Raw genomic sequence first — 57,671 nt, forward strand, 5'->3', positions numbered from 1 at the left:
AACCTGCCTGCACACGAACACCCGAACAGCAACATCAATCTGACCGGACTTGTAGCCACCACTCAGGTCAAAGTGAGCACCATTCAAAACCAGGGCGCTGCAGCTCCAGTACAAGGCGCCATGCTATGCAGCACCACCGCTGGCGTTGCATCTGCTGCGTCTATTTACCTGCCCGCTGCGACCAGCCTTACCAATCAGGTCAAACTCGGCGGTGTAAAAACCGAGTTCACAACGCCTCCCAGCGTAGCCGTAGGTCCCGCTGTAACGGGCAACCCTGTCAATAGCCCAGAGCCCGTGGTGTTCTATGGTCAGGCGCCAACGCAACCTCCAAGTTTGGACCTCTGCTACATCATCTGTGTAGAGGGCGAATTTCCCATGAAGCCGTCGTGACATTCGACACTGCCGACATTCAATCCGCCAGATTCGACTTCTGATAAACATTTTATAACCATGCCGATTATCGGGCATATAAGGCACAACGATGGACGACGCACTTATCGCTACGATTCTTCCCTGGCCCATGGCCAAGGTCCCAAAAAACTGGGCTTTATGCGATGGAACAGTACTCAGTATTCAGAATAACGCTGCGCTTTATTCCTTGCTCGGCAACCGCTTCGGCGGCGATGGAAAAACCACGTTTGCATTACCTGACCTGCGTAACATGCTGCCACTGGGCGCCGCGCCTGCGACGGTATCGACAGTAAGAGGCAAGCAACCGCAGACGTTTCAATTACAGGCTGCTCTTACAGCGGCAAACATTCCGCCCCACAGCCATCCTGTTACCGCCACAATCACCAGCCAGACAGGCTCAACCACTATTGACGTCGGCACAGCGCCGGCCGGCGGTTCGACCCAGGCAACAGAAGGCGCCAGGCTGAGCGGCACCCCTACCAATCTGAACGCGGCAGCGGTTTATTTACCGCCCACCACGACGCCCGTCAATCCGGTCACCCTTGGCGGTGTGAGCACCACAGTGACTGGAGGCAGCGCGACAATCGGCGCCAGTACCGCCCCTGCAAATACGGTCGTATCGCTAAACGCCTCAGTGACGTCTGCAATTCCGGCCAGCCTTACGCTGAACTACATCATCTGTGTGAACGGCCTCTATCCGCAGCGCAACTGATAACCAGCTTCTGACTGATAATGTGTTGTTCAGACCTGACCGGCACCAGAACAACATTTCCATCGAACAGGACATGCGGATCCCCCTCTGCATGACGAGAGGACACGATGAGCAATAGTTACATTGGAATGATCATGCCCTGGGCCGCCCCCTATGTACCCGAATACTGGGCGCTTTGTGATGGCCGAACGCTGAAAATCAATGACTACCAAGCGTTGTATTCATTGATCGGTACCACTTACGGAGGCGACGGGCAAAGCACCTTTCTCTTGCCCGACCTGCGCAATGTTTTTGCCTTGGGCGCAGCCGCAGTTAATCAGGTCGGCAAAAAAACCAATGGCGCAACGTCTTATACCGGCACCGTGCAGATCGCGGAAAACCAGCTTCCGGCGCATTCACATCCTGCAACGGTATCGCTTAAGCCGACCACCACCATTACCGCAGGCACCGACGCCACTGGCAGCGCACGTATCGCTGTAGATCTGGCCGTACTGAATGCGAGCCCGCTTGCCACGCCCGCAGTCTCCGCTGAAGCAGGCATCTATCTGGCCTCGCCACCCGCCACAGGCCCTACTGTCAATCTCGGCGGAGTGACTTCAGCGGTGACCTTGGCAGCCACTCTGAATGTGCAGAAAAATATCACTAAAAACAGTGCCGTTACGGTACAAGGCACTTACAACTCTACTCCTGCGTTCACCAGTATGAACTTCATCATTTGCCTGCTAGGCATCTACCCCAGCTTCCCTTGATTAGCTGGCTCGCTATCGGCCACCGATAGCGAGCCCCACCCTGCGTCGAGACCCGCGTAATGTCCAATCCGATGCCCTTGCTCGACCTGCGTCTGGCGACTACCACAGACCAGCCATTCCTTGACCAGTTATATCGCAGCACCCGTGAAGATCTGCTTTTACTGGGCGATACCCCTGCCATTGAGGGACTGATCACCTTGCAACAACAGGTGCAGGACAAAGGCTATCGCTCTCAGTTCCCCGACGCTCGCCACTTGCTGCTCTGGCAAAACGGCCAGCCTGTAGCGCGCCTGGTGATTGATGAAACCCTTGATCGTCTGCACATCGTTGACCTGACCGTGCTGGCGACCGAGCGCTCCCAAGGCTACGGTACGATCCTGCTACGCTGGGCACAGGCTCAGGCGAGCGCAGCAGGCATTGCACTGGAACTGAATGTGCGTCGTTTCAATCAAGGAGCGCAACGCCTGTACTTGAAGCTGGGTTTTCAGCGTATTGGCGGTGATGAGGTGTCTGACCATATGCGTTGGCAGGGTTGAGTGGCCATTTCTCGCCCCCCCTATCCCTGCAAATACCTCAAGCTGCCGTTCAGCTTCGAGGTGCAGCGTATCGAGGCAGAACTGCAGGCGCTCAACAACACCCCCTGGATCGCACACTCCAATACCCATTGCTACGAAGGCAACTGGCACTGCTTGCCGCTGCGCTCCGTAAACGGTGCTTGCAACGATATTACAACCGCCGACGATGCCAACTATCAGGACACGCCAGCGCTTGAGCGATGCCCTTACTTGCAGCAGGTGCTCGATACCTTCGAGTGTGAAAAAAGCTCAATACGTCTCATGACTCTGACACCAGGATCAAGCATCAAACCACACAGGGACCGTGGTGGAGCCTTCGAGGACGGAATCGCCCGCCTGCACATTCCGTTGCGGACTCATCCGGACGTTACTTTCGTCGTCGAAGAACAAACGCTGCATATGAGCCTTGGAGACACCTGGTACTTGAACGCCGCCTGCACACATGCGGTTTACAACCGCAGCCCCCAATCACGCACCCACCTGATGCTCGATTGTCGGGTCAACCCGTGGCTTGAGCGACTGTTCACGCGTAGCGGCTTTATCGCACGTCCACGTTCTCCCTATGGCGACCCACTGATCAACGATAACAATGTTCAAGCCATCATCAGACACTTGCGTAGCGGTGGAACACCTGGAGAGCTGATGCTGGCGCAACAATTGGAGACTACTTACCGTGGCCGCGGAACAACACCATGAGCAGCAGATTTTTACGTCGACCCATAACACCTTGATTCGCGCCACAGATATCCTCCCCCTCTCACTAGCCAACTGGCTTCCGGTCCTGGCCACCCAGCAGCCCCCAGGCATATGGTGGCGTAACGTCGAGACACTTGATTTCAAGGCACCTTTCTTCACCCAGACCCTGAACAGACAGCCCGTCGATCAACGCCAGCGCTGCTTCACTGACTTCGCAGCCCTGGATGAACTCCCCGAAGGCATGCCGCTGAGCGCCCTGGTGTTTCACGTTTCACGTTGCGGCTCGACCCTGTTCACCCAGATGCTGGCAACCCTGGCGCATTGCGTGGCATTGTCCGAGCCTCCGGTGATCGACTCGCTGCTCTACCAATACCAGCAGGGCGCACTCAAGCGTACCGACTGCATTCACCTGCTGCGCGGCGTGGCCCGCGCATTGGGCCAGCGACGCACTGCGCAGCAACAGCATTTGGTGATCAAACTCGACTGCTGGCACCTTCAGCATCTGGACATCCTGCGTGAGGCCTTCCCGCAGGTGCCTGCGTTATTTCTTTACCGCCAGCCGTTGCAGGTCATGGCCTCGCATCAACGCCAGCGCGGCCCACAGATGCTGCCCGGCATGCTCGACCCGGCCTGGGTCCAGGCACCGGCCGACCTGCTGGCGGCAAATCTGGACATCTACTGCCTGCATGTATTGAACCGCTTCATGCGGACCGCTCTGGCAGCGGCAGAGCAGGGCCAGCTTGTACCGGTGAATTACGCCAGCCTGCCCGACGCCGTACCCGACCGTCTGTTACCGCTGCTGGGTATCGCACTGGATACCGACCAGCGGGCCAGCATGCTGGAAAGAACCCAGCGGCATGCCAAAGGCAGCGAGCCGTATCGAGGCGATCCGCCCTCTGTCACCTGCTGGGGCGAGGCGCCGGATGCTGATTTACTGCAGCGTGCCCAAGCGCTATACGACGCACTGAACGCCCTAAAAGTGGTGTAGAAGACCAGCAAGCAGCCAGACACTGCCGCCTCCTTATAACCGATTGATCTAAAACTCCCGCTCCTGCTCCGGGTCAGTTTCAGAGTGACCGCCTTCGCGATCACCCTCCCCAACGGAAACCCGGTAAGGACTTATGTGCGGAATTGCAGGCGAACTTCGTTTTAACCATCAACCGGCGGATCTTGCCGCCATTGAACGTATCACCCATCACATGGCACCTCGCGGCCCGGACGCCTGGGGCTTTCATAGCCAGGGGCCGATTGCCCTGGGGCATCGACGGCTGAAGATCATGGACTTGTCGGACGGCTCGGCGCAGCCGATGATCGACAACCATCTGGGCCTGTCGCTGGCCTTCAACGGGGCCATCTATAACTTTCCGGAATTACGCGCCGAGCTTGAAGCGCTCGGTTATGCCTTCCATTCCGGCGGCGACACCGAGGTGCTGCTCAAGGGCTATCACGCCTGGGGCAAGGAACTACTGCCCAAGCTCAACGGCATGTTCGCCTTCGCAATCTGGGAACGTGACGCCAAACGGCTGTTCATTGCCCGCGACCGACTCGGCGTCAAGCCGCTGTACCTGTCGCGTACCGGCGAGCGCCTGCGCTTCGCGTCGAGCCTGCCAGCGTTGCTCAAGGGTGGCGACATCAGCTCGCTGCTCGACCCGGTGGCGGTCAATCACTACCTAAACTTCCACGCGGTGGTGCCGGCACCACGCACACTGTTGGCTGGGGTGGAAAAGCTGCCGCCAGCCAGCTGGATGCTGATCGATGCCGAAGGCAATACCGAGCAGCAAGTCTGGTGGACGCTGCCTTATGGCCCGCATGACGACGAGCGCGATCTGAGCTTTGAAGACTGGCGCGAGCGGGTCCTGGACAGCACCCGTGAAGCGGTGGGCATTCGTCAGCGTGCAGCGGTGGACGTCGGCGTGCTGTTGTCGGGCGGCGTGGACTCCAGCCTGTTGGTTGGCCTGCTACGTGACGTGGGTGTCGAAGACCTGTCGACCTTTTCGATCGGTTTCGAAGATGCCGGTGGCGAGCGCGGTGACGAGTTCCAGTACTCTGACCTGATCGCCAAACACTACGGCACGCGCCATCATCAGTTGCGCATTCAAGAAAGCGAGATTATCGAACAATTGCCAGCGGCCTTCCGGGCCATGAGCGAGCCGATGGTCAGCCATGACTGCATCGCCTTTTATCTGTTGTCCCGCGAAGTCGCCAAACACTGCAAAGTGGTCCAGAGCGGCCAGGGCGCGGATGAGCTGTTTGCCGGTTACCACTGGTATCCGCAGGTCGATGGTGCAGCCGACCCGGTTGCCGCTTACCGCGCAGCATTCGTTGACCGCAGCTATGAAGAGTACGCCGCCACCGTACAGCCGAAGTGGCTGGTCGATCACGACGCTGCGGGTGAGTTCGTGCGTGACCACTTTGCCCGGCCAGGTGCCGAGGCGGCAGTGGATAAAGCGTTGCGGCTCGACAGCACAGTGATGCTGGTCGATGACCCGGTCAAGCGGGTCGACAACATGACCATGGCCTGGGGTCTGGAAGCCCGTACCCCGTTTCTTGACTATCGCCTGGTCGAACTGTCGGCACGAGTACCGGCGCGCTTCAAGCTGCCTGACGGCGGCAAGCATGTCCTCAAGGAAGCGGCCCGCCTGGTGATTCCGGCCGAGGTGATTGACCGCAAGAAGGGTTATTTCCCGGTACCGGGCCTCAAGCACTTGCAGGGTAATACCCTTAACTGGGTGCGCGAGCTGCTGCTCGACCCGAGCCAGGATCGCGGCCTGTTCAACCCGGCAATCATCGACACGTTGCTGACCAACCCCAAGGACCAGCTCACCCCGCTGCGCGGCTCCAAGCTGTGGCAACTGGCAGCCCTGAACCTGTGGCTGAGCGAACAAGGACTCTGATCGATGAAACCCCATGCAACGGCTTACAGCCAGCGACTGTTGCGGCGCCAGTCGCCGTCCTACGAACGCCTGCAGGCGCGCTTGGCCGAAGACGGCGGCCAGCCGGACAGCGAGCCACTGGCCCTGCATTGCGGTTGGGGGCGGCTGCTGATCGGCCACACCTACCCGGAGCCGGCGGCGCTGGCCCAGGAGCTGCTCAACGAAAAATCCGGCGAGCGCGATATCGCGCTGTATGTGGCTGCGCCGCAGCAGGTGCTGGCCCAGGCGCCCCAGCAGTTATTTCTTGATCCGTCCGACACGCTGCGCCTGTGGTTCAGCGACTACCGGCAGGCGCATCGGGTGTTTCGCGGTTTCCGGATTCGTCGGGCCCAGAGCGAGGCCGACTGGCAGGCGATCAACAACCTGTACCTGGCTCGCGGCATGCTGCCGATTGATCCTGAGCTGCTGACCCCACGCCATCAAGGCGGCCCGGTGTACTGGCTGGCCGAAGACGAAGGCAGTAACGCGATCATTGGCAGTGTCATGGGGCTTAATCACCTCAAGGCGTTCAACGACCCGGAAAAGGGCAGCAGCCTGTGGTGCCTGGCGGTGGACCCCAACTGCAGCCGTCCGGGTGTCGGCGAAGTGCTGGTGCGCCACCTGATCGAGCACTTCATGAGCCGCGGCCTGAGCTACCTGGACCTGTCGGTGTTACACGACAACCATCAGGCCAAGGCGTTGTACGCCAAGCTGGGCTTTCGCACCCTGCCGACCTTCGCCATCAAGCGCAAGAACGGTATTAACGAAGCGCTGTTTCTCGGTCCTGGTCCGCAAGCAGAGTTCAACCCCTATGCGCGGATCATCGTCGAGGAAGCGCATCGGCGGGGTATCGATGTGCAAGTCGATGATGCCGATGCCGGGTTGTTCACCCTCAGTTACGGTGGCCGTCGAGTGCGTTGCCGCGAATCGCTCAGCGACCTGACCAGCGCCGTGAGCATGACCTTGTGCCAGGACAAGAGCCTGACCCATCGCGCCTTGAAAGCCGCTGGCTTATGCCTGCCCGCCCAAGTGCGCGCCGGCAGCGCCGACGACAACCTGGCGTTTCTCGAAGAGCATGGCCGGATCGTGGTCAAGCCCCTCGACGGCGAGCAGGGCCAGGGCGTGGCAGTGGACCTGCGCAGCATCGAAGAAGTACAGCAAGCCATCGAGCGGGCCCGGCAGTTCGATACCCGAGTCATTCTGGAAAGCTTCCACGAAGGCCTGGACCTGCGCATTGTGGTGATCGGCTTTGAAGTGGTTGCAGCGGCGATCCGCCGCCCCGCAGAGGTGGTCGGTGACGGCCGCCATACCATCAAGCAGTTGATCGAAGCCCAGAGCCGCCGCCGCGCGGCGGCAACCGGCGGAGAAAGCCGGATCCCCATGGACGAGGAAACCGAACGCACAGTGCGCGATGCCGGTTTCGCTTACGACGATATCCTGCCCATGGACCAGCGCCTGGCCGTGCGCCGCACCGCCAACCTGCACACCGGCGGCTGCCTGGAAGATGTCACAGCGATCCTTGACCCGGTGCTCAGCGACGCCGCCGTGCGTGCGGCACGGGCACTGGACATTCCGGTGGTCGGCCTGGACCTGATGGTGCCTGCCGCCGACCAGCCCGAGTATGTGTTCATCGAGGCCAATGAACGGGTCGGCCTGGCCAATCATGAACCACAACCCACCGCAGAACGCTTTGTCGATCTACTCTTTCCCCATAGCCTTCCAGCTCATAGTTGAAACACAGCTACAAGCATCAGATTACAAGCTGCAAGCCATATCCACTCCGGCTTGCAGCTTGTAGCGTGTAACCAGTAGCTGCTCCAGAGGAGCCCTCCATCATGTCTAATGCAACCATCCCTGATCCGGATCTGAATTACCTGCAGAAAGTCCTGCTGGAAATGCTCGCGATTCCCAGCCCCACCGGCTTTACCGACACCATCGTGCGCTATGTCGCCGAGCGCCTTGAAGAACTGGATATTCCTTTCGAGTTGACCCGGCGTGGCACCATTCGCGCCACCCTCAAGGGCCGCAAGAGCAGCCCGGACCGCGCGGTGTCGGCCCACGTCGACACCATCGGCGCCTGTGTCCGCGAGGTCAAAGACAACGGCCGTTTGAGCCTGGCGCCGGTGGGCTGCTGGTCGAGCCGCTTTGCCGAGGGCAGCCGGGTCAGTGTGTTCACCGACACCGGCGTGATCCGTGGCAGCGTGCTGCCGCTAATGGCCTCCGGGCACGCCTTCAATACCGCCGTGGACCAGATGCCGGTCAGTTGGGACCATATCGAACTGCGCCTGGATGCTTACTGTGCGACCCGCGCCGACTGCGAGTCGCTAGGTGTGGGCATCGGTGACTATGTCGCCTTTGACCCGCTGCCGGAGTTCACTGAAAGCGGCCACATCAGCGCCCGCCACCTGGACGACAAAGCCGGTGTAGCTGCCCTGCTGGCATCGCTCAAGGCGGTGGTCGACAGCGGTCTGGAGCCGGTGATCGACTGTCACCCGCTGTTCACCATCACCGAAGAAACCGGCACCGGTGCGGCCGGCGCACTGCCTTGGGACGTCAGTGAGTTCGTCGGTATCGATATCGCGCCGGTCGCGCCCGGCCAGCACTCCAGCGAACATGCGGTCAGTGTGGCGATGCTCGACTCCGGCGGCCCGTATGACTATCACCTGTCGCGCCACTTGCTACGGCTGGGCGCCGAGCAGGAGCTGCCGGTACGCCGCGACGTGTTCCGCTATTACTTCAGCGATGCCCATTCGGCGATTACCGCCGGCAATGACATCCGCACCGCGCTGATCGCGTTCGGCTGCGATGCCACCCACGGCTACGAGCGCACCCACATCGACAGCCTGGCGGCGCTGAGCAAACTGCTGAGCGCCTACATCCTCAGCCCGCCGGTATTCGACAGTGACGCGCAACCGGCCAAGGCCTCGCTGGAAAGCTTCAGCCACCAGCTGGAGCACGACACCCAGATGGAACCGGAAACCCGCGTGCCGCCGGTCGATAGCCTGATCGGCCAGGGTCGCGAAAGCAGCTGAGCCGGCCTGGCTGCCGCAGGGCATGCATCCTGCCGGGTGCATAACCTGCGGCCCTGCACTATCATCCCCGGCCCTGCCGCGAGAGCCACCCATGCTGATTCCCTTTGAGCAACTCGAACCCGACACCCTGACCCGCCTGATCGAAGACTTCGTGACCCGCGACGGCACCGATAACGGCGACGACACGCCGCTGCAGACCCGGGTATTGCGGGTGCGTCACGCCCTGAGCAAAGGCCAGGCCGTGATTTTCTTCGACATCGAGAGCCAGCAGTGCCAGTTGATGGCTCGCCATGAAGTGCCCAAAGAGTTGTTCGACTGAGCAATCCGGATAATCCCTGAGCCGCTCAGGCTGCCGGCGACTGTTGCTGCGGCTGCTCATCAGGTTCGGACAAGGTCTTGATAATGCGCCGGAACACTTCGGCGCGATGGATCTTGACGTGTTTGGGTGCGTCAAAACCGAAGCGCACCTGATTACCACTGACGCCCAGCACTTGCACGGTGATTTCGTCACCGATGGAAAAGGTTTCGCCTACTTCGCGTGTTAATACCAACATGTTTGTGCACTCTTGCAATCCCGTGAATGGGCAGAGTGCCGCGCGAGGCAGAGTGCTTCAATGTGGCGAAGTAAAATCAGCCATGTCCTGCACACTCGCCGGAATTAGCTGAAGGAAATAACCTACATTGCAGACGCAAAAGTCGTAATTACTGCATCGCTCAGCGTCTACGCCAACGTCGCCACACCAGGCTATAAGCCAGGGCGTTGATAACCAGCACCACGCTGCCAAGCCATAACTGGTGCTGCATCGTCAAACCCGCCGGATAGATCAGCGCGATCAAGTAATGCTCGACGAAACCGCCGTCATAACCCTGCTGGCCGGCCAGGCTGCGCAGGTGGTTTTCCAGTGGCGTGAGCGGGCAGTACAGGTGCAGAAACTCCACCGCCGCCCCCCAGGCCACCGCAGGCAGGTGGAGCACCGCCAGCCAGGGCTTGCGCAGCACCAGCAAACCGCCAAACAGCACAAACACGATGAACAGCAGGTGCACGACCAATACCGCATCGGCCGCCAGACGCATCAACATAACCCCTCCTTTTAATCGGCGGCGAATACGTCACCGGCCGCTGTAAGTTCAATCTTTCACTGCCGCGCACTCGCAGACTTTATACCGCCAGGAAAGTTGCAACTTTCAGACTGGGCTACCCGGTATTTTAACGAAGCTAATTTGTAAAAATATATTCAAAGCGCTTAGAACCTTTATTCAACGCCCAGAGTCGGATTATTCAAGAGGCCACGAGACATGACATCAAGGGTGTCATGAATTCCTCCGGCAATCTTGGCTCCCTTATATTGAAAGAAGGAACTCATCATGGGCATCAGTACAATTCTCATCATCATCCTGATCCTGCTACTGATCGGCGGCCTGCCAGTGTTCCCCCACTCGCGTAGCTGGGGTTACGGACCGTCGGGCGTGGTCGGGACCATTCTGGTCATTCTGCTGGTACTGGTGTTACTGGGCAGGATATGAATGCGCGGCTGGACATCGCGCCGACGGATGTTCAGCCACGCTAAAACCGGCCCCACAAAAAAGCAGCCTGACGGCTGCTTTTTTGTTGTCGCGGTTTAGCTGTCAATCAGTGCGATACCGCACCGCTGGCACCCAGACCGGTTTGCGAACGGACAAACTGTGGCACGAACAGCGCACGCTCATCCTCACCTGCCTTGGACTTGTCGGTGATCGAGAAGAACCAGATGCCCACGAATGCAATGGCAATCGAGAACAGCGCCGGGTACTCGTACGGGAAGATTGCTTTAGGGTTATGCAGAATCTGCACCCAGATGGTCGGGCCGAGAATCATCAGCACCACGGCGCTGATCAAGCCCATCCAGCCGCCAATCATGGCGCCACGGGTGGTCAGGTTCTTCCAGTACATCGAGAGCAGCAGCACCGGGAAGTTGCAGCTTGCAGCGATGGAGAATGCCAGGCCGACCATGAACGCGATGTTCTGGCTCTCGAAGGCAATACCCAGGATGATCGCAACCACAGCCAGCGCGATGGTGGTCATCTTCGACACGCGGATCTCGTCTTTCTCGTTGGCCTTGCCTTTCTTGATCACGCTGGCATACAGGTCATGGGAGACCGCCGACGCGCCTGCCAGGGTCAGACCGGCTACTACAGCCAGAATGGTGGCGAAGGCTACCGCAGAGATAAAGCCCAGGAACAGGCTGCCGCCCACGGCGTTGGACAGATGCACCGCCGCCATGTTGTTACCGCCGATCAACGCGCCAGCCGCGTCCTTGAACATCGGGTTGGTGCTGACCAACAGGATCGCACCAAAACCGATGATGAAGGTCAGGATGTAGAAGTAGCCAATGAAACCGGTGGCATAGAACACCGACTTGCGGGCTTCCTTGGCATCGCTGACGGTGAAGAAGCGCATCAGGATGTGTGGCAGGCCAGCCGTACCGAACATCAGCGCCAGGCCCAGCGAGAACGCCGAGATCGGGTCTTTAACCAGGCCGCCCGGGCTCATGATCGCCTCACCTTTAGGGTGCACGGCAACCGCCTGGGAGAACAGCTGGTTGAAGTCGAAGTTGACGTGTTTCATGACCATCAGCGCCATGAACGAAGCACCGGAGAGCAGCATCACCGCCTTGATGATCTGTACCCAGGTGGTCGCCAGCATGCCGCCGAACAGCACGTACAGGCACATCAGGATACCCACCAGGATCACCGCAACGGTGTAGTCCAGCCCAAACAGCAACTGGATCAGCTTGCCGGCACCGACCATCTGCGCGATCAGGTAGAACGCCACCACCACCAGCGAGCCACACGCCGACAGGGTACGGATTTCCATCTGCTTGAGGCGGTAGGACGCCACGTCGGCAAAGGTGTACTTGCCCAGGTTACGCAGGCGCTCGGCAATCAGGAACAGAATGATCGGCCAGCCCACCAAAAAGCCGATCGAGTAGATCAGGCCATCGTAGCCAGAGGTGTAAACCAGTGCGGAAATACCCAGGAATGACGCCGCCGACATGTAGTCACCGGCAATCGCCAGGCCGTTCTGGAAACCGGTGATCTTGCCGCCGGCGGCGTAGTAGTCCGACGCCGAGTTGTTTTTCTTGGAGGCCCAGTAAGTGATGTACAGGGTGAACACCACGAACGCGACGAACATGACGATCGCCGGGACGTTGAGAGCTTGCTTCTGCACTGCGCCGGTGAGGGCGTCAGCCGCCATCAGTGCGGGTGCGAAAGCGGTCAGCGCAAGTGCCGCAGAGAGACGACGGATCATTGCTGAATCTCCTTGAGTACGGCGTTGTTCAGCTCGTCGAATTCACCGTTGGCACGGCGTACGTAGACGCCGGTCAGGATAAACGCGGTGACGATCAGGCCGACCCCGATCGGCATGCCCCAGGTCACCGTGGACGTTGCGCTCAGCTTGGCGCCCAGAATGTGGGGGCCATAAGCGATCAACAGGATAAAGGCGGCGTAGAGGCTGAGCATGATCGCTGAAAGAATCCAGGCGAAACGCTCCCTCTTGGCCACCAGCTCCTTGAACCTGGGGTTGTCTTGTATCTTTTGGTAGATGCTGTCGTTCATTGTTTTTGTCCTCGCAGCATAGGATGAGATGACACAGCTTCACTTTAGTCAGCTCTTGGAACGACTCCAGACGACCTTAGTATTAGAACGATATTAATTTGTGAGTCTGGAGCCAGGCGAGCTGCACCGGCCGCTGCGAAGCGGCGTCGGCAAATGTCAGGAAAGAGAGATTAGACAGATACCGGTTGCGCTGAGTACCGGCCGTATAAAACGCAAAACCACCCGACGAAGCGCGCCGGGTGGTTTTCGAAAAGGCGGCCCGCAGGCCGCAAAAGGGGAAGTAGTTGTTACTTGCCGGTCCAGGCCGCGACGCGGGCCGGGTTTTTCTCTACCCATTCCTTGGCAGCGACTTCAGGCTTGGCGCCTTCCTGGATGGCCAGCATCACCTGACCGATTTCGTCCTTGGACTCCCACTGGAAGTTTTTCAGGAACGCGACCACGTCCGGGGCTTTCTTTTCCAGGCTCAGGCTGCCGACGCTGTTGACCGTTTCAGCAGCGCCGTAGACGCCTTTAGGGTCTTCCAGGAAGCGCAGTTTCCACTTGGCGAACATCCAGTGCGGCACCCAGCCGGTAACGGCAATGGATTCATTGCGTTTTACCGCACGGGTCAGCTCGGCGATCATCCCGGCACCGGAACTGGCCTGCAGTTTATAGCCGTCCAGAGCGTAGTCCTTGATGGCCTGGTCGGTCTTGAGCATGACCCCGGCACCGGCATCGATACCGGTAATCTTGTTCTTGAAGGAGTCGTCAGTCTTGAGGTCTGCGATGCTCTGGGCTTTCACGTACTCAGGAACAATCAGGCCGATGCGGGCATCCTTGAAGTTCGGACCGTAATCCACCACCTGCCCTTTGTACTTGGCGATGTACTCGCCATGGGTGCCTGGCAACCACGCCGAGAGCATCAGGTCGAGTTTGTCAGTGGCCACCGCCTGCCACATGATCCCGGCCGCGACCGACTGCAGTTTGACGTCATAACCGAGCTTCTGCTTGAGCACCTCGGCGGCCACGAAGGTGGTGGCGACACTGTCAGACCAGCCTTCAACGTAGCCAATACTCACTGTCTTGGTTTCAGCAATGGCCAGCGTGGAGCTGGCGGCCAGTACCAGAGCGGCACCCGCCCCCAGAATTTTGCGCATATTCATCATTACTTCCCCGGTAGAGTCCTTGCACCGACCAGCGTCGGGCATTTTTGACGTTGTTTTTCTCAGGACTGCCCACCACGCCCGAATATGGGGCGATGCGCACCCTCCACGTTTCAATAACTCTTGCCGGCAACGGCGCTCACCGCTGCGGCCCATTGATAATCTGCCCCCCCTGCAAAGCGACATGATCTGCCAGCGACCCCTGGCAAGCGGTAAACGACATCACACCGCCATCAACGACATGCACACCAAAATCACGACACCTCAATTGGTTGGCAACTGAAAACCATCCTTAGTGATGCCCCTGCATGGCAGTAGCCGCGCGATTGGCCACTCACCTGAAAATATCGCCAGCGCACCCATTCAGGGCGTCGGTGGAGGGAACACAATGTGTTACCGATACGGGCTCCATGCTGACCCGCAGCGGGTAACACGGGAACACATCGACCCGATGCCGATGCGCAGACTTTCCTGAAAAATCGCAAGCCATTGATTTATAAGGATATTAAAAAGTTGGCATGGGTAGTGCTTTATCTCCTGCACAACAAGAACAAGAAAAACGGCAGCAACCTAATAAAAACAAGACGTACGGATCTGACATAACAAGAACAACACGGGCAGAGACGAAGCCAACAGATTTTTTTGAAGTAGATTCAGCTCCACCGGGTCTTTTGCAAAAGACCACGCAACCAGGCACAGAACAATAAAACTACCTTGAGGTAGCACAGAACTGGTTGGATCGCACTGCTGTGCAGGCAGTCGATTGAAGCGAGTCAGCGCTCAAAAAAATACGTTTGCTCTTGACCTCCATTGAGGTCGCATGAAATGCAGTGAAGGGTGGCCCAACAAAAACAACAACACACCACCCTACAAAAATAAAAAGAGCACGCGACACGACTCAAAAGGGAGCCCATGGCTCCCTTTGTGCTATCTGGCCTTTCACACCTCCCCAACGCGGCAAAGCCGACCTGCATCGCAATTACTACGCTAAAAAGCGCACATTCCTACATGCCTGACTTGACGAAAGGTGTATCGTTTCACCGCCGTTACATGGGCGTTTCAAAAAACGCAGTCAGTTTTTAGAGATGCCCAGAAAGGATCGCGCGCAGGTACGGCACTTTGGCACTATGTCGACGGTCATAGCCTGCGTACCTTTTCTGTACCTCATTCCCAAGGGATTTAGTCATGCTCCGTCTCCTGCGCTTAGCTGCAGTCCTGGGTGGTCTCTGCCTGAGTGCAGCCGCCCTGGCTAAAAACGTCGACCCGGCCACTTATGGCTATCCGCTGACTAACCCATTCGAAGCGACCATCGCCACCACCCCGCCTGATCTGCGTCCGGATCTGCCGTCCGACGACGACATCGATCAGGACGATTTCTATCTCAACCTGCATCCAGAGCGCGAGTTCACCCTGCCTGACAATTTCTGGGCGGTGAAAAAACTGCGTTATCGTCTGGCCCGCCAGGATCATGCGGCGCCGCTGATTTTTCTGATTGCCGGCACGGGCGCGGCGTATAACAGCACCCTCAACGAATACCTCAAGAAGCTGTATTACGGGGCGGGCTACCACGTTGTGCAATTGTCGTCGCCGACCAGCTACGACTTCATGAGCTCGGCTTCGCGTTATGCAACGCCAGGGCTCTCCAAAGAAGACGCTGAAGACCTGTATCGGGTGATGCAAGGCGTTCGTGCCCAGCACGCTGACTTGCCGATTACCGACTTCTACCTGACCGGTTACAGCCTGGGCGCGCTGAATGCTGCGTTCGTCAGCCACCTGGACGAAACCCGGCGCAGCTTCAACTTCAAGAAGGTGCTGCTGCTCAACCCGCCGGTCAACCTCTACACCTCGGTGAGCAACCTCGACAAGCTGGTGCAGACCCAGGTCAAGGGCATCAACAACACCACCACCTTCTATGAACTGGTGCTGGCCAAGCTGACCCGCTATTTCCAGCAAAAAGGCTACATCGACCTCAACGATGCACTGCTTTATGACTTCCAGATGTCCAAGGAACACTTGAGCAACGAACAGATGGCCATGCTGATCGGCACCTCGTTCCGTTTCTCTTCCGCCGACATCGCCTTTACCTCGGACCTGATCAACCGCCGCGGCCTGATCACCCCGCCGAAGTTCCCGATCAGCGAAGGCACCAGCCTGACCCCGTTCCTCAAGCGCGCCATGCAGTGCGACTTCGACTGCTACATGACCGAGCAGTTGATCCCCATGTGGCGTGCCCGCACCGATGGCGGCAGCTTGCTGCAACTGGTCGACCAGGTCAGCCTCTATTCGCTCAAGGACTACCTGCACAACAACAGCAAGATCGCCGTCATGCACAACGCTGACGACGTGATTCTGGGCCCTGGCGACCTGGGCTTCCTGCGCCAGACTTTCGGCGATCGCCTGACCGTTTATCCTTACGGCGGTCATTGCGGCAACCTCAACTACCGCGTCAACAGCGACGCCATGCTGGAGTTCTTCCGTGGCTAAACGTCATTTACTGCTTGCCGCCCTGCTGGCTGCCGGTATGGCCCAGGCGGCCGACCAGACTGAAATATCCCACGCCACCAAGGACCAGGCCACGGTGGTGCGCAACTACGACGAAGACGGCTTCACCCAGCCGCTCAAGTCGCTGAAGTTCAACCCCGGCCTGGACCAGCGAGAGTTCGAGCGTGCCTCGACCAACGCCCTGGAAGTCTATGACCCGCTGGAGTCGTGGAACCGCCGGGTCTGGCATTTCAACTATCGCTTCGACGAGTGGGTATTCCTGCCGGTGGTCGACGGTTACCGCTACATCACGCCAGGTTTTGTGCGCAGTGGCGTAAGCAACTTCTTCAGCAACCTGGGCGACGTGCCCAACCTGCTCAACAGCATGCTGCAGTTCAAGGGCCAGCGCTCACTGCAAACCACCGGGCGCCTGCTGCTCAACACCACCATCGGTGTGGCCGGCCTGTGGGACCCGGCGACCATGATGGGCCTGCCCAAACAGAGCGAGGACTTCGGTCAGACCCTGGGCTTCTATGGCGTGCCGGCCGGCCCGTACATCGTCCTGCCGCTGTTCGGCCCATCCAACCTGCGTGACACCGGCGGCCTGATCTTCGACGTGGCGGCTGAGTCGCAGATCAACTTCCTCAACGTCGCCCAGGTCAGCAGCGACCACCCGGAAATCGTGATTCTGCGCGGCATCGACAAACGCTACGTAACCAGCTTCCGCTACGGCCAGATGAACTCGCCGTTCGAGTACGAGAAAGTGCGTTATGTGTACAGCGAATCACGCAAGTTGATGATTGCCGAGTAAGGCGCGCAGTAACGACAAAGGCCAATCCGGGTGACCGGGTTGGCCTTTTTACTGCGTCGTTCATCCGTGTCGACTGCCTTCAGGAGTCATTGGCTTTGTGCAACCTCGAAGGGGCAGCACCATGGCGATTAGCGCCTTGCGAACCTGGAAAAAACATCATAAGCCAAAGTATCAATGGCCCAGCCACAGGAACCAGACTGATCAATATCCACCACCCGCTTTTATCCAGGTCATGTAAACGCCGCACAGTCAAAGCAAGATTGGGCAAAACGTTGAGTAGAATGAAAAGTTCTACCACCTGCTCAGGGAGCTGGGTGGCGCTATCAAACACCAGATAAACCAGCCCACCCAAAATCGTCAACAGGAAAACCGAGTAATAAACAAACTCTCTGACACTCGAACGCCCGTCAAAGTCAAAGGCCTTTGTGTAGACCTGAATAACTTCTTTCATCGTGCACCTTTACTATCTGGACAGATTAATCAACTGGAGAGCTGCCAGACTCAGCGGCGCAGTCTGTACAGAAGCTTGCAACTCAACTTTCACGGACAAATACATGACATCCCAAAACGTCATGCCGATCCGTCAAGGCGAGTTACGCACGTTTCCTGACCGCTCTGCACTTTGCTCTCGGCAGCCTTAGACCTGCGTGGGCAAGGCCCATAGCTGTTCACGCCTACCGACCCGGATGACAGACACAGCATCAACAGAAACAAAGGCCCATAAAGCGGAATGAAGGTGACCAAAAACCACAGCCCGTTGAAATCGGCATCGTGAAGTCGCCGATACGTGATGGCCAGACCGGGTACTAAATTGAGGGCGATGAATCCAGCCGTCACTCCCCCCAGTTGAACACTGCCCCTCACGATCCTCGAATCACTCTCAAACATAAAAAGAGCGATCACCCCTGCCGTATAAAAGAGCTGGTAATACAAAAAATTCCGTCGCCGGGTACGTCCTCTGAACTGCAACATATCGCGACAGGCGATGAGCATCATTTTCACGGGTTGAGTTCCCTGCCGGGCCAAATTCTGCCGACGCACTCATCACAAATGAAAGTCAGGCGCCCCCTGACACGCCAGATATTTCAAGCGGGTGGCAATCCGTAATAGTTCTCCCTCGGTTCTCCTTTTTCGAGAAGCATCCATGCACAGAGAACAAGACCTGCGAACGGCAGCAACCAAGCCAGGCTGACCCAGGCACTACAGCCAATGTCATGAATACGACGTGCAAGCAAGGCGGGTAAAGGCGCCAGGATATAGATCATCAGCAACTCGACCTGCCATACCAGGTCAGACCCTGGCGCCAACAATCTGATCTGCAGATACAGGTAGAAAATAACGCTAAACGATATCAAGAAAGAGAAAAGCTCTTTGCGATTCGAACGCCCCTTAAAATCCGGCCGTCTAAAAAAATAAGATACGTGCCCCATTAACATTGCATTGCCCCTAAGCAGTCTTCGACGCAAATTTATCGTCAAGCCCAAGCCACGGATGCAAGACAGTACTTCCTATAACGTAGGAAACGTCTGAGCTGATGCCCGCTGAAAAACGTAGCGTAGAGCTATGCCAGCAGACTCATCAAACATACTGATAATTTATAAAGAAATTTTGAGCCTTTCAATCGATAAATACAATATACAATTTAGCCAAGTTCATTTGCACCACACGGAGCGCCACTCATGACCACATTTCGCAAAGTCCTGTCGATCCACACTGGCCAGCCCGCTTCCGACGGTGCCGGGGTCAAGCTGACTCGCGTGTTTGGCGGCCCTGGGGTGGAGCAGTTCGACCCGTTCCTGATGCTCGACGAGTTCGGCTCCGACCAGCCCGACGACTATATCGCCGGCTTTCCGCCGCACCCGCACCGCGGCTTCGAGACCGTTACCTACATGCTTGAAGGGCGGATGCGCCACGAAGACCACATGGGCAACGTCGGCCTGTTGCAAGGCGGCGGCGTGCAGTGGATGACCGCAGCCCGCGGCATCATCCACAGCGAGATGCCGGAGCAGGAGCAAGGCGTGATGCGCGGCTTTCAGTTGTGGCTGAACCTGCCGGGCAAAAACAAGTTGATGGATGCCAGTTATCAGGACATCCAGCCAGAACATATTCCACGCCTGACCACCGCCAATGGCATTGAGGTGGTGGTAATCGCCGGCCAGTTTGACGACGGTCAGATGCAACAGGCCGGCGCCGTACAGCGCCCGGACACCGAGCCGCAGTATTTCGACCTGCACCTGCCGGCCGGCGCCAGCATCAGCCCCCTGCTGCCAGACGGGCATCGGGTGTTGCTCTATGTGTATGAAGGTGAAATCGAGGTAGGCGGTTGCCCGCAGGCAGTGGCCGCCAGCCGCCTGGTGCGTCTGGGAGAAGACGGCGAACTGCGTATTCAAAGCGCTGCCGGAGCCAGGGTATTGCTGCTTGCCGGTAAGCCTTTGCATGAGCCAATCGTGCAGTACGGGCCGTTCGTGATGAACAGCCGCGAAGAGATCGAACAGGCCCTGCGTGATTTCCGGGATGATCGGCTGACGGCTTGAACAAGACCGGTGAGCAGTGCGCCGTCACGCACAATTTCACTGGAATCGGGCTTTTCAGCAGATGCTGAAATAGCCTGTTCCAGTGAAAATCTCACATGACCCGCTCGAACAGGTTAACCCCCGGTGTCGCCTCACGCGGGCCGATATCACGCCAGCCATTGCGCTGGTAAAAACGCAGCGCCGGAAGGTTGTCCGGGCTCGCCGACAACTGCAGGGTCGTGCACTGCCGCTGGCGAAAGAACGCGATCGCCCGATCATGCAACTGCTGGCCCAGGCCCAGATGACGGTAAGGCTCAGTGAGATAGAACAGATGCACATAGCCCAGCGCCGGCTGCGGCTGGTTCAACTCCAGTTGCCCGACGATCTCGTCGCCCTGCCAGACATGCATCATGCTGCCCGGCAGCGCCTGCGAGCGCTGCGCCAGCCAGTCCAGATAACGCCCCGCCCCCTGCCCGTCTTCGCCATGCAGCGGCAGCGTCGTGCCTAGCGCCAACTGGAACACATCCTCACGAAAGCGCACGCACAGGTCGGCGTGACGGTCGAGGTCGATGGGGTTGAATTGGAGGGGTATGGGAGCATCCATGGCAGTTCCTTGTATTCAACTCCGGGTCAGTTCAGTGTAAGGGCTTGCAGGCGAACAAGCCTGTCATGACGGTACAGGCATTTGAAGAACGCCTGATCTATAAAGTGCCAAACAGTCTGTAGTCCATTTCTGAATTTTTCCGGATCACCGGACACCCTCTATTCACACGCGGGACGTCTGACTACCCTGCCCGACACTCGCTGCAAATTCAGCGAGCCGGGTTTGGCGACCCGGTCTTCAGATGGTGCAACAGCTCCAGACAAGTTGCGGGTATAGTCACGCCCGCAGCCAAGTGTCATGGCGGCTGTGCGTCGGAGACCTTAAGGTCTGCTGGGTTTTGCCTTCTGTCCCGGTTCGCCAGCCCTCGCACAGCTGCCACCATTATCGTCTGGCGACGATTTTGGGCAGTTCCACCACAGTTGGAGATCGCCCATGCACTTACTCAATACCTGTCCACCCTGCCCCGAACACTTCGACGCAGAGCCCTTTTTCCGCCATCACCGCCGTCTGCGCACCATCCGCCATGACAGCCAGGCCTGGTTCTGCCTGGCAGATCTGGCCCGCCTGATGGGCAAGCGGCTCGACGAACGCAATACTCTCAAACTCGACCACGACCAGCGCCGCATGGTCTGGCTCAACTCCCACGGACTTTACGAACGCAGCCTGATGATCAGCGAGTCCGGCGTCTTCGCCCTGTTGATCCACCACTACGTCCCGGAGAACCGCAGCCTGCGTCAGTGGTTGACCCACGAAGTCCTGCCCGAACTGCACCGGCGTGCCGAACGCATGCTTGAAGAACCGAGCATCAATCGCCTGGAATGGCTGGGCCATACTTTGCAGTTGCTGCAATGGCGCAACGATTCATGGGTGCGCTGGCAGGACATGCCGCACTTGCTGGCCGAGGTGCCGAAGCCGATGGGGTTGTGGCAGAGGTTGATGGTGAAGTTTGGTTTCAAAGACGAATCCATGAAGTTCTGAGGGCTTGACCGACCCTGATCCCGGCGTTGTTCTGTAGGCCGATTCTGATTTTCTGGAATCGGCCTGTGTCGGACTGTGTGGCAGGTGTCAGTGAGGTTAAAACGATGACTACTATTTTCCGGCGACCTCCATAACAGCGGGCTTAGCATGGACTCGTTTCAGAAAGACTCATCCTATCTGTCCAACAAATGAAGTCAGGCAGAGCAGCGCGCATGACCATAATCCATTCATCGGACACGAACAAAGACATTACCAAGCTGGCGCGAAAAGTCCCTTCCTTCAGGTGGGGGATGAAAGCGCCACCGCGAAGCGGTCATAGGGGTTAAGATCCATAAAACCGCCCTATCCTATGTTTCATGACTGAAATGAAAGCGACCAAAACCCTCAAGATTCGAGTGCGAGACAAGCACGCAGCGCAGCTGCGTGAAGCGTCTCGCGCTGTGAATTTTGTGTGGAACTACGTAAACGAGTTGAGCAGTCGCTCGATTCGTGAGCGTGGTCGTTTTCTGTCGGCGTTCGACATTCACAAGTACACCAACGGGGCCAGCAAAGACCTGGGACTGCACAGCCAATCCGTGCAGGCTGTTGCCGACGAATATGTCACACGGCGCAAGCAGTTCAAAAAGCGCCAGCTCCGCTGGCGCTGCTCGGGCGGCGCCCGGCGCAGTCTGGGTTGGCTGCCCTTCAAGGTCGGCGCTGCTGTCTGGAAAAACGGCCAGGTCGTCTTCAACAGACAGCCCTTCAAGGTCTGGGACAGCTACGGCCTGGCGGGCTTTAAATTCAGATCCGGTAGCTTCAACGAAGACACCCGTGGACGCTGGTATTTCAACGTCGTGGTCGAGGTCGACCGGCAGTTATCGCCAAGCCAGGACGCAGTGGGTATCGACCTCGGACTGAAAACCACGGCCACCTGCAGCGACGGTCATCGCCTTGAAAGCGGCAGGTTCTACCGGGATCTGGAGAGCGCCCTGGGCACGGCCCAGCGTGCCGGCAAGAAGGCTCGTGTACGGGCGATTCACGCCAAGATTGCGAACCGCCGCAAGGATTGCCTGCATAAGTTCAGCAACGCGCTGGTCGCGCGTTGTGGCGTCATTGTGGTGGGCGATGTGAACTCACTGAAACTCGCGAAAACCAGGATGGCCAAGTCGGTGCTGGACGCCGGCTGGGGCCAATTGAAAACCATGCTGGAATACAAATGCGATCACGCAGGCACGGTTTTCAAGGTTGTCAGCGAGAGAAACACCACCCAAACCTGTTCGAGCTGCAAGCAATTGCCGGACTCGAGGCCCAGAGGTATCGCAGGGCTTGGAATAAGGGAATGGACTTGTTGTGGGTGTGGTGCCACCCACGACCGCGACGTCAACGCCGCAAAGAACATTCTCGCGCTCGGGCATGAGCGTCCAGTTGTGGGAATCCCCGCCCTTTAGGACGGGGAGGATGTCAACGAGTTTCTGAGCATGTTCCTGGAAGATCCAAACCCTGACGTACTCTTCAGAGTTTTTCAGGAAATCGCCAAGGCTCACGAAAAGTCACGGCTTGCGCAGGACTCAAGTATCGGCCGCGCCTGACCGGTCTGCCATGACCCGCCGACCAAGCGGACCATAAGCCATGCTCATCTACAGCCGCGCAGCCGACATCCCAGCCGCCCCATTCGGAAACAACTGGTGAGTCAGTTCACCAATCTTGGCCTCGGCATTGATGAACTTCGAGAAGGCCATGCCGCCACTGCGCGAGTCGTATTCAGCCTGCCCCACTTGTACGCCGTGCTGAAACACGCGGATGTCGGCATAACTCATGTAGATCGTGAAATCCCAACTCCAGCGACCGATATAGGTCGTCGACAGCGGACAAACTGCGGGGTTGCTGTTGGCTGCGAGTTGACGGATCTGGAAACCTTTCTCGCGCAGCAGGCGCTCATAGCTGGCCTGAAAACCTGGGCGCAGGCCTTCTGCCGGAATCATGCAGATCACCGGCTCCATTGCCGCAGACAAGGACACCGGGGTCACGGTCTGCTTGATGCTGCAACCGCTCACCAGCAAAGCTGCAAAAAGGGTCAGGGACAGGGACAAACAGCGCATACGACCTCCATGCCGAAATTGAGGGGCGCGAGGTTAACACGGCAGGCTGACCACTGCCGCACAACGAGCATTTGCTCCACCCGCCCTGGCGCGCATAAGATGCGAACAGTTCCCAAAGAGTACTTGCTCTCATGTCAACCTTGGACGACGCCTACTCACAGCAGGTGCTGGGCTATTACACCGCTCATCACGGCTGGATTCATGCCTGGCTGAACAAGCGCCTGGGCAATGCCAGCGATGCGGCGGACCTGGCCCATGATGTGTTCGTGCGCTTGCTGGCCCGGCCACGGCAGTTCGACAGCGACAGCCATGCACGGGCCTATTTGCACACCATGTCGCGGCATGTATGCGTGGACTTCTGGCGGCGCCGCGAGGTAGAGCATGCATGGTTCGAGGTGCTGGCCAGCAGACCGGAAACCTACGCGCCCTCGGAAGAGCATCGGGCGGTGATTCTCGAAGCGCTGCAACAGGTCCACACCATGCTCGCCAAGCTGCCGCCCCGAGTGGCCGAGGCTTTCTTGCTGGCGCAGCTCGATGGCCTGACCTACCGCAAGATCGCCGAGCAACTGGGCGTCTCGCAACGCACGGTGACCAAATACCTGGCCCAGGCCATGTTCCAATGCCTGTTGCTGGAAGTAGAGCTGGATGAAGCCCTCGTCTGAATCACTGGACCACGCCGTTCTCAAACAGGCTGCGCACTGGTACGCGCGGTTGCAGGCCGAGAACGACCCGCACCTGCACGCTGACTGGCAACGCTGGCATGACCAGCACGACAGTCACCGGCGTGCCTGGCAGTATGTCGAGCGGATCAGTGCGCGCTTCTCGCCCCTGCAAGGCGAGCGCGACACTGCACGGGCCACGTTGGCCGGGGCGCGGCAAGTACGGCAGAGCCGGCGTAATCTGTTGCTGGGCCTGGCGCTGTTCGGCGGTGCAGCGCTGCTGGCGCGGCTCGGCTGGCGACCGCTGGAACAGAACCTGCTGGCCTGGCGTGCCGATCAGCGCACTGCCGTGGGTGAAGTTCGCGCCCTGCGCCTGGATGACGGCACACGCCTGTGGCTCAACAGCGACAGCGCCCTGAACATCGCTTACACCGCCCAACAGCGGGTGTTGCAACTGGTGCGCGGCGAAGTGCTGATCGACACTGCCATGGATCCTCGCCCGTTTTTCGTCGACACTGCCGAAGGCCGCTTGCAGGCACTCGGCACGCGCTTCAGTGTGCAGCAGGAAACCACCGACACCCGGCTGAGTGTGTTCGACGGCGCGGTAGCGATTCGTATGGGCGACAGCGCCAGCATCGCCGCCGTGGTCAACGCCGGCCATGAACGGCGCTTCAATCGCGAACAACTGGGCACCGAACAACCGGTCAACGCCGGCCGGCAAAGCTGGAGCCGTGGCATTCTGCAAGCCGACAACCAGCCGCTGGCCGACGTCATCGCCGAACTGCGGCGCTATCACCACGGGCATATCGGCGTCGCACCAGAAGTCGCCGGGCTCAAGGTAGTGGGCACCTTCCCGCAGGACGACCTGCCGCAGACCCTGAGCATGTTGAGCAGCGCGCTGCCAATCCGCGTGGAGCAAACCTTGCCTTGGTGGATCAGTCTGGAAGCCATACATTGAACGTCATTTGAAAATTATTTTCATTCAGGTGTTCCTCTTTCGGCGGCTCATCCGAATTAGCTGAAAACAACCCACACACCATCAGCTAACAGGACCACCCATGTACCGCTTGCCCGCCGCCTCGTTACGCCCCCTGAGCCTGGCCATCGCCCTGGCTGTGCTCAGCCCGCTCAGCCACGCCGCCGAGCAGTACCGCCTGGAATCCGGGCCGTTGTCGACCCAACTCAACCGCTTCGCTGCCCAGGCCGGAATCTTCCTGGTCAGCGACGGCAGCCTGACCGAAGGCCAACAGAGCCGGGTGCTGGACGGCAGCTACAGCGTGGAACAGGCGCTGGCGATCCTGCTCGAAGGCAGCGGGCTGGAGGCGGTGAAGACCGGGGAGAAGCGTTACGAGGTACGGCCACGGGCAAACAGTACCGGGCTTGAGCTGTCGGCAGTGAGCATTTCAGGCAAGGCACCGGGGTCGATTACCGAGGGGACCGGCTCTTATACGACCGGGTCTACGAGTAGTTCGACGCGCTTGAACCTGACACCGCAGGAAACGCCGCAATCGGTGACGGTGATTACACGGCAGCGGATGGAAGATCAGAAGCTGGATGACTTGGCCGATGCGCTGGATGCCACAACCGGCATTGTGGTCAAACCTCTGGTTTACGGTGGCGATGCCCCCCAAATTCTTTCCAGAGGTTCAAGCATCAACAACTTCCAGATTGATGGTGTGCCCACCTCCTCGGCAATGGGCAACTACCTGCAAGCCACTGCCATGTATGACCGGATTGAAGTGGTGCGGGGTGCCACAGGTATCATGAGTGGTCTGGGCAAACCGTCGGCGACCATTAATATGGTCCGCAAGCGGCCAACCTTCGACCCCCAGGTATCCTTTACCGCCGAAGCCGGCAATTGGGACCGCTATGGCAGTGGCGTTGATGTCTCCGGTCCGATGACAGACAGCGGTAATGTGCGAGGACGCCTGGTTGCCGACTATAAGCATCAGCACGGCTGGACCGACAACTATGAACAAGAAAGGGTCACGCTGTACGGCATCAGCGAAATCGATTTGAGTGATGACACGCTGCTCACGCTCGGCTTTAGCAACATTGCCAAGAAAACCAATTCCCAGGCCGCGTTAATGCCAATGCTCTATAGCGACGGCAGCAAGATCGATTTAAAGCCTTCAGATATAAAAACGCCAGACTGGGCATTTTACGATCACGACCTCACCAGTTTCTTTGCTTCCATAGAGCACACGTTCGGCTCGGGATGGAGTATCAAAAGCGAGCTTTCCCACGCACGGTATGAATACGAAAGCCTCTATGCTACCTCTACGGGGGCTATCAACAAGAGCACGGGAGCCGGTGGACGCCTGCTAAGCCCCTATTGGGTCAATACGACAGAACAGGAAAACCTGGACACTTATCTGACCGGTCCGTTTTCACTGCTCGGACGCGAGCATGAATTCATTGGTGGTGTAACCCTGACAAACATCCACGCCGATGGCAGCAACTACACCATGGTCCCTTCGACCTACCTGATTCCCACTATTTTCACATGGGCCGATGACACACCAAAACCGCACTATAACAAGACAGGGAAAACTGACCGCCACGAGCATCAGTACAATGCCTACATGAGTTCCCGCTTCCACCTCACCGATAGCACAAGCCTACTGGTCGGCGGACGCCTGACAGACTGGAAAAACAACAATGACACCCTGACCCTGTCGACAGGCCGAGTAACCAAGAGCCGCAGCCGGGAAACAGGAATCTTCACCCCCTACCTTGGCCTTGTGCATGCTTTGAATGACACGTGGTCGCTCTATGGCAGCTACACCAAGATCTTCCAGCCTCAGGATTCGCTGGTCAGCCAATATGTAACTTCTCCAGAGCCGGAGGACGGTACCAGCATCGAGGCCGGTATCAAGGCCAGCTTTCAAGATGGCCGGCTCAATTCCAGCCTTTCGCTGTTCCGCACCAATCAGGACAATCTGGCGGTATGGAACAACGCCAGCAACGGCTACGAAATGTACAACAACACGGCAACCGAAGGTGCCGAACTCGAATTCAACGGCGCACTCGCAGAGGGTTGGAACTTCAGTAGCGGCTATGTCTACAGTGTGACCCGCAACGATGAAGACCAGCGGATTATCACCCGTGCACCACGGCACAGTTTCAAGACGTTCACGACTTATCGCCTACCGGGAGACCTGAGCAAGTTTACCGTCGGCGGTGGATTCAACTGGGAAAGCAAGACCGGCGATGACCTGAAGGTCATGCATCAAGGCAGTTATACCTTGGTCAATCTGATGGGCCGTTACGAGATCAACCAGCATCTTTCGGTCTCCGCCAACATCAACAACCTGTTTGACAAGGAGTACATCATCTCGGCCGGTGTGCGCGGCTCGTACGGCATGCCACGCAATTTCATGACCTCGCTGAAATACACCTACTGACTTGCAACACCCGCGCTACCTTTACAGATTTCTCATGCCGTCAGTCGGCATGGGAAACCTGTGACGAAAAAACCGTCAGCCATTCACTCACTCAACCAATGCGGTTTGCGAGGAAAACCGATGTGATAGACCAGCCCTTGCACAGATTCCTGCCGCCCTGCGACATCCACCATCGACAGGGTTTTCTCCAGACCGATAATCCAGCCTCTGGGCGAGTCGCTCAAACAACGATTGAGCAGCTCAATCTGCTGTTCACTGGCCTCGTCGATCTGAGGACCGGATGTTTCTGCCGTACCGATCACTATGCGCTTGACGAAGCGAATCTCTTTCAGGTCTGACATCGGCTATCTCCTTGGCGGGCTGTGCGCTGTGATCACAACGCTGACCACAGCATAAACCCATCATTCATGGTTCCGTTAACAGATGAAAGCGGAGTGCCACATCACACCAATGAGCCAACGGCCTGCTACAACGCCCTGCCCAAAAACCCCGCAGTCCGGCTTTCAGTACACCGCGCCACATCCCGCGGCACACCGCTTACCACCACCTTCCCGCCAGCATCCCCGGCACCGGGGCCGATATCGATCACCCAGTCACTCTGGGCCACCACCCGCATGTCGTGTTCGACCACCACCACGGTGTGCCCGGCATCCACCAGCCGGTTAAGTTGCACCAGCAGGCGGTCGATGTCTTGCGGGTGCAGGCCGTTGGTGGGTTCGTCGAGGACGTAGAGGGTCGCACCGCGGGCGTTGCGTTGCAATTCGGTGGCGAGTTTGATGCGCTGCGCTTCACCGCCGGACAGTTCGGTGGCCGGCTGGCCGAGGCGCAGGTAGCCCAGGCCGATGTCCTTGAGCACTTGCAGCGCGCGGCGTGGTGCGGCCTGTTCGGCAAACACCTCGTAGGCCTGGTCGACGGTCAGTTGCAGCACTTGCGCGATGTTCAGGCCATTCCAGCTGACGGTCAGGGTCTGCGGGTTGTAGCGGGCGCCGTGGCAGGTCGGGCATGGCGCGTAGACGCTGGGCATGAACAGCAGCTCGACACTGACGAAGCCCTCGCCTTCGCACTTTTCGCAGCGGCCCTTGGCGACGTTGAACGAGAACTGCCCGGCATCGAAACCCAGCGCTTTGGCTTGCTCGGTGGCGGCAAACAGTTTGCGGATGTGGTCGAACAGCCCGGTGTAGGTTGCCAGGTTCGAGCGTGGCGTGCGGCCGATGGGTTTCTGGTCAACCTGTACCAGACGCTTGAGGCCGTCGAGCCCGGCGCTGATCCGGCCGCCGGTGGTCTGTTGCGGTTCGTCCTCCAGGCTCTGCTCGGCAGCGTCGGTCGGCGCTTCGCTGTGCCCCAGGTGTGCACCGACCAGCTCCAGCAGCGCCTGGCTGACCAGGCTGGATTTGCCGGAGCCGGAAATACCGGTGACCGAGGTGAAGCAGCCCAGCGGAAAATCAGCGCTCAGGTCGTTGAGATTGTTGCGGGTGACGCCTTCCAGGCGCAGCCAGTCTTTGCCCACGCGCGGCGTGTGCCCAGCCTGGACGGCAGGGCTGAACAGGTAATGCCGGGTGCTGGAGGCCTCGACCTGCGCAAGGCCCGCTGGCGGGCCGCTGTACAGCACCTGGCCGCCCTGTTCGCCGGCGGCCGGGCCGACATCGATCAGCCAGTCGGCACGGCGCATGGTGTCCAGGTCATGCTCGACCACGTACACCGAGTTGCCCGCCGCCTTGAGGCGTTGCAGGGCTTCGAACAGCGCCTCGCTGTCGGCTGGGTGCAGACCGGCTGAGGGCTCGTCGAGCACGTAGATCACCCCGAACAGCTGTGAGTTGAGCTGGGTGGCCAGGCGCAGGCGTTGCAGCTCACCGGACGACAACGTCGGGGTGCTGCGCTCCAGCGCCAGGTAGCCCAGCCCCAGGTCGATCAGGGTGGTGATGCGTTCAAGCAGTTCCACAGCGATGCGCTGCGCGGCCAGGCGTTTTTCCATCGAAGAATCCGGCTCGTCCTGTTCCAGCCAGTCCGGCGCGTCGACCCGCTGCAGCAGCGCGGCCAGTTGTTGTAACGGCAGCTGCGACAGCGCCGCGATATCCAGCCCGGCGAAGGTGACGCTCAGCGCTTGCGGTTTGAGGCGTTTGCCCCCGCAGGACGGGCACGGGCTGGCGCGCATGTATTGCGCCACGCGCTTGCGCATCTGGGCACTCTGCGAATGCATGAAGGTGTGCAACAGATAACGCCGGGCGCCGCTGAAGGTGCCCTGGTAACTGGGTTCGAGCTTGCGCTTGAGGGCCTCACGGGTCTGCGCCGGAGTCAGGCCGGCGTACACCGGCACGGTGGGGGTTTCGTCGGTGAACAGGATCCAGTCGCGCTGCTGCCTGGGCAGGTCACGCCAGGGAACATCGACGTCGTAACCCAGGGTCACCAGAATGTCGCGCAGGTTCTGGCCTTGCCAGGCCAGCGGCCAGGCCGCGACCGCCCGCTCACGAATGGTCAACGACGGATCAGGCACCATCGACTGTTCCGTGACCTCATGCACCCGGCCCAAGCCATGGCACTGCGGGCAGGCGCCTTGCGGGGTGTTGGCCGAAAAATCTTCGGCATACAGCAGCGGCTGGCCGGCCGGGTAACGGCCGGCCCGCGAGTAGAGCATGCGGATCAGGCTCGACAAGGTCGTGACGCTGCCCACCGACGACCGCGCACTGGGGGTGCCACGCTGCTGTTGCAGAGCCACCGCCGGCGGCAGACCGTCGATGGCATCGACGTCCGGGACGCCGACCTGATCGATCAGCCGCCGTGCGTAAGGGGCTACCGACTCGAAGTAACGGCGCTGGGCCTCGGCATACAGGGTCGAGAACGCCAGTGACGACTTGCCCGAGCCGGAAACCCCGGTGAACACCACCAGGGCATCGCGGGGAATGTCGACATCGACGTTCTTGAGGTTGTGCTCGCGGGCACCGCGCACCCGGACGAAGCCTGAAAAAGCGGTCGATGGAGAAGCGGGCATCGGGGGTCCTTACTGCGACGGAATTTAAAAACAGTACTGTTCAGTCAGGCGCCCAAAGGCTGCGTCTGGCATGGCCCCTTCACGAGCAAGCTCGTTCCTACAGTGGCCCCCACAAAAGTTGTGGTGGTTATTCGAACGGTAGTGATTCGAAGGCTGAACGTTACTGTGGACCACTGCACCTTACCAAACGTTTACGGTTATCCACCAACACGCCGCTCAGGCCCTTTTGCTGGGTGTCGAACAGCACCAGCACGCCATCGATGCATTGAGCGATCTGGTTGGCCGGGGCCAGGCTGGCAGAATATTGCTCGCCGGGAATGGTTTTGAGCATGGTGTAGTCGTTGAGCAGCAGCGCATCTTCAGGCTTGGCGAAGTGCAGGTAGCCGTAGTACCCGAGGCAGGCGACGGTGCCGGCGATGCTGGCAACGCCAGTCAGGATGATGGGGATGAGGTTGCGTTCCTGGGTCATGGGTGTGCTCGAAAATGAGGTAACTTCTGTTTACCGGGCAATCACAGACAATTGCTCCGTGCCACCATGACAGTGTTTTGCCTGAACATCCCTGAGCGACATCAATAGCTCACGGCTTTTCAGGTGCGGGCGGATAGTTGGGGATTTCCCCCAGCCGGCGCAGGCCGTTGAAATGCTGGGGGTCGTCGAGGTAGCGCAGCAGCACCTGGCGCCAGGTCGGGTCGGCGAAGGTCTGTACATGGCCGCCGCGGGTCAATTGCAGCACCCGGGGCAAGGGCGCGGCTTTGTAAAGGGCCAGGCCGTTGTCCAGCGGCACGATATCGTCGTCCATGCTGTGGAACAACAGCATCGGCGTGCCCTTGAGCCGGGCGATGCTGTGGATGGCGCTGTCGCCGTCAGGGATGAACCACGACAACGGCCGCTTGAGCGGCCAGGTCAGCCAGGAGGTGCCAAGGGCATGGCGGGCCACTTCACGGTAGCTGGCCGGGACGCCATCGAGAATCAGCGCCTTGAGGCGGCTGCGTTGCTCTGGATGCTGCGCCAGATAATGCACGGCCAGCGCCCCGCCAATGCTTTGGCCCAATACGATACGCGGCTGGCCCTGGGTTTCTGGCGCGTTATCCAGCCAGGCAAAGGCGGCATCGAGATCCTGATAAATGGCCGGCAGGCTCGGCTCGCCTTCAGACAAACCATAGCCGCGATAGTCGAGCATCAGCACCTGATAACCCTGCTCCGGCAGCCACCAGCTGCCACCCAGGTGCCAGGCCAGATTGCCGCCGTTGCCATGCAGGTGCAGCACCGTGCCCTTGACCGGCACACCCGGTTTGGCCGGCAGCCACCAGCCGTGCAGGCGCGTGCCGTCGGCGGTGGTGAGGGTCAGGTCACGGTATTCGAGGCGGGCCTTGTCGGGGCTGAACGGCAGGCCGCGCTCGGGGTAAAACAGCATGCCGCTGCAACCGCCCAGGCACAGCAGCAGGACCACAATGCCGATCGCTTTCAAACTCACCATCCTTTGTCGTACGAGCGGATTCATCCGCGAAGCAGGTCCCGAACCCCTCCAGCTCAGAGGATGTTGGAATAATCTGCTTCGATCCGGTCCAGGCTCAAATGGTTCAGGAAGTTGGAGAAGCACATCCAGGCTGACAGGGCGTTCATGTCACGGAACTGATCAGGCAGGTATTTGGGCGCGACCACCAGGCCTTCATCCACCAGTTGGCGCAAGGTACGCATGTCTTCCAGGGTCGTCTTGCCGCAAAACAGCAAGGGCACCTGTTCGAGCTTGCCTTTGCGTACGGCCAGCTGAATGTAGTTGTAAATCATGATGAAGCCCTTGAGGTAGGACAGATCCTTGGTGAATGGCAGCCCGTTTGGCGTCGAGCCACGGAACACCCGGCTGGCGTTGCCATAGCTGTCGGCTTGGCTAAAGCCCTGTTCACGGTAGAAGTCGTACACCTGCAGGAAGTCCGCGCCCTCCTCGGCCATGTGAATGGCGCGGGTGCGGTTGGTCAGCTTGCGCAAGCGGCTGGGGTAGGAGGCAAAAGCGATCACCTCCATGAGAATCGCCAGGCCCTCCTGGGTCACGGTCGACGAAGGCGGACCTTTGGACAAAAAGGTGCAGATCGGCTGGTTCTGGCCATTGAGGGTGGTGCCGACATGCACCAGCCCCTCGTGGACTTCCAGGGCGCGGACATCGCGCTGGTTGAACATCGCATCGGAACGGATCTTGATGTAGTCGGCGCCGGCGGCGGCGTCGGCCACAATGCCGTCGGACTCGAACACCCGCACGGTCTCTTCACCCTCACCGAACACCCGGTTCAGGCGCTGTTGGAGAATCTCCACGGCGTCCTTGGCGGTCAGGGTCTTGGGTTCGTCCTTGAGGTCGCCGCGCCCGGCAATGTTGTTCAGGTAACCGGAGAGCATCACCCCCAGGTCGGACAGGGTCGGGTCGCCGGCATGAAATGCGTCGGACGCCGCGCCATACAGCTCTTGGGAGATCAGGCCGAAATCCGCCGTACCACGCGCTTCAAGCATACGAATGACCATGCGGTATTCGCGGCACATGCGCCGCATGATCTGCCCCACCGGGTTGAATTGCCCCAACTGGCGGGTGACATCGCGCTCGATGTTCTGGAATTCCTGCTTCAGCGCAGCAGAGTCGAAGCCCAGTGGCCGGCCTTCGTAATAAGCGCGATCGACTGCGGGCAGCTCTTTGCCCTTGGCGGCCAGAAAGCCCTTGCGCACACTGTCGTCCCACTTCACCGCATCGAGCACACGGATCGGCGTCTGCGCCGTGACGATCCGGTCCGATAAGCCACGAATAGTCTGCTGGTACTCGTCCACCCGGTACTCCTTGATCCTGATGTTGACTTAAAAACTACCTGCTGGCTGGGCGCCTACGGCGCTACGCGCGCCATTGCTGCGTTAAAAACAGGCTGCCTCTCCAACGTTTTTAAGTTTCTGCTAAGCCATTGCGAGAAACAGACGCATCTGACGAGTCAGAATAGCCAGTCGCTGCCCGTTCGGCGGGTCATTGAGACCGTGCAACAGGCCCTGATATTCCATCCGCCGGATCATGCCCGTCAACACTTCAGCGTCCTGCTGCGGCTGCTCCGAACCCAGCACCTGAAGAAACTGGCAGGCACCGCGAAACAGGATCTGCTGGTGATCAGCGACCAACAGCGCCAGGCGCGGGTTGATCAGGGCTTCAAGGTAAAAGGCATGCTCAGCGATCAGTTGATCGCGGCGGGTCAGTAATTGATGGTCGATGTAGTCGTGGATCATGCGGGCGATCACGTCGGCGACACGCTGCCGGTCGTGAGGGCTGCCGTCGTTGCCGGCGAGCAAATCGCGCAGGATCACTTCGGTGTTTTGCCACAGCCGCGCCAGGTAGGCGGCACTGCGTTGCACATATTGCGCGAAGGCATCGTTGAGCAGGTCATCGATGTCTTTGAAGTAGTAGGTGGTGGCTGACAGCGGCACATCGGCCTCAGCGGCCACCGCCCGATGCCTGACCCCACGTACACCGTCACGGATGACGATACGCATGGCAGCATCAAGAATGTCCTGGCGCCGCTGCTCGCTACCCCGCCGACTGGCCTTGCGGCCCTGATAGCGGACGTTCTGAGCGACGGCGCTGGCGACGTTGGCAGGTCCTTGGGTGGCGTCATTCACCACGGTTCTCCTTGAATCGTAGCGCGGCGGCCTTGGTGCCATTCGCGGCTAAAGCCGCTCCTACGGCGTACGCCGTAGGAGCGGCTTTAGCCGCGAAACCGACTTATGCCTGTGGACGCATGTGCGGGAACAGGATCACGTCGCGGATCGACGGCGAGTTGGTCAGCAGCATGACCAGACGGTCGATGCCAATGCCTTCACCGGCGGTTGGCGGCATGCCGTATTCCAGCGCACGTACGAAGTCGGCGTCGAAGTGCATGGCTTCGTCGTCGCCGGCGTCCTTCTCGGCCACCTGGGCCTGGAAGCGGTCAGCCTGGTCTTCAGCGTCGTTGAGCTCGGAGTAGGCGTTGGCGATTTCGCGGCCGCCGATGAACAGCTCGAAACGGTCAGTGACGTTCGGGTTGTTGTTGTTGCGGCGCGCCAGTGGCGACACCTCGAACGGGTATTCAGTGATGAAATGCGGCTGCTCCAGCTTGTGCTCGACCAGCTCTTCGAAAATCATCACCTGCAGCTTGCCCAGACCTTCGTGGCCCAGCACCTTGGCACCGGCCTTTTTGGCGATGACGCGGGCTTTATCGACGTCTTGCAGGTCGCCTGCGGTCAGCTCAGGGTTGTACTTGAGGATCGAGTCGAACACCGACAGGCGCACGAACGGCTCGCCGAAGTGGAACACCTTGTCGCCATACGGCACGTCGGTAGTGCCCAGTACCAGCTGCGCCAGCTCGCGGAACAGCTCTTCGGTGAGGTCCATGTTGTCTTCGTAGTCGGCGTAGGCCTGGTAGAACTCAAGCATGGTGAATTCAGGGTTGTGCCGGGTCGAGACGCCTTCGTTACGGAAGTTGCGGTTGATCTCGAAGACTTTCTCAAAGCCACCGACCACCAGCCGCTTGAGGTACAGCTCCGGCGCGATGCGCAGGAACATGGCCATGTCCAGAGCATTGTGGTGGGTTTCGAACGGCTTGGCCGCCGCACCGCCAGGAATGGTCTGCAGCATCGGCGTTTCGACTTCCAGGAAGTCGCGCTTGGCCAGGAAGCTACGGATGTGCGAGATCACCTGCGAGCGCACCCGGAAGGTGTTACGGGTTTCGTCGTTGACGATCAGGTCAACGTAGCGCTGGCGATAGCGCTGCTCGGTGTCGGTCAGGCCGTGGTGCTTGTCGGGCAGCGGGCGCAGCGACTTGGTCAGCAGACGCACGCTGGTCATCTCGACGTACAGGTCGCCCTTGCCGGAACGCGCCAGGGTGCCTTCGGCAGCAATGATATCGCCCAGGTCCCAGGTCTTGACCTCGGCCAGGGTTTCTTCGGACAGGGTCTTGCGGTTGACATAGACCTGGATGCGCCCGGTCATGTCCTGGATCACCATGAACGCGCCACGGTTGAGCATGATGCGACCGGCAACCTTGACGGGAATCGCAGCCTCGGCCAGTTCTTCCTTGGTCTTGTCGACATACTGTTTCTGCAGGTCGTTGCAGTAGTTGTCACGGCGGAAGTCGTTGGGGAAGGCCTGGCCCTTGGCGCGGGCTGCGGCAAGCTTTTCCTTGCGCAGTGCGATCAGGGTGTTTTCTTCCTGTTGCAGGTCTTGCGATTCGGTCTTGAGGTCGCTCATGTCGTAATTCTTTCCATCAGGTGTTCGTTGCCCCTGCGGGCAGGGCACGCGATACCGGCACAGCCTGGTATCGCGGCGGTGGTGTGCGGCTTACAGCCCCTGCTTGAGGCTCGCTTCCAGGTACTGGTCGAGGTCGCCGTCCAGGACTTTCTGGCAGTCGCTGCGCTCGACGCCGGTGCGCAGGTCTTTGATGCGCGAGTCATCAAGCACATACGAGCGGATCTGGTGACCCCAGCCGATGTCCGACTTGCTGTCTTCGAGGGCCTGCGAAGCGGCGTTGCGCTTTTGCATTTCCAGCTCGTACAACTTGGCCCGCAGCATTTTCATGGCGGTGTCTTTGTTGGCGTGCTGGGAGCGTTCGTTCTGGCAACTGACCACGGTATTGGTCGGCACGTGGGTAATCCGCACCGCCGAGTCGGTGGTGTTTACGTGCTGACCACCGGCACCGGAGGAACGGTAGGTGTCGATACGCAGGTCCGACGGGTTGATCTCGATCTCGACCTTGTCGTCGATCTCGGGCGACACGAACACCGCCGAGAACGAGGTGTGGCGACGTGCACCGGAGTCGAACGGGCTCTTGCGCACCAGACGGTGGACACCGATCTCGGTGCGCAGCCAGCCGAAGGCGTACTCGCCCTTGATGTGCACAGTGGCGCCCTTGATACCGGCGACTTCACCCTCGGACAATTCCATGATGGTCGCGTCAAAGCCGCGCTTGTCGGCCCAGCGCAGGTACATGCGCAGCAGAATGTTGGCCCAGTCCTGAGCCTCGGTGCCGCCGGAACCGGCCTGGATGTCGAGGTAGGCGTTGTTGGGGTCCATCTCGCCACTGAACATGCGCCGGAATTCGAGCTTCTCCAGCGCTTCGCGCAGGCGCTCGACTTCCGCGACGACGTCGGCGACAGCGCCTTCGTCTTCTTCTTCGGCAGCCATCTCAAGCAGGTCTTTGGCGTCGGTCAGGCCGCTGCCAAGGTCATCGAGAGTGGTGACGATCTGCTCCAGCTGGGAGCGCTCGCGGCCCAGGCTCTGGGCGTATTCAGGCTTGTTCCAGACGTTAGGGTCTTCGAGCTCGCGGGTGACTTCAACCAGACGATCATGTTTGTGATCGTAGTCAAAGATACCCCCGAATGGTTTCGGAACGCTCGGAGAGGTCCTTGATGCTGTTCAAAATCGGGTTGATTTCCATGGTCGGCAGCACTCGCAGGCGAAAATTACAAAGCCGGTGAGTATACCCTAGGCGTAGTGGCGAAAGCAGCCCCGTCGGACGGGGACGCCGCGCATTCACTTCAACGGCGGGTGAACCCACGATGCCTGTGATGCCGCCTTCGTCAGCAAGCTGACTCCCACCGACCCAGCATCATGCCCGAGCCGCAGGAGACTGATCCGGCGACCCCATTGCCGTCAGGCCCCGCCCACCTGCACCTGATTACGCCCATTATGCTTGGCCGCATACAGCCCCTTGTCAGCGTCCAGAATCAACTGTCGGCTGTTGCCGCCGGGCTGTGGGATCACGGTGGCGATGCCGATGCTGACCGTCAGGTGTGAACCCGGTGCCGGTGCAATGTGCGGGATGTTCATGCTGGCGACGCTCTGGCGCAGTTTTTCGGCCAGCAATCGGGCGCCGCCGGGGGTGGTGTTGGGCAATACCATGGCGAATTCTTCGCCGCCGTAGCGGGCCGGCAGGTCCGAGGGACGGCTGCAGTTGGCACGGATTGCCTTGGCCACCTGGCGCAGGGCTTCGTCACCTTCCAGATGGCCAAAGCTGTCGTTGTAGGCCTTGAAATAGTCCACATCGATCATCATCAGTGACAGCTGGCTTTGCTCGCGGGTGGCGCGGCGCCACTCCAGCTCCAGGTATTCGTCGAAGTGACGACGGTTGGACAGCCCGGTCAGGCCGTCGGAGTTCATCAGCCGCTGCAGTACCAGGTTGGTGTCGAGCAGTTGCTGCTGGCTGACCCGCAAGGCGCGGTAGGCCTCGTCGCGCTGCAACAGGGTCAGGTAGGAACGCGAGTGGTAGCGGATGCGCGCCACCAGTTCGATGGTATCGGGCAACTTGACCAGGTAATCGTTGGCCCCGGCCGCGAAGGCCGCGCTCTTGATCAGCGGGTCCTCCTTGGTCGACAGGACGATGATCGGGATGTCCTTGGTCAACGGGTTGTTGCGGTACTCACGCACCAGGGTCAGGCCGTCCAGGCCCGGCATCACCAGGTCCTGAAGGATCACCGTGGGTTTGATCTGCACCGCCTGGGCAATAGCCTGATGCGGGTCGGCACAGAAATGGAAGTCGATCAGCTCTTCATTGGCCAGGCCGCGACGTACCGCCTCGCCGATCATGGCCTGGTCATCGACCAACAGGACCATGGCGGAGTTTTCGTCCGGAGCCTTGATATCTTCTGTCTGCAAGTCATGCATGAAGCATCTCCTGGTCACCGGCTGAAGGTGATTTCACCTGGAAAATCATTATGCGAATACCTCAACCAAACGCGGAGCGATAGTGCGCAGCGAGCGGATCTCGACGGCGGCATCGATGGCGGCAGCCGCCTTGGGCATGCCATATACGGCACTGCTGGCCTGATCCTGAGCGATGGTCAGAAATCCTTTCTGGCGCATGGCCTTGAGTCCTTGAGCACCATCGCGACCCATGCCGGTCAGTAACACTCCCACTGCATCACCACTCCAATAGCGGGCCACACTTTCGAAAAAAACATCAATCGAGGGCCTGTAGATTTCGTTTACCGGCTCGGCCGTGTAGGCGAGCGTCCCGTCCTGAAACAGACGGATATGGTGGTTGGTTCCGGCCAGCACCACCTGACCCGGTTGCGGCGGCTCGCCCTCGCGGGCCAGGCGCACCGGCATGCCTGAGGCACTGCTCAGCCACTCGGCCATGCCGGCAGCGAACACCTGATCGACATGTTGCACCAGCACCACCGCCGCAGGAAAGCTCACCGGCAGGCCTTTGAGCAATTCTTCCAGCGCTGCCGGCCCACCTGCCGAAGAACCGATGGCCACCAGACCGCCGCGGCGCACTGCGCCCTGCAAGACAGTCCCGGCGCTGCGTTCGCGTGCGCTGCGCTGGCCTATCAGCCAGCCAATGTTGAATATCTTGCGCAGTAGCGGCGCGGCAGCTTCTTTCGGATCGCCCGCACCAACAGCCGGGGTGTCCACCACATCCAGCGCGCCGTGGCCCATGGCTTCGAATACACGATGGACGTTCTGTTCACGATCGACCGTGACCAGAACGATAGCGCATGGTGAGTCAGCCATGATCCTTCTTGTAGCCTCGACGCCGTCCATCACCGGCATGATCAGGTCCATGAGGATCAGGTCAGGGGTGTTTGCCGCGCACATCTGCACCGCCTCGGCGCCATTGCGGGCGACCCAGACGATCTGGTGCTCGGGCTCGAAGGCCAGGGCGCGCCGCAGGGCTTCAATGGCCATGGGCATATCGTTGACGATAGCGATCTTCATCCCTGCGCGTCTCCTATCAGTTCCACCACAACATCAAGCAAGGCGTCGTCATGGAAACTGGCTTTGGCCAGGTAATAATCAGCCCCGGCATCCAGCCCCCGACGGCGATCTTCCTCACGGTCCTTGTAGGAGACCACCATCACAGGCAGAGATTGCAGCCGGGTATCACGGCGCACCAGCGTAACCAGCTCGATACCGTCCATGCGCGGCATGTCGATATCGGTAATCAGCAGGTCAAAGTCTTCGGCGCGCAAGGCGTTCCAGCCATCCATGCCATCGACCGCCACGGCCACTTCATAACCGCGACTGACCAGTAACTTGCGCTCCAGCTCACGTACCGTCAACGAGTCATCGACGACCAGAACCCGTTTGCGGGTCACATTGCCATTATGGCGGTTCTGGCGATCAACGCGCTCCAGTCTTCCGGTATTCAGGAGTTTTTCCACCGAGCGCAGCAAATCTTCGACATCGATGATCAAGACCACCGAGCCGTCGTCCAGCAATGCACCGGCCGAGACATCCTGAACCTTGCCCAGGCGCGCATCCAGCGGCATGACCACCAGGGTCCGCTCACCGATAAAACGCTCGACCGCCACGCCATACACCGCGTCACGCTCGCGGATCACCACCACCTTGAGATTGTCCTGGGCATTGGCGCTCGGTGGCCGGTTGAGCAACTGGCTGGCCGCAACCAGGCCAACGTGGCGGCCTTCATGCCAGAAGTGCTGGCGGCCTTCCAGTTGCACGATGTCCTCGGCTTCGAGGTCACGCATGCGCTCGATGTGCGCCAATGGGAAGGCATAGGCTTCGCCGCCGACATCCACCACCAGGCTGCGCACCACCGATAAGGTCAGCGGCACTTCGATCCGAAAGCGACTGCCCTGCCCGGCCTGCTGCTCCAGCGTCACGGCACCGTGCAACTGGCGCACCATATGCTGCACCGCGTCCAGGCCCACGCCGCGCCCGGAAATCTGGGTGACCTTGTCGCGCATGCTGAAGCCAGGCAGGAACAGGAAACTCAGCAGCTCTTCTTCGCTCATCTGCGCCGCCGTTTCAGCCGGCGAGAGCTTGCGGGCGACGATGGCATTGCGCAGCTTTTCGAGGTCGACACCACCGCCGTCGTCGGTGAGCTCGACCACCAACATGCCCGCCTGGTGAGAGGCGCGCAGGCGAATCGAACCTTCGCTGTCCTTACCCAGCGCCTGACGTCGCTCCGGCGATTCAATACCGTGATCGACCGCGTTGCGCAGCAAGTGAGTCAGCGGCGCCTCAAGCTTTTCCAGCACTTCACGGTCGACCTGGGTCTTTTCGCCATCGATATCCAGGCGCACCGGTTTGCCGAGTTCACGGCCCAGGTCGCGGACCATCCGCGCCTGGCCACCCAGCACATCGGCAAACGGCCGCATCCGGCAGGCCAGGGCGCTGTCATACAGCGACTGGGCACGCTGCGCAGACTGCCAGCCGAACTCATCGAGCTCTGCCGCCTGCTCAATCAGCATGTTCTGAGCCTGCGACAGCAATTGTCGCGCGTCCTCCAGTGCCTTGTGCGCCTCGGGGCTGATCTGGCTCTGGTCGAGACTGGCCTCAAGCACCTGCAACGCCCGGTCACTGCCCAACTGCAGACGTTTGAGGCGCTGCATGCCGGTCAACAGGGGTTTGATACGCTGACTTTCGACCAGCGACTTGCTGGACAGATCAAGCAACCCGTTGAGGCGCTCGGCAGTGACGCGCAATACCCGCTCGCCACCCTCGGCGACCCGTCGGTCACGCAACGGGCGTGGCGCAGAATCGGCTTGGGCCGTGGCAAGCGGCCCGCTGTCGACATCGACAACAGGCTCGACAGGCGCGGCAGGCGGCTGGGGGGCCGGCGCTGGCGCTTCGGCGGCCAGCAACGCCGACAAGTCGGCCTGAGCCTCGGGCGACAGTCCCAACACCAATGAGTCAGGCAAGCCGGGCCCGGCCAGCGCCGCACTGTCGGCGGGCGCAGACTCTGGCGGGCGACTGACGCTGCGCCCGCTGCCGACCCCAGAGCTCATCAGCTCATTCATGCGCTGTACATAGGCGTCGACAGCCGGCTGATCGACGCTGCCATCGCCTGGCGTAGCGATGCGCATCAGCATGTCGGTGCCCGACAGCAACGCATCGATATGCTCCGGCTGCAGCACCAGACGCCCCTCCTGGCCGGCAACCAGGCAGTCTTCCATGACATGGGCAACGCTGACGCCGAAGTCCACGCCCACGATGCGTGCCGCGCCCTTGAGCGAATGGGCAGCACGCATACAGGCTTCGAGATGATCGGCCTGGGTCGGGTTACGTTCCAGCTCCAGCAGGCCGGCGCTCAGTACCTGGGTCTGCGCCTCGGCTTCCAGGGTAAACAGTTCGAACAACGAGGCGTCGCGCATCTGGTCCGGGGTCATGTCAGGCTCCGATGCACTGCCACCAGCAGCTCTTGTTCATCAAGCAAACGCAGGCTGCGATCCTTCCAGTGCAGCACACCCCGGGTAAAGCGGGCGTTGGCATGAGTGCCGGAGGCCGACGCCGACTCAAGCAGTGCCTGCTCCATGGCATGAATGCCATCGACTTCATCCACCGGCACCACCACCGGACCGCCTTCGGCCGCGACGATGAGCATGCGCGGCATGATCCGGTTATTGGCCGGCGAACAGGCGCCGGTTTCCAGGCCCAGCAACTCGACCAGCGAGATACACGCCACCAGGGCGCCACGGACATTGGCAACCCCCAGCAATGCCCGCGAACGTTGGTGCGGCAGCGAATGGATCGCTTGCATCGGCGACACCTCAACCAGGCTGCGGGTGGCCAGGGCCAGCCATTCATCACCCAGGCGAAACACCACTACCGAACGGGTGTTGGCCCTGCCCTGTTGCTCGGCGCTGCGCGAGCGGTCGTGATAGTCCTGCGCCAGGCTGTAGCGATCGAGCAAGCGCGTCGCCGCTGCCGAATAGACTTCGCAATTACGGCAATGGATGTGCCCGGCCAGCAAGGGGCAAGAGCGGTCACCATGAATACCGATGCGATTCCAGCAATCGTCGATGTCCTGACCGTCATCCTGGGTAAGGCTTGCAAGGCTGACCCCGCTCATCAGCTGTTTCCTTGTTTATTGGCGCCACGTGCTGCTCGTTCGAGCAAGCGCCGGGCACCGCTGCTATCGCCTTGTGCGGCCAGTACAGCAGCCAGTTGCGCCAGGGCTTCGGGGTGCTGGGGTTGCAGATACAACGCTTTGCGGTAATGCTCCTGCGCTTGCTGGACTTTGCCTTCCACTTCACTGAGCAAGCCCAGCCAGTAGAACACCTGGGCCACCGGCTCGTGCCGGGCCAGATACCGCTGGCAGGCCGCTCGCGCCTCACTGCTTTTGCCCTCATTGGCCAGGCTGGCAATAGCCGCCAGCTCGGCATCGGGCTGCGCCGCTGCCGGGGCCTGGCTGCCAGATGAGCCAAACGCGCTGCCCGCCACCCGCGCCGCGGTGCCCGGCGCAAATGGCCGTGGGGTGCTGCTCGGCACGCTGCGTACCGCAGGCTGGACGAGCACCGGCGCCACTGGAGCGGGTGCCGGCACCGCCGGGGCACCGAGTACCACCGGCCGCGGATCATCAGCCCGTGCATGGCGAAACGCGAACGACTGCGCAACGTTGATCGAGCGCATGCCGATCTGCGCCAACAGATTGCCCTCGGCCGGGCCGATAAACAGTACGCCGTCTTCCAGGGTCAGGCGCTTGAGCACCTCGAATACATGAGCCTGGGTCGGCCGGTCAAAGTAGATCACCAGGTTGCGACAGAACACAAAATCGCAGGCCGGCTGGTTGGCCAGTGCCGGATCAAGCAGGTTGCCGGGTCGAAAATCGACACAGTCACGTACCCGCTCAGCCACCTGCCAGCCATCGGCCAGCTGGCTGAAGTAACGTTCACGAAAGCTCAGGTCGGTGCCCCTGAACGAGTTCTTGCCATAGATCGCGCGCTTGGCGCGCTGGATCGACAACGGGCTGATATCGATCGCATCGACGCGAAACTGCTGCGCCGCCAGGCCTGCGTCAAACAACGCCATGGCGATCGAATAAGGTTCTTCGCCGGTCGAGCATGGCAGGCTGAGAATACGCAATGGCCGCGCACCCGCCAGTGCCTGGACCCGCGCCAGCGCCAGTTTGCCAAGCGTGGCGAAAGACTCCGGGTAACGGAAAAACCAGGTTTCAGGAACGATCACCGCTTCGATCAGTGCCTGCTGCTCAGCCGCTGAGGTCTGCAGCAAGGCCCAATAGGCGTCGCTGTCGGCGGCGCCGGACGAAGTGGTGCGCTGGCGCAATGCCCGCTCGACGATGGCCTCGCCCACGGAGGTGACATCCAGGCCGATGCGCTCTTTGAGAAACGCGAAGAACCGCGCGTCATTACTCATGGCGCATCCTCCAGCAGCTCGATGTCCGGCGCGACCACCGGATACAGCAGTTCGCGCACCGGCTCACTGAGCAACTCCTCGACGCGGATCCACTGCAACAGCCCCTGCTCATCTTCGCGTACCGGCCCCAGATAGGGCGACAGGCGATTTTCCAGGCCGTACTCCTTGAACTGCGCAGCCGGACAGCGCAAGGTCTCGGTAGCCTGCTCCAGAATCAGGCCCAGCAACTGCGCCGGGTGCTGATCGTCGTGGCGGTAGTGCACCAGCACCATACGGGTGCTGGTGCGGGCGCGGGCCGGAGTGCCAAAACTCAAGGCACTGATATCAATAACCGGGACGATTTCGCCACGGTGGGCGAAGATCCCTGCCACCCAGGCCGGCGCCTTGGGAATCACCTTGAGTTTCAAGCGTGGCAGTACCTCGGCGATCTCCCGGGCCTGCAGCGCGTAGCGTTCTTCGCCGATGCGAAACAGCAGAAACAGCGTATCGCGCACGGACCGCTTGGGTGATTGCTCAACCATGACCGGGTCTCAAACCTTGAAACGCGAAACGCCGCTGCGCAGCCCCACCGCAACCTGACTCAACTCGTCAATCGCGAAGCTGGCCTGGCGCAGGGACTCGACAGTCTGGCTGCTGGCATCGGCCAGTTGCACCAATGCCTGGTTAATCTGCTCGGCACCACTGGCCTGGGCCTGCATGCCGTCGTTGACCATCAGCACGCGTGGCGCCAGCGCCTGGACCTGATGAATGATCTGCGACAGTTGCTCACCGACCTGGGTGACCTCAAACATGCCGCGGCGGACTTCTTCGGAAAACTTGTCCATGCCCATGACACCGGCCGAGACCGCCGACTGGATTTCGCGCACCATCTGCTCGATATCGTAGGTTGCGACGGCGGTCTGGTCGGCCAGGCGCCGCACCTCGGTCGCCACCACAGCAAAACCGCGGCCATATTCACCGGCCTTTTCGGCCTCGATGGCCGCATTGAGCGACAGCAGGTTGGTCTGGTCGGCGACCTTGACGATGGTCACCACCACCTGATTGATATTGCCGGCCTTCTCGTTGAGGATCGCCAGCTTGGCATTGACCAGGTTGGCCGCGCCCATGACCTGATGCATGGTTTCTTCCATCCGCGCCAGACCTTGCTGGCCGGAGCCGGCCAGCACCGAAGCCTGGTCGGCGGCCGAAGTCACCTCGTTCATGGTGCGCACCAGGTCCCGTGACGTGGCGGCGATCTCTCGCGACGTCGCGCCAATTTCAGTGGTCGTGGCTGCGGTTTCGGTCGCGGTGGCCTGTTGCTGCTTGGAAGTGGCGGCGATTTCGGTCACCGAGGTAGTGACCTGCACCGAGGAACGCTGGGCCTGGGCCACCAATGCGGTCAGCTCGGTCATCATGTCGTTGAAGCCGGTCTGCACGACATTGAATTCGTCGTTGCGGTCCAGATTCAGGCGCTGGCTGAGGTCACCGGTGCGCATGACTTCAAGGATGTCGACCAGCCGCTGCATCGGCGCGATGATCGAGCGCATCAGCAGCAAGCCGCAGGCACCGGCCGCGGCAATGGCGATCAACAGAGAAATCACCATGCTCACTTTGGCGGTCAGCACGGCGTCGACAATGTTGTCGGTGGCCTGATCGGCCAACTGCTTGTTGGCCACGATAATGTCGTTGAGCTGCTTGCGCCCCAGCGTCCACACCGGATTGACCTGGTCGTAGAATTCGGCCCTGGCCTTGGCGTATTCACCCCGCTCATAGGCGGCATGGGTTTCCTTGAGCAGCCGCGAGTAGAGTTCACGCTGGGTTTCGAACTGCTGGAAAGTGGCTTTGTCGGAGTTATCGAAAATCGACTGCTTATAGCCGTCGATTTGCTTTTGCAGAGCATCTTCGAAGCCCTTGAACTGCTCGCGCTCGGACTGGGTCAGCGGTCGCCCCTGGCCTTCACCGATCAGTTCAAGGGTACGGATATAACTCTCGCCCCAGGTGCTACGCACCAGGGTGCTGTAATAAACCCCCGGCAACGCGTCCAGGCGAACCACCTCTTCGCTGGACTCGATCTTCAACAAGCGCGAGTAAGACGCCACCACCATCAACAACATGATCGTGATGATTACGGCAAAACTCGCCAGGATCCGTTGGCGCAAGGTCCAGTTTTTCACAGTCATCCCTCAAGCGTTCAACACCGGCCGGGCGGTGTTCATGAAGTTGGACCGAACGCCGGCCCAGGCGCGCTGAGTATAGCCCAGCCATTAATCCAGTAGCGCGTCCATGGGCAAGTAAATAACAACTGCCAGAACAAGCATTTGAGTGTGCCCCCAAGCCGTCGGAAAAATCGCGACAACCGCTCTGCGACGCAGGCTGGCGCCGTCCCTGAGGCCCATTCAACAGTATTTGGCGGCGCCATGTTTAATAGATAGTTACCACCTTTGGCCCAATACCCTACCCGTAAGCTTTGTTATTTTCTCAACCGCAACAAGGCTTGCTTCACTATGGATATCTCTCTTTCTGATGGGCTCCCGACAAGGCTCCAGACGCACCGGGCAATCATCGAACGGCGCACGCCCGCCTGGCTGGCCAACGCCGGCCCGGACACTCATACAGCGCTGCGCAAGGCCGCCAGCCAGGCACTGAAGCAGCCTTGGCTGACCAAGGCCCGCGACGATACCCCCGCCATTGTTGAGCAGTTACAAGCGCTGTACGCTGAACACCATCATCTGCAACAACGTATCGCCCCCAGCCTGCAGCGGCTGGGCACACTTGAAGACTTTTCCGCGCCGCGCCTGACCCAGGCTATCAAGCAACAGTTCGACCTGGATCTGGATGTGCGCGCGGCGCATTTGTTTCACGCCAGCCACACCCGTACCGAAGACACGTTCGCTAATGTGGCGAAAGATCCAATTGTCCAAGCCAACAGCGCCTTGCGCGCAGCCATCCGTCCACTGCTTGAAGCCGCTTTGCAAAACTTCCAGGCCGAAGATACTGTACCGGGTGCAATGGACCGCGATAAGCACTTCAAAGCCGAGGTCTTTGCCAGCCATCAGGTGCTGGGGCCTATCCTGCAAGGCACTCCTGTCGCCCTGCCGGCCCATGAGTTTGCCGCCTTGTCGAGGCGTCTGGACTTGGGTGGCGAATACCAGAAACACATCGACAGCGTGTTCGACCGGGTAACGATCAGCGACCTCCAGGCGTTCGAGCGCTCGACACTGTTACTGCAGGTTCACCTGGCGTTGCTCAAGCAACGGATCGATGCGCCTGCGCACACGGCCCTGTTGAATCTGCTCCACGGCCGGCCCGATGCCCAACTCAATGGCCAGCAGCTGTACTGCAGTGCCCTGACCCTGTGGGACGTCGAGCTGACCGGGGTCGTGCTGATCAGTACCGACCGCGACGCCAGCACCAGCGTCCAGCCGGTGATGCTGTACATCCCTGAAGACCCGGTTGCACCGCTGCAACTCCATGCCTCGGCACAAGCGCTACATAAAGCGCTGCGAGAAAGCCTGTTCAATAAGCGTTATGCAGACTTTTTCAGCGGGCTGCTTCCCGCGCGCCAGCGCAGCCATGTCATGAATACCCTGTACAAGCACCTGTACCCCAAGGTCAAGAAAGGCCCGTGGTATGGGCAGCGCTGGCTGGAACATGAGGCCGATCACAACGCCCGTCTCAAGCTCGGCGAAAACCATCTTGCCCAACCGCTATTCGAAACCCTGGTACACCGCAAGCTGACGGTCATCAAGGACGATGCACGATTCAATGGCGTACCCACTGCCGAACAGGATCAACGCAGCCATGAGCAGCGCATGGCCTGGTGGCGTGACAAGGCGCTCAACGTTCTGAACATTGCCGCATTTGCCGTGCCGGCCCTGGGCGTGGTCATGCTGGGAGTGACCGCGGTTCAGCTATGTTATGAAGTCTATGAAAGTATCGAGAGCTGGGAGCATGACGAGCGCCAGCAGGCTTTGAGCTACTTGCTGGATGTCGTGGAAAATATCGCCCTGATGGCGGCCATTGGCAAGCTCGCCGCGCACACTGTCCCGCTGCCCGCCATCGAAGTACCGGCGTTTGTCGAGACATTGACGCCGGTGCGGCTGCCCGGCGGCCAGCGGCGTTTATGGAAGCCAGACCTTGCACCGTTTGCCCATGACGTTCTGCTGCCAGCGGAGCTCAAACCGAATGCGCTGGGGCTGTACGAGCATCAAGGCAAGCAATGGCTGGTACTCGATGAGGGCACCTACTCAGTCAAGGCCGACAGCCACGGCGACTTTGTCATCGAACATCCCGATACCGGCCAGCACTTCGAGCCGCCGCTGCGTCACAATGGCGCGGGCGCCTGGCTGCACCCGCTGGATAACCCGCGCCAGATGCACGGCCTGAAACTCCTGCGCCGCCTGGGTTATGACACCGCCAGCCTGCCCGATGCCATGGCCCGGCAAGCCCTGCAAGCCAGCAATACCTCTGAAGCGGTGCTGCGCCACGCCCTGACCGAACTGGGGCGCCCCCCGGCGCTGTTGGTCGACACCATACAGCGCCTGCAACTGGATCGGGAGCTGAGCCAGGCCGGCCAGCCCGAGCTGTTCGACACTCGCTATCAGGCCCGCCAAGCGTCGCCGGTCGCTGGCGTAGAAGCCTTGCAGCAGGCCTTGCCGTCACGCCTGCCCGCCAGCGTTGCGCAAGAGCTGTGGAGTCATGCGTCCACCGCGCAACAACAGCAATTGCTCAACGAGCACAAACTGCCAATCCAGTTGGCCGAAGAAGCCCGTCACTATCGTCAGCAGCTACGCCTGACACGTGCCTATGAAGGTCTGTACCGGCAATCGTCGCACAACCCTGATACCGACCAACTGATCCTGCACAGCCTGGAGTCACTGGTCGGCTGGTCCAGCGAACTGCGCCTTGAAATTCGCGATGGGTCATTCAACGGTGCACTGCTCGACAGCGTCGGCCCCGTAGATGCGCCCAAGCGCAAGGTGCTGATCAAGGAGCAAGGCGGCTATAGCGCTCGCGATGCCCAGGACCGTCACCTCAATGACCGTGCTGACCTGTATGCCTCGATCCTGCATGCCTTGCCCGACGCCGAGCGCCAGGCATTGGGCATACCGCATACCGGCCAACGCGCGGTGCTGCAACGCCTGATTCAATACCAGCCACTGGCGCGTCATCAATTGCGCCGGGTGTTGGCAATGCCTGAGATCCGGCCTGGGTTTCGCTCGCCGATGCGCCTGGCCGACGGGCGAATCGGTTATCTGCTCAGCGGCCGGCCAGGCACACACTGGACAGTCAGCCGCCACTATCTGCTCGACCGGTTGAGCCTGCTGGAGTTCGACATGCTCTGGCCGGATGAAATGCTCCAGCGCCTGCAAGACTTTGGCATGAGCCTGGAAAGAATTGATGCACGGCTTGACGCGGTGCTCGAAGAGCAACGCCTGTTGCGCGAAAGCCTCGAAACCTGGCGCGGCCTTGAGCCGCTGCAGACGGAGGAGGCACAGTCAGTCAACGCTCGCCTGAGCACCGCCATCTGGAGGCACTGGACGCGGCACAGCCTGCCCGAGCTGGGCCTGGCACCCGAGCCACTGCACCTGGAAAATTTTGCCCTGCAAGACTTTGCGCCGCAGTTGCCGGCGTTCTTTGAGCAGCGTGTCACCGCTCTGCAACTCGATGACCTGCGCCCTTCTGCCGCGCATGGGCGGCCCGCTGACCTGCTGTCTGTCGACAACCAGACCCTGCAACAGTTTCTGTCGCGCTGGGGCAATGCCCGCTCGCTGGGCCTGCGCAACAATCCCGGGTCCGGCCTGCTTACCCGCTATTACCCCGGCTTACTGGGTACGGTGTCCAGCAGCCTGCCGAACCTGACCGACTTGCGCCTGATCAATCTGCAACTGTTGCTCAACCAGGCGGAAATGGACGGTTTGCTGCCGCTGCTGCAGTTGCGCAACCTGGAGTTGTCCGGCAACCGCTTCAGCCAGCACCAGCCACTGTCGCTGGAGTGGCTGCGGCCCCAACGGCTGGTGCTGGAGCACACCGAGCTGCGGCATTGGCCGACCTGGCTCGACAGCCGGGTGCCTGGCCCCATTCGCGAGTTGTCACTGGCCGGGAACCACCTGACCGAATTGCCTGGCTACATTCTCGATAACCCGCACAGCCCGGACAACCATAGCGTGATCGACGTGCGGGGCAATCCGTTATCAATGGGCACCATCTTGCGTGCGCGCCTGGACGACGCACTGGCCGATCGCTCATTCAGCTACCGGATCGATACCCCGGCCGCCATGGAAATCAATCTGGGGGTCCTGATCAGCGAGCGTAACGCACTCACGCAAGCCATCGAAGGCTGGAACGAAGCCAGCACCTCCAGTGTAACCCTGTCGCCGCAGACCATCGCCCAGCGCCGCCGGATCGGCGTGGCCCTGATGGATCACTGGCGCGCTTATGCCCGTGGTGAATCGCAGACGGCCCTGCATCTGGAAGATATGGATCTGGCGCAGTTTCCAAGACGCCTGCCGGGTTTCTTTTATTTACGGGTGCGCTCGATGCGCTTGCACCGGATCACAACCACAGATGAGCAATTGGGCAACCTGCTCAGGTTCATGATCAACCTCGGCAGCTTGCGCATAAGTGGCGAGATAACCCCGCTGCTTTCGCCACCTCAGGCGCTGCTGGGGCTTTCGAGTTTCAGCAACCTGAGCCTGATTGACACAAACTTGCGCATCGACCGGCGCTGGACCGATTTTTTCGCTCGTATGGTGCGATTGGAAAGCCTGGAGCTCGACGGCAACTTTCTCGGCGACGTGCAGGAAGTATCCAGCCTGGGGCACCTGAGGCTGCGCTGGCTGTCGCTGCGCAATACCGGACTTCAAAGCTGGCCTGCCTGGATGACCGACAGGTTGCCCGCTACTCTGGAGACACTGATTCTGGATAACAACCAGTTGCAGGACATTCCCGAACAACTGCTGGCCAACCCGCGCCGCCAGTGGGGGCACACTGAAATAAGCCTGCGCGGCAATCCGTTGTCCCACGAAGCGATGCAGCGCGCCCATACCTCACAACGTTACGGGCGCTCGTACAGCTTTGAAATGGACTTGCCGCCGCAAATCCGCGAAATCGCCTGGTACGAGTCCCACGACTCCGACTCGACCATGACCGAGTCCGACTACTCAATGCACACCCATAGCCCGGCCACCTCGTCGACCCTGGAGCTATCGGGCATCGAACCCTGGCTGGACAATAACACTGAGCGTCCTGAAATCTGGCGACAACTGGAACAGGATGGCGATGCCAGTCACTTGCTGGCGCTGATCGACTACCTGCAACAAAGCGCCGACTACCGCAATCAGTCCAGCCGTGCGCAACTGGTCGAGCGAGTCTGGCAGGTTCTGGAGGCTGCGGCGCGATCGCCAGAGTTGCGGGCCACCCTGGACGGCATCGCCGAGCAACCGCTGCAAATGATCAGAGAACAGGACACCTGCCCCGACGGGGTCATGGTGGAATTCAACCAGATGGAAGTCATGGTTTTCACTCAGCAGTCGTTGCAGGACCTGCCTGCCACCAGCAGGGGCGCGGCATTATTGAACCTGACCCGACGCCTGTATCGCCTGCATGAGCTTGATCGCATTGCCCGCGAGCAGGCCAATGGTCGGGATGAAGCGGAGGTGCGCCTGGCCTACCGGTTGCGTTGGGCACAAGAGCTGGACCTGCCGGTCCCGCCGCAGCGCATGCTTTATGAAGCCCACGCCCGCTTGCAGCCTGACGAGCTGAACGCGGCGCTGGCGCGGGTGCAGGCCGGTGAACGGGGTGATTCATTCCTGGCGTTTGCGATTACCCAGATGCCGTGGGTCACTTACCTGCGCGAAGAGTACGCGACAGGCTTCAACGGCTTGCAAAGAATCTATCGCGACAATCTCAATCGCCTGACCGATCGTTACGAGCAGCTTGGCCTGAGCCTGAGCAGTGCACAATTCGAGGCCGAGGCTCGCACGCTGGACCAGCAGTATCAGGACGACCAACTGACCTTGCTGAGGGCGCTGACCGTAGATGCGGTCGTTTCAGGACCCTCGCCGGATCAGCCAGCGGCGCTGGCTGAACCACCGGCGTCTGGAGCGCTTATGCCTGACGCACCTGAGCCTCCAGCTCAGCCTTGAGCGTCGGTGCCAGGTTGAGCTGACGGGCCAGTTCGTCAAGGTAGGCACGCTCCATGAAGTGCTCCTCATCGACGAGAATCAGGCTGGCAATGTACATTTCGGCGGCAATTTCCGGGGTGCGTGCGGCGCGCGCCACGTCTGCCGGGTCCAGCGGCTTGTCCAGTTCGGCATGCAGCCACTGGCGGAACTGCCGGTCGTCATGAAGCTTGACGAACTCGCCCTCGATCAACTCACGCTCGCGCTGGTCCACATGCCCATCGGCCTTGGCAGCGGCCACCAGCGCACGCAGGATCGCCTGGCTGTGTTCCTCGGCCTGATCGGCGGGCAGCCGGTCAATGGTCTGCGGTTCACGCAGACCGGCCTGGCCCTGGCTGGCCTGCCAGTTGTTGTAAGCCTTGTAGGCAATCACGCCCAGCGCCGCCAGGCCGCCGTAGGTCAGCACCTTGCCGCCCATGCCGCGGCCTTTCTTGCCTTTGAGCAGGCTCATGGCCCCGGCGGCCAGCGCACCACCGCCAGCACCTGACAACAAACCGCCCAGCCCGCCAGCCGCAGCGCCGGGCAACAGGCCGCCCGCCTTGGGACGCTTGCCCGATGTGCCGCTGACCTTGTCCTGCAGCATCTGCTGACCGGAGCGCAGCAGTTGATCGAGCAGACCTCGAGTATTCATGAATGTGTTCCTCGACCTTGATGGGATGTTCAATTGACCCACACAGTAAGGCGAAGTCACCCATGTACGGTTGTTACTAATAATTCCAGATATTTCATCGGCCACTGATGCCCGACTCATCGGCAACTAAGGGGGCCGCCGTATCAGCAGGTACAAAAGTTGATATTCATTTGAATAAACTCCACTCATACGAATCGCCCTATTGATCCCGATGCAGGCGCTGCTGAGCCCCTTGTAAAATCGTTGATCGGCCGCCGCCTGGCGGATTTATTTCAACTACCACTGCCTAGGCTATGTGCCCTACAACCTCCCCATAAAAGTTGCGCACTTGCACGGGCAGAATCATTGACTCTCCCCTTTACGGGAGAGTTTAGACTGCGCGCCGTATCTGCCGGGGCCAGAGCCTTCAACAGGCCTTGCCCAACGCTTGCAGAACGCAGCATCTGCCTGGTCTCTGATCATCCCCGGATGCCCTCTGTTTATGGAAAAGCTCTGGAGTAACACCATGGAAAAAGCCGACGTACTGGTAACCGGCTACGGTCTGGTCGCACCGACGGTCATGGATGCCAGAGGTTTATTTGCCCTGCTGGGCCAACATGGCTCGTGCCTGCGCGAACATCCAGACCAGCCCAGCGGCCCGGCAGGCTTTATCGACGAGCAGCAGTGGCAACTGATCGACGAGGCGATTACCGATGAGTCTGCCAACCAGTCGCGCCACACCCTGCTTAGTCGCTATGTTGCCGAACAGGCACTCGGCCAGGCAGCCTTGCGCGCCGAAGACTTCAGTGCCGCCCGCAGCGGATTGTTTCTCGGGTGCCAACCGGGGCAGTATCGGCAGACCCGCTGCCTGGCTCAGTGGCTGGGGGTGCATGAGTATGTGTCGAGCCATTCGGACGCCTGTGCCGCCGGCACCGTTGCCATCGGTAACGCGTATCGCGCGGTTGCCAACGGCGAGCTGGAACTGGCGCTGTGCGGCGGTATTGAACTGCTGCCTGAGGGCAGCTTCGCCTCCAGTGCCCAGGCACCCAGCCCGTTCATCCCCAGCGAAGGGGCAGCGCTGATCGTGCTGGAATCGGCCAGCCACGCGCAACGCCGTGGCGCGCGGGCCTTGGGCCGGGTACTGGGCTACGCCGATCGGTATCAAGACACTGCCGAGCCCGGTGCACTTTATGTGCAGTGCATGCAGGCCGCGTTACATGACGCGGGGCTGGCGCCGCGCCAGGTTCAGCATGTCAATGTCCACAGCCCCTCGCCGCTGAGCATGGACAACCACGAAGCCCAGGCTGTCAAACAGGTATTCGGCACCGCCCTGCCCGACACGACATTCGCCGCCAACAAGTTCGCCGTCGGACACGCCCTGGCCGGTAGCGGCGCCATCGAAGCCGTCCTGTCATTGATGTCGCTGCAATTGGGCGTGCTGCTGCCGACGCCAGACGACGGCGCAGCCAGGTCGCCACATACCACCATGAACTTCCCTGATTCGCTACAGCAACAGACCATCGATGCGGTGCTGTCCAACTCGTTCAGCCGTAACGGCACCAGCAGTTCTCTGGTACTTGGTCGTGGCTGAGTGATCATGCCGGGATGGTCGTGCAATCAGACTCAGGCGCTGGTCAGTCGGCGCTCGAAAGCCAGCAAGCCATCGAGCATCTGCTGCAAGTGAGCCATCTGGTTAGTGAGTTCGAGCTTTTTCGCAATAATGGCATCAAGCATCAATTGCCGTGGCAGTTCTCCGACCTGCTGGCCCTGCAGGATGGCCTGCATTTCCTTGAGCTTGAAGCCCAACTGTTGAGCGCCTTTGATAAAACTCAGGCGCTCAACCGTTTCATGGGTATAAATCCGATACTTTCCTTCGCGCAGTGGCTCGGGTAGCAGGCCAATCGCCTCGTAATGGCGAATGCATTTGACCGTAGTGCCCGCCAGGCGGGCGACTTTGCCGATAAACATGAGCAACTGAACTCCATGGCCTTTTGACACACTCGCGCCAGCATAAGCGCGAATTGTGACATGCCGGAGTGCCTCAGCAACCGCTCAAGATCAATGAAAGCACCGCAATAGAGCCTTGCGCGTATTGCGGTGCGGATGGCTGTCAATCGCGCAGGTCAGATTCGTGGATGGGCTGGTCGCGATGGGTTGCCCGTTGATACTGAGCGGGCCATACCGCCTGCCGGCTGCCCAGGTCGTCATCGGCATGCAGCGCCCAGTAGGGGTCGCGCAGCAGCTCACGGGCCAGCAGAATGATATCGGCCTGGCCGGTGCGCAGAATGTGTTCGGCCTGGGCCGGTTCGGTAATCATGCCGACAGTGCCGGTGGCAATGTCTGCCTCCTTGCGGATGCGCTCGGCAAAGCGGGTCTGGTAACCCGGCCCGACCGGTATTTCGGCATGCACTGAAGTCCCCCCGGACGATACATCGATCAGGTCAGCCCCCAGTGTCTTCAACCGCCGCGCCAGCTCGACGGTTTCATCAGGGTTCCAGCCATCCTCTACCCAATCGGTGGCCGACACTCGCACGAACAGCGGCAACTCGGCGGGCCAGACTTCGCGCACCGCTTCAGTGACCTGGCAGACCAGCCGGATGCGATTTTCAAACGAACCACCGTAGCGGTCATTGCGCCGGTTGCTCAGCGGCGACAGGAACTGATGCAACAGATAACCATGTGCTGCATGGACTTCGACAACCTTGAAGCCTGCGGCCAGCGCCCGTCGGGTCGAGGCCACAAAGGCATCAATGACCTCGTTGATCTGGTCCGGGCTCAAGGGCTGCGGGGCGACATGTTCAGGGTCAAAGGCAACCGCCGATGGCCCCCATGGCTGCCAGCCGCCCTCTTCGAGCGGTACGTTGCCATGCTTGCCCAGCCAGGGCCGCCAGGTACTGGCCTTGCGGCCGGCGTGGGCCAGCTGGATGGCCGGGACGGCGCCCTGGGCTGTAATGAAACGGGTGATGCGCTGCAGCGGGGCAATTTGCTCGTCGTTCCAGAGACCCAGGTCCTGAGGGGTGATACGACCATCAGCGGTGACGGCGGTGGCCTCGGTAAAGATCAACCCGGCGCCGCCGACTGCGCGACTGCCGAGGTGGACCAGATGCCAGTCGTTGGCCAGCCCGTCGACACTTGAGTACTGACACATCGGCGACACCGCGATGCGGTTCGGCAGTTGCAGTTGGCGCAGGGTATAGGGTTCTAGCAGCAGACTCATGGCGACCTCTCTTGTGACAGTCAGGCGTGCAGCACTTCGTAGGAAGGAGCAGTGCCGGCCGCGCAGGTCGTGACCAATCCAGGCCGTTATCGACGATGCGTGGCGGCTTCTCCTTTTTCTATATAGGAGCCTAGTCGACAATTGCCATGGGCACAGGGTTCATCGCTTTGCACGTCGTAGGAGCGGCTTGAGCCGCGAAAGCCATTCGCGTGGTGTAAGAGTCTTTGCTGCGGTTGTCTATTCGTCAGGTTTCGCCCTGCTGGGCGAAACCTGTCTCAACCGACTCTTTTCAACGCGGGGCGATATGGGTCACCAGCAGTTGGACGGTTTCATTACCACGAAACTCGTTGAGGTCCAGCCGGTAGGCCAGTTCTACCCAGCGGATGTTCGGGTTGGGCCAGATGTCGCGATCTACGCCGAAGGCGATGCCGTCAAGGCGCACACTGCCGCATTCGGTCTTGAGTACCATTTTCAGGTGCCGTTCACCGACCACCCGTTGCTCGGCCAACTGGAAGATGCCGTGAAACAGCGGCTCGGGGAAGTGTTGTCCCCATGGGCCGGCGTTACGCAGGGCGCGGGCCAGTTCCAGATGAAACTCTTCGACGGCCAGGGTGCCGTCGGATAACAACCGGCCAGTGAGGTCGTCTTCGTTCAGCTGGCGGCGTACTTCGTCGTCGAATGCGGCGCAGAATGCCGGGAAGTTTTGCTCTGGCAGCGACAGGCCTGCGGCCATGGCGTGGCCGCCAAATTTGCTGATCAGCTCGGGATATCGGGCCGCTACCGCATCGAGCGCGTCGCGGATATGAAAGCCTGGCACCGAACGCGCCGAGCCTTTGAGCACCCCGTCACCGGCGCTGGCAAAGGCGATGGTGGGCCGGTGGTAACGCTCCTTGAGCCGTGAAGCGAGGATGCCGATCACCCCTTGATGCCAGTCCGGCTCGAACAGACACAGCCCGAATGGCATGGACTCTTGCGGCAAGTCCTTGAGCTGTGCCAAGGCTTCGCGCTGCATGCCCTGCTCAATGCTCTTGCGGTCCTGGTTCAGCTCATCGAGCTGCACCGCCATTTCCCGGGCCCGATCCGGGTCATCACACAGCAGGCATTCGATCCCCAGGCTCATATCGTCCAGCCGCCCGGCAGCATTCAGACGCGGCCCCAGGATAAACCCCAGGTCGGTAGAGGTAATGCGTGAAGGATCACGCCGAGCGACCTCAAGAATGGCACGCAGGCCCGGACGGGCGCGACCGGCGCGAATCCGCATCAGGCCCTGATGGACCAGAATGCGGTTATTGGCATCCAGCGGCACCACGTCAGCGACGCTGCCCAGCGCCACCAGGTCGAGCAACTCACCAAGGTTCGGCTGGGCCCGCTGGTCGAACCAGCCGATCTCACGCAGGCGGGCGCGCAGGGCCATCAGTACGTAGAACATCACCCCGACGCCGGCCAGCGATTTGCTCGGAAAGCTGCAGCCTGGCTGGTTGGGATTGACGATCGCATCGGCGGCCGGCAATTGATGGCCAGGCAAGTGGTGGTCGGTGACCAGCACTCTGAGCCCGGCGGCCTTGGCAGCGGCCACGCCGTCGACACTGGAGATACCGTTATCGACGGTCATCAACAAGTCTGGTGAGCGCTGCAGCGCCACGTCGACAATTTCCGGGGTCAGGCCATAGCCGTACTCGAAACGGTTGGGCACCAGATAGTCGACATGCGCAGCGCCCATCAGGCGCAGCCCGAGCACGCCCACGGTGCTGGCAGTCGCACCGTCAGCATCGAAGTCACCAACGATCAGGATGCGCTGACGTTGCTGCAAGGCCTCGACCAGCAGGTCCACCGCCGCATCGATGCCCTTGAGCTGTTGATACGCAATCAGCCGCGCCAGGCTCTTGTCCAGTTCCTCGGCCGAGACCACGCCACGCGACGCATACAGGCGGGTCAGCAGCGGCGGCAGATCGCCAAGAACCGGCAAGGGGCTGGGCATGGGACGGTGTTCGATACGCATGGGTACTGATGCCTCTTTTCAAAGTGATACGGGGTGATCAACCGCGCTCGCCGGCCAGCCATTGCAATTTCACTTCATGCTGGCCCCGGTCGTCGGTCACAAACACCTCGCCATCAGAGATCATGACGTCCCACTTGATGACCCGCGGCATGTCTTTGGCCAGAACTTCCAGAACGTCCTGCGGCACCGCAGCGATGCTGACGTTCTTGAGGCTTTTCGCTC

49 protein-coding genes and 4 pseudogenes (2 of these 53 cut by a window edge) are annotated in these 57,671 nt (G+C 60.2%); 21 read left to right on the forward strand and 32 right to left on the reverse strand.

What is annotated here, in order from left to right:
• The 10 genes from PSCI_RS28115 to PSCI_RS00240 form a co-directional block, all read left to right on the forward strand.
• Nucleotides 1-390, forward strand: partial view of a phage tail protein gene (locus PSCI_RS28115; protein WP_052483325.1) — the 3' portion only. Its footprint begins 279 nt before the window's first position; the window shows 390 of its 669 coding nt (coding positions 280-669); its start codon lies off the left edge, out of view; the stop codon is at nucleotides 388-390.
• 91 nt (nucleotides 391-481) lie between these two features.
• The gene (locus PSCI_RS00200) at nucleotides 482-1,123 is read left to right on the forward strand and encodes a phage tail protein (protein WP_045481209.1); all 642 of its coding nucleotides are present in this window, start codon (nucleotides 482-484) and stop codon (nucleotides 1,121-1,123) included.
• Between the two features lie 107 nt (nucleotides 1,124-1,230).
• Entirely contained in the window at nucleotides 1,231-1,872 is a 642-nt protein-coding gene (locus PSCI_RS28120; RefSeq protein ID WP_084709790.1) for a phage tail protein, read from the forward strand.
• Nucleotides 1,873-1,931: 59 nt separating this feature from the next.
• On the forward strand, nucleotides 1,932-2,408 hold the full coding sequence (locus PSCI_RS00210; RefSeq protein ID WP_084709794.1) for a GNAT family N-acetyltransferase: 477 nt from the start codon (nucleotides 1,932-1,934) through the stop codon (nucleotides 2,406-2,408).
• Nucleotides 2,409-3,143 carry an aspartyl/asparaginyl beta-hydroxylase domain-containing protein gene (locus PSCI_RS00215; RefSeq protein ID WP_045481213.1) on the forward strand — a complete coding sequence of 245 codons (735 nt, stop codon included), beginning with the start codon at nucleotides 2,409-2,411 and terminating at the stop codon, nucleotides 3,141-3,143.
• Nucleotides 3,121-4,131: a sulfotransferase family protein gene (locus PSCI_RS28125; protein ID WP_052483327.1), complete on the forward strand. Its 1,011-nt coding sequence runs from the start codon at nucleotides 3,121-3,123 to the stop codon at nucleotides 4,129-4,131. The genes PSCI_RS00215 and PSCI_RS28125 overlap by 23 nt, the downstream gene beginning before the upstream one ends.
• Nucleotides 4,132-4,264: 133 nt before the next feature.
• Complete coding sequence (locus PSCI_RS00225) at nucleotides 4,265-6,037, forward strand: N-acetylglutaminylglutamine amidotransferase (protein WP_045481215.1); 1,773 nt, start codon at nucleotides 4,265-4,267, stop codon at nucleotides 6,035-6,037.
• Nucleotides 6,038-6,040: 3 nt separating this feature from the next.
• Nucleotides 6,041-7,789: an N-acetylglutaminylglutamine synthetase gene (gene ngg / locus PSCI_RS00230; RefSeq protein WP_045481219.1), complete on the forward strand. Its 1,749-nt coding sequence runs from the start codon at nucleotides 6,041-6,043 to the stop codon at nucleotides 7,787-7,789.
• A 101-nt stretch (nucleotides 7,790-7,890) separates the two neighbouring features.
• Complete coding sequence (locus PSCI_RS00235; RefSeq protein ID WP_045481221.1) at nucleotides 7,891-9,087, forward strand: osmoprotectant NAGGN system M42 family peptidase; 1,197 nt, start codon at nucleotides 7,891-7,893, stop codon at nucleotides 9,085-9,087.
• Nucleotides 9,088-9,178: 91 nt separating this feature from the next.
• Nucleotides 9,179-9,406: a YheU family protein gene (locus tag PSCI_RS00240; RefSeq protein ID WP_045481224.1), complete on the forward strand. Its 228-nt coding sequence runs from the start codon at nucleotides 9,179-9,181 to the stop codon at nucleotides 9,404-9,406.
• A gap of 25 nt (nucleotides 9,407-9,431) precedes the next feature.
• Here PSCI_RS00240 and csrA read toward each other — a convergent pair whose 3' ends face one another.
• Nucleotides 9,432-9,641 carry a carbon storage regulator CsrA gene (csrA, locus tag PSCI_RS00245; RefSeq protein ID WP_045481227.1) on the reverse strand — a complete coding sequence of 70 codons (210 nt, stop codon included), beginning with the start codon at nucleotides 9,639-9,641 and terminating at the stop codon, nucleotides 9,432-9,434.
• A gap of 160 nt (nucleotides 9,642-9,801) precedes the next feature.
• Nucleotides 9,802-10,167, reverse strand: coding sequence for a DUF2784 domain-containing protein (locus PSCI_RS00250; protein ID WP_045481230.1), 366 nt, complete (start codon nucleotides 10,165-10,167; stop codon nucleotides 9,802-9,804).
• 285 nt (nucleotides 10,168-10,452) lie between these two features.
• On the opposite strand from PSCI_RS00250, the gene PSCI_RS28355 reads away from it, so the two are divergent.
• Nucleotides 10,453-10,611: a DUF3309 family protein gene (locus tag PSCI_RS28355; RefSeq protein WP_084709796.1), complete on the forward strand. Its 159-nt coding sequence runs from the start codon at nucleotides 10,453-10,455 to the stop codon at nucleotides 10,609-10,611.
• A gap of 106 nt (nucleotides 10,612-10,717) precedes the next feature.
• Here the strand turns inward: PSCI_RS28355 and PSCI_RS00260 are convergent, their stop codons facing one another.
• The 3 genes from PSCI_RS00260 to PSCI_RS00270 form a co-directional block, all read right to left on the reverse strand.
• On the reverse strand, nucleotides 10,718-12,376 hold the full coding sequence (locus tag PSCI_RS00260; RefSeq protein ID WP_045481233.1) for a cation acetate symporter: 1,659 nt from the start codon (nucleotides 12,374-12,376) through the stop codon (nucleotides 10,718-10,720).
• A complete protein-coding gene (locus PSCI_RS00265) occupies nucleotides 12,373-12,684 on the reverse strand; it encodes a DUF485 domain-containing protein (RefSeq protein ID WP_045481235.1) in 312 nt (103 codons plus the stop codon). The genes PSCI_RS00260 and PSCI_RS00265 overlap by 4 nt, the downstream gene beginning before the upstream one ends.
• Before the next feature lie 287 nt (nucleotides 12,685-12,971).
• Nucleotides 12,972-13,826, reverse strand: coding sequence for a glycine betaine ABC transporter substrate-binding protein (locus PSCI_RS00270; protein ID WP_045481237.1), 855 nt, complete (start codon nucleotides 13,824-13,826; stop codon nucleotides 12,972-12,974).
• 1,185 nt (nucleotides 13,827-15,011) lie between these two features.
• On the opposite strand from PSCI_RS00270, the gene PSCI_RS00275 reads away from it, so the two are divergent.
• Nucleotides 15,012-16,310 carry a serine/threonine protein kinase gene (locus tag PSCI_RS00275; RefSeq protein ID WP_045481239.1) on the forward strand — a complete coding sequence of 433 codons (1,299 nt, stop codon included), beginning with the start codon at nucleotides 15,012-15,014 and terminating at the stop codon, nucleotides 16,308-16,310.
• Entirely contained in the window at nucleotides 16,303-17,118 is an 816-nt protein-coding gene (locus PSCI_RS00280) for an MlaA family lipoprotein (protein WP_045481240.1), read from the forward strand. The genes PSCI_RS00275 and PSCI_RS00280 overlap by 8 nt, the downstream gene beginning before the upstream one ends.
• Nucleotides 17,119-17,197: 79 nt before the next feature.
• Here the strand turns inward: PSCI_RS00280 and PSCI_RS00285 are convergent, their stop codons facing one another.
• The 3 genes from PSCI_RS00285 to PSCI_RS30065 all read right to left on the reverse strand — a co-directional run bounded on the left by PSCI_RS00285 (nucleotide 17,198) and on the right by PSCI_RS30065 (nucleotide 18,554).
• The gene (locus PSCI_RS00285; RefSeq protein WP_045481242.1) at nucleotides 17,198-17,569 is read right to left on the reverse strand and encodes a DUF805 domain-containing protein; all 372 of its coding nucleotides are present in this window, start codon (nucleotides 17,567-17,569) and stop codon (nucleotides 17,198-17,200) included.
• Between the two features lie 119 nt (nucleotides 17,570-17,688).
• Nucleotides 17,689-18,114, reverse strand: coding sequence for a DUF805 domain-containing protein (locus tag PSCI_RS00290; protein WP_231906541.1), 426 nt, complete (start codon nucleotides 18,112-18,114; stop codon nucleotides 17,689-17,691).
• 89 nt (nucleotides 18,115-18,203) lie between these two features.
• Entirely contained in the window at nucleotides 18,204-18,554 is a 351-nt protein-coding gene (locus PSCI_RS30065; protein WP_084709798.1) for a DUF805 domain-containing protein, read from the reverse strand.
• Between the two features lie 243 nt (nucleotides 18,555-18,797).
• Between PSCI_RS30065 and PSCI_RS00300 the strand changes: the two genes are divergently transcribed.
• On the forward strand, nucleotides 18,798-19,652 hold the full coding sequence (locus PSCI_RS00300) for a pirin family protein (RefSeq protein ID WP_045481246.1): 855 nt from the start codon (nucleotides 18,798-18,800) through the stop codon (nucleotides 19,650-19,652).
• A gap of 91 nt (nucleotides 19,653-19,743) precedes the next feature.
• Here the strand turns inward: PSCI_RS00300 and PSCI_RS00305 are convergent, their stop codons facing one another.
• Entirely contained in the window at nucleotides 19,744-20,235 is a 492-nt protein-coding gene (locus tag PSCI_RS00305; protein WP_045481249.1) for a GNAT family N-acetyltransferase, read from the reverse strand.
• A gap of 432 nt (nucleotides 20,236-20,667) precedes the next feature.
• Between PSCI_RS00305 and PSCI_RS00310 the strand changes: the two genes are divergently transcribed.
• Both PSCI_RS00310 and PSCI_RS00315 read left to right on the forward strand, forming a co-directional pair.
• Complete coding sequence (locus PSCI_RS00310; RefSeq protein WP_045481252.1) at nucleotides 20,668-21,213, forward strand: BRO-N domain-containing protein; 546 nt, start codon at nucleotides 20,668-20,670, stop codon at nucleotides 21,211-21,213.
• Between the two features lie 365 nt (nucleotides 21,214-21,578).
• Complete coding sequence (locus PSCI_RS00315) at nucleotides 21,579-22,640, forward strand: RNA-guided endonuclease InsQ/TnpB family protein (protein ID WP_045481255.1); 1,062 nt, start codon at nucleotides 21,579-21,581, stop codon at nucleotides 22,638-22,640.
• A 189-nt stretch (nucleotides 22,641-22,829) separates the two neighbouring features.
• Here PSCI_RS00315 and PSCI_RS00320 read toward each other — a convergent pair whose 3' ends face one another.
• Complete coding sequence (locus tag PSCI_RS00320; RefSeq protein WP_045481258.1) at nucleotides 22,830-23,291, reverse strand: Sbal_3080 family lipoprotein; 462 nt, start codon at nucleotides 23,289-23,291, stop codon at nucleotides 22,830-22,832.
• Between the two features lie 131 nt (nucleotides 23,292-23,422).
• On the opposite strand from PSCI_RS00320, the gene PSCI_RS00325 reads away from it, so the two are divergent.
• From PSCI_RS00325 to PSCI_RS00335, 3 genes are all read left to right on the forward strand, one after another.
• A complete protein-coding gene (locus PSCI_RS00325) occupies nucleotides 23,423-23,953 on the forward strand; it encodes a sigma-70 family RNA polymerase sigma factor (protein WP_045481261.1) in 531 nt (176 codons plus the stop codon).
• Nucleotides 23,937-24,908 (forward strand): FecR domain-containing protein, encoded by a 972-nt coding sequence (locus tag PSCI_RS00330; protein WP_045481264.1) that lies wholly within the window; start codon nucleotides 23,937-23,939, stop codon nucleotides 24,906-24,908. Before PSCI_RS00325 ends, PSCI_RS00330 begins: the two co-directional genes overlap by 17 nt.
• A 100-nt stretch (nucleotides 24,909-25,008) precedes the next feature.
• A complete protein-coding gene (locus PSCI_RS00335; RefSeq protein WP_045481267.1) occupies nucleotides 25,009-27,357 on the forward strand; it encodes a TonB-dependent siderophore receptor in 2,349 nt (782 codons plus the stop codon).
• A gap of 83 nt (nucleotides 27,358-27,440) precedes the next feature.
• Here PSCI_RS00335 and PSCI_RS00340 read toward each other — a convergent pair whose 3' ends face one another.
• The 17 genes and pseudogenes from PSCI_RS00340 to PSCI_RS30075 all read right to left on the reverse strand — a co-directional run.
• Entirely contained in the window at nucleotides 27,441-27,698 is a 258-nt protein-coding gene (locus tag PSCI_RS00340) for a hypothetical protein (RefSeq protein WP_045481270.1), read from the reverse strand.
• Nucleotides 27,699-27,823: 125 nt separating this feature from the next.
• The gene (locus PSCI_RS00345; protein WP_045481272.1) at nucleotides 27,824-30,343 is read right to left on the reverse strand and encodes an excinuclease ABC subunit UvrA; all 2,520 of its coding nucleotides are present in this window, start codon (nucleotides 30,341-30,343) and stop codon (nucleotides 27,824-27,826) included.
• A 160-nt stretch (nucleotides 30,344-30,503) separates the two neighbouring features.
• The gene (locus PSCI_RS00350) at nucleotides 30,504-30,812 is read right to left on the reverse strand and encodes a hypothetical protein (RefSeq protein ID WP_045481275.1); all 309 of its coding nucleotides are present in this window, start codon (nucleotides 30,810-30,812) and stop codon (nucleotides 30,504-30,506) included.
• Between the two features lie 109 nt (nucleotides 30,813-30,921).
• On the reverse strand, nucleotides 30,922-31,821 hold the full coding sequence (locus PSCI_RS00355; RefSeq protein ID WP_442965438.1) for an alpha/beta hydrolase: 900 nt from the start codon (nucleotides 31,819-31,821) through the stop codon (nucleotides 30,922-30,924).
• 53 nt (nucleotides 31,822-31,874) lie between these two features.
• Entirely contained in the window at nucleotides 31,875-33,152 is a 1,278-nt protein-coding gene (locus PSCI_RS00360; protein ID WP_045481280.1) for a flavohemoglobin expression-modulating QEGLA motif protein, read from the reverse strand.
• 120 nt (nucleotides 33,153-33,272) lie between these two features.
• Nucleotides 33,273-34,025 (reverse strand): TetR family transcriptional regulator, encoded by a 753-nt coding sequence (locus PSCI_RS00365; RefSeq protein ID WP_045481282.1) that lies wholly within the window; start codon nucleotides 34,023-34,025, stop codon nucleotides 33,273-33,275.
• Nucleotides 34,026-34,086: 61 nt separating this feature from the next.
• Nucleotides 34,087-35,589: a lysine--tRNA ligase gene (gene lysS / locus PSCI_RS00370; protein WP_045481284.1), complete on the reverse strand. Its 1,503-nt coding sequence runs from the start codon at nucleotides 35,587-35,589 to the stop codon at nucleotides 34,087-34,089.
• A gap of 90 nt (nucleotides 35,590-35,679) precedes the next feature.
• A protein-coding gene (gene prfB, locus PSCI_RS28875; RefSeq protein WP_144403170.1) for a peptide chain release factor 2 occupies nucleotides 35,680-36,775 on the reverse strand; the annotation gives its coding sequence in 2 pieces (ribosomal slippage) (nucleotides 35,680-36,702 and nucleotides 36,704-36,775; 1,095 coding nt in all).
• Nucleotides 36,776-36,990: 215 nt separating this feature from the next.
• Nucleotides 36,991-38,001 (reverse strand): response regulator, encoded by a 1,011-nt coding sequence (locus PSCI_RS00380; RefSeq protein ID WP_045481288.1) that lies wholly within the window; start codon nucleotides 37,999-38,001, stop codon nucleotides 36,991-36,993.
• A gap of 48 nt (nucleotides 38,002-38,049) precedes the next feature.
• Entirely contained in the window at nucleotides 38,050-39,057 is a 1,008-nt protein-coding gene (locus PSCI_RS00385; protein WP_045481291.1) for a chemotaxis response regulator protein-glutamate methylesterase, read from the reverse strand.
• Nucleotides 39,054-40,988 (reverse strand): annotated as a pseudogene (locus PSCI_RS00390) (hybrid sensor histidine kinase/response regulator); the annotation flags it as partial. The pseudogene PSCI_RS00390 and the gene PSCI_RS00385, both read right to left, overlap by 4 nt.
• Before the next feature lie 77 nt (nucleotides 40,989-41,065).
• A pseudogene (locus PSCI_RS30070) lies at nucleotides 41,066-41,474 on the reverse strand (Hpt domain-containing protein); the annotation flags it as partial.
• Nucleotides 41,471-42,157 (reverse strand): chemotaxis protein CheW, encoded by a 687-nt coding sequence (locus tag PSCI_RS00395; RefSeq protein ID WP_045481297.1) that lies wholly within the window; start codon nucleotides 42,155-42,157, stop codon nucleotides 41,471-41,473. The pseudogene PSCI_RS30070 and the gene PSCI_RS00395, both read right to left, overlap by 4 nt.
• Nucleotides 42,157-43,461, reverse strand: a complete 1,305-nt coding sequence (locus tag PSCI_RS00400) for a CheR family methyltransferase (RefSeq protein WP_045481300.1) — start codon at nucleotides 43,459-43,461, stop codon at nucleotides 42,157-42,159. The genes PSCI_RS00395 and PSCI_RS00400 overlap by 1 nt, the downstream gene beginning before the upstream one ends.
• Nucleotides 43,458-43,982 (reverse strand): chemotaxis protein CheW, encoded by a 525-nt coding sequence (locus PSCI_RS00405; RefSeq protein ID WP_045481303.1) that lies wholly within the window; start codon nucleotides 43,980-43,982, stop codon nucleotides 43,458-43,460. The genes PSCI_RS00400 and PSCI_RS00405 overlap by 4 nt, the downstream gene beginning before the upstream one ends.
• Before the next feature lie 9 nt (nucleotides 43,983-43,991).
• A pseudogene (locus PSCI_RS00410) lies at nucleotides 43,992-45,161 on the reverse strand (methyl-accepting chemotaxis protein); the annotation flags it as partial.
• Nucleotides 45,135-45,620, reverse strand: a pseudogene (locus PSCI_RS30075) (MCP four helix bundle domain-containing protein); the annotation flags it as partial. The pseudogenes PSCI_RS30075 and PSCI_RS00410, both read right to left, overlap by 27 nt.
• A gap of 324 nt (nucleotides 45,621-45,944) precedes the next feature.
• On the opposite strand from PSCI_RS30075, the gene PSCI_RS00415 reads away from it, so the two are divergent.
• Entirely contained in the window at nucleotides 45,945-51,587 is a 5,643-nt protein-coding gene (locus tag PSCI_RS00415; RefSeq protein ID WP_052483330.1) for an NEL-type E3 ubiquitin ligase domain-containing protein, read from the forward strand.
• On the opposite strand, the gene PSCI_RS00420 is transcribed toward PSCI_RS00415, so the two are convergent.
• Entirely contained in the window at nucleotides 51,550-52,254 is a 705-nt protein-coding gene (locus PSCI_RS00420; protein ID WP_045481307.1) for a tellurite resistance TerB family protein, read from the reverse strand. The genes PSCI_RS00415 and PSCI_RS00420 overlap by 38 nt on opposite strands.
• Before the next feature lie 505 nt (nucleotides 52,255-52,759).
• On the opposite strand from PSCI_RS00420, the gene PSCI_RS00425 reads away from it, so the two are divergent.
• A complete protein-coding gene (locus PSCI_RS00425) occupies nucleotides 52,760-53,824 on the forward strand; it encodes a beta-ketoacyl synthase N-terminal-like domain-containing protein (RefSeq protein ID WP_045481310.1) in 1,065 nt (354 codons plus the stop codon).
• Nucleotides 53,825-53,856: 32 nt separating this feature from the next.
• Here PSCI_RS00425 and PSCI_RS00430 read toward each other — a convergent pair whose 3' ends face one another.
• The 4 genes from PSCI_RS00430 to PSCI_RS00445 all read right to left on the reverse strand — a co-directional run.
• On the reverse strand, nucleotides 53,857-54,201 hold the full coding sequence (locus tag PSCI_RS00430; protein WP_045481314.1) for a MerR family transcriptional regulator: 345 nt from the start codon (nucleotides 54,199-54,201) through the stop codon (nucleotides 53,857-53,859).
• Between the two features lie 142 nt (nucleotides 54,202-54,343).
• Nucleotides 54,344-55,450 (reverse strand): NADH:flavin oxidoreductase/NADH oxidase, encoded by a 1,107-nt coding sequence (locus PSCI_RS00435; RefSeq protein ID WP_045481318.1) that lies wholly within the window; start codon nucleotides 55,448-55,450, stop codon nucleotides 54,344-54,346.
• A gap of 289 nt (nucleotides 55,451-55,739) precedes the next feature.
• Entirely contained in the window at nucleotides 55,740-57,449 is a 1,710-nt protein-coding gene (recJ, locus tag PSCI_RS00440) for a single-stranded-DNA-specific exonuclease RecJ (protein WP_045481321.1), read from the reverse strand.
• Between the two features lie 37 nt (nucleotides 57,450-57,486).
• On the reverse strand, nucleotides 57,487-57,671 hold the 3' portion of the coding sequence (locus PSCI_RS00445; RefSeq protein WP_045481325.1) for a YaeQ family protein. 358 nt of this gene lie beyond the right edge of the window; only the last 185 of its 543 coding nucleotides appear in the window; the start codon falls outside the window, past its right edge — the gene reads right to left on this strand; it ends in the stop codon at nucleotides 57,487-57,489.

It is taken from the genome of Pseudomonas sp. StFLB209 (assembly GCF_000829415.1).
GTDB lineage: Bacteria > Pseudomonadota > Gammaproteobacteria > Pseudomonadales > Pseudomonadaceae > Aquipseudomonas.

Excerpts from the sequence above, each read along its gene's own strand:
- PSCI_RS00200 (WP_045481209.1), top strand. The coding sequence starts at position 482 with ATGGACGACGCACTTATCGCTACGATTCTTCCCTGGCCCATGGCCAAG.
- PSCI_RS28120 (WP_084709790.1), top strand. The coding sequence starts at position 1,231 with ATGAGCAATAGTTACATTGGAATGATCATGCCCTGGGCCGCCCCCTAT.
- PSCI_RS00210 (WP_084709794.1), top strand. The coding sequence starts at position 1,932 with ATGTCCAATCCGATGCCCTTGCTCGACCTGCGTCTGGCGACTACCACA.
- PSCI_RS00225 (WP_045481215.1), top strand. The coding sequence starts at position 4,265 with ATGTGCGGAATTGCAGGCGAACTTCGTTTTAACCATCAACCGGCGGAT.
- ngg (WP_045481219.1), top strand. The coding sequence starts at position 6,041 with ATGAAACCCCATGCAACGGCTTACAGCCAGCGACTGTTGCGGCGCCAG.
- PSCI_RS00235 (WP_045481221.1), top strand. The coding sequence starts at position 7,891 with ATGTCTAATGCAACCATCCCTGATCCGGATCTGAATTACCTGCAGAAA.
- PSCI_RS00240 (WP_045481224.1), top strand. The coding sequence starts at position 9,179 with ATGCTGATTCCCTTTGAGCAACTCGAACCCGACACCCTGACCCGCCTG.
- csrA (WP_045481227.1), bottom strand. The coding sequence starts at position 9,641 with ATGTTGGTATTAACACGCGAAGTAGGCGAAACCTTTTCCATCGGTGAC.
- PSCI_RS00250 (WP_045481230.1), bottom strand. The coding sequence starts at position 10,167 with ATGTTGATGCGTCTGGCGGCCGATGCGGTATTGGTCGTGCACCTGCTG.
- PSCI_RS28355 (WP_084709796.1), top strand. The coding sequence starts at position 10,453 with ATGGGCATCAGTACAATTCTCATCATCATCCTGATCCTGCTACTGATC.
- PSCI_RS00260 (WP_045481233.1), bottom strand. The coding sequence starts at position 12,376 with ATGATCCGTCGTCTCTCTGCGGCACTTGCGCTGACCGCTTTCGCACCC.
- PSCI_RS00265 (WP_045481235.1), bottom strand. The coding sequence starts at position 12,684 with ATGAACGACAGCATCTACCAAAAGATACAAGACAACCCCAGGTTCAAG.
- PSCI_RS00270 (WP_045481237.1), bottom strand. The coding sequence starts at position 13,826 with ATGAATATGCGCAAAATTCTGGGGGCGGGTGCCGCTCTGGTACTGGCC.
- PSCI_RS00275 (WP_045481239.1), top strand. The coding sequence starts at position 15,012 with ATGCTCCGTCTCCTGCGCTTAGCTGCAGTCCTGGGTGGTCTCTGCCTG.
- PSCI_RS00285 (WP_045481242.1), bottom strand. The coding sequence starts at position 17,569 with ATGAAAGAAGTTATTCAGGTCTACACAAAGGCCTTTGACTTTGACGGG.
- PSCI_RS00290 (WP_231906541.1), bottom strand. The coding sequence starts at position 18,114 with ATGATGCTCATCGCCTGTCGCGATATGTTGCAGTTCAGAGGACGTACC.
- PSCI_RS30065 (WP_084709798.1), bottom strand. The coding sequence starts at position 18,554 with ATGTTAATGGGGCACGTATCTTATTTTTTTAGACGGCCGGATTTTAAG.
- PSCI_RS00300 (WP_045481246.1), top strand. The coding sequence starts at position 18,798 with ATGACCACATTTCGCAAAGTCCTGTCGATCCACACTGGCCAGCCCGCT.
- PSCI_RS00305 (WP_045481249.1), bottom strand. The coding sequence starts at position 20,235 with ATGGATGCTCCCATACCCCTCCAATTCAACCCCATCGACCTCGACCGT.
- PSCI_RS00310 (WP_045481252.1), top strand. The coding sequence starts at position 20,668 with ATGCACTTACTCAATACCTGTCCACCCTGCCCCGAACACTTCGACGCA.
- PSCI_RS00315 (WP_045481255.1), top strand. The coding sequence starts at position 21,579 with ATGAAAGCGACCAAAACCCTCAAGATTCGAGTGCGAGACAAGCACGCA.
- PSCI_RS00320 (WP_045481258.1), bottom strand. The coding sequence starts at position 23,291 with ATGCGCTGTTTGTCCCTGTCCCTGACCCTTTTTGCAGCTTTGCTGGTG.
- PSCI_RS00325 (WP_045481261.1), top strand. The coding sequence starts at position 23,423 with ATGTCAACCTTGGACGACGCCTACTCACAGCAGGTGCTGGGCTATTAC.
- PSCI_RS00330 (WP_045481264.1), top strand. The coding sequence starts at position 23,937 with ATGAAGCCCTCGTCTGAATCACTGGACCACGCCGTTCTCAAACAGGCT.
- PSCI_RS00335 (WP_045481267.1), top strand. The coding sequence starts at position 25,009 with ATGTACCGCTTGCCCGCCGCCTCGTTACGCCCCCTGAGCCTGGCCATC.
- PSCI_RS00340 (WP_045481270.1), bottom strand. The coding sequence starts at position 27,698 with ATGTCAGACCTGAAAGAGATTCGCTTCGTCAAGCGCATAGTGATCGGT.
- PSCI_RS00345 (WP_045481272.1), bottom strand. The coding sequence starts at position 30,343 with ATGCCCGCTTCTCCATCGACCGCTTTTTCAGGCTTCGTCCGGGTGCGC.
- PSCI_RS00350 (WP_045481275.1), bottom strand. The coding sequence starts at position 30,812 with ATGACCCAGGAACGCAACCTCATCCCCATCATCCTGACTGGCGTTGCC.
- PSCI_RS00355 (WP_442965438.1), bottom strand. The coding sequence starts at position 31,821 with ATGGTGAGTTTGAAAGCGATCGGCATTGTGGTCCTGCTGCTGTGCCTG.
- PSCI_RS00365 (WP_045481282.1), bottom strand. The coding sequence starts at position 34,025 with ATGGCACCAAGGCCGCCGCGCTACGATTCAAGGAGAACCGTGGTGAAT.
- lysS (WP_045481284.1), bottom strand. The coding sequence starts at position 35,589 with ATGAGCGACCTCAAGACCGAATCGCAAGACCTGCAACAGGAAGAAAAC.
- PSCI_RS00380 (WP_045481288.1), bottom strand. The coding sequence starts at position 38,001 with ATGCATGACTTGCAGACAGAAGATATCAAGGCTCCGGACGAAAACTCC.
- PSCI_RS00385 (WP_045481291.1), bottom strand. The coding sequence starts at position 39,057 with ATGAAGATCGCTATCGTCAACGATATGCCCATGGCCATTGAAGCCCTG.
- PSCI_RS00395 (WP_045481297.1), bottom strand. The coding sequence starts at position 42,157 with ATGAGCGGGGTCAGCCTTGCAAGCCTTACCCAGGATGACGGTCAGGAC.
- PSCI_RS00400 (WP_045481300.1), bottom strand. The coding sequence starts at position 43,461 with ATGAGTAATGACGCGCGGTTCTTCGCGTTTCTCAAAGAGCGCATCGGC.
- PSCI_RS00405 (WP_045481303.1), bottom strand. The coding sequence starts at position 43,982 with ATGGTTGAGCAATCACCCAAGCGGTCCGTGCGCGATACGCTGTTTCTG.
- PSCI_RS00415 (WP_052483330.1), top strand. The coding sequence starts at position 45,945 with ATGGATATCTCTCTTTCTGATGGGCTCCCGACAAGGCTCCAGACGCAC.
- PSCI_RS00420 (WP_045481307.1), bottom strand. The coding sequence starts at position 52,254 with ATGAATACTCGAGGTCTGCTCGATCAACTGCTGCGCTCCGGTCAGCAG.
- PSCI_RS00425 (WP_045481310.1), top strand. The coding sequence starts at position 52,760 with ATGGAAAAAGCCGACGTACTGGTAACCGGCTACGGTCTGGTCGCACCG.
- PSCI_RS00430 (WP_045481314.1), bottom strand. The coding sequence starts at position 54,201 with ATGTTTATCGGCAAAGTCGCCCGCCTGGCGGGCACTACGGTCAAATGC.
- PSCI_RS00435 (WP_045481318.1), bottom strand. The coding sequence starts at position 55,450 with ATGAGTCTGCTGCTAGAACCCTATACCCTGCGCCAACTGCAACTGCCG.
- recJ (WP_045481321.1), bottom strand. The coding sequence starts at position 57,449 with ATGCGTATCGAACACCGTCCCATGCCCAGCCCCTTGCCGGTTCTTGGC.